Below are 57,671 nucleotides of genomic sequence, written 5' to 3'. Positions count from 1 at the left end.
GCCGAGGACCGGGTCGAGCAGGTCGAAGACGTCGGGGGGCTCTCCTCCCGCGCCCGGGTGTTCGCCTGCGCCGGTGTCGCTCATCACGGGTCCAGATCCAGGGCGACGTCCGCGGCGTTCGCGGCCGCGTTCCGTTCGGTCTCCGTCAGCTCCTCGGTGTGCACGGTGAGCGCGTAGTGGGCGCGCGGGTCGAAGTCGGCGAACTCGTCCACTCGGTCCAGGATGTCGGCGACGAGCTTGCGCAGATAGAGCCGCGGCGCGACGCCGACCTTGCCGCCGAGGGATCCGGTGACCGCGCGCGCCAGCTCGTCGAGGTAGACGTCGTCGGCCCGCTCGGTGAGCCGTTCGGGATGGCGGGCGGCCCCCGCGTACAGGTCTCGCACCTTGCGCCCCAGCTCGCCGAGGGAGGCCAGGTCGAAGCCGGGCAGGCGCAGCTGTACGGCCCGTGGGGAGTCGAACCGGGGGTCGGTGGTGAAGTCGGTCGCCAGTCGCTGGGCGAGCGGCGCCAGGCGCTGCGCGCCCTGCTGACCGTCGTAGAAGGCCGGAGTGCCGGTGATGACGAGGAACAGTCCGGGGAAACGGCCCGCGTCGATCTCGTCGAGGAGCTGGCGCAGCGCGTTCAGGGACTTCTCGCGCACGTCGCTGCGCACCCGCTGGAGGGTCTCGACCTCGTCGAGGACGAGGAGCAGCCCGGGGTGGCCGCAGTCCCGCAACACGGTGAGCAGGCCTTGGAGGAAGCCGAGGGCGGCGAAGTGGTCGAGGTCGCCCCGGACGCCGGCGGCGCGCTTCGCGGACGCCGCCACGGAACGCTGCCCGCCGAGCCAGGCGATCAGCGCCTCCGCGCTCGCGCCGTCACCGGCCGCCACGGCCCGCCGGTAGCCGCGCAGGGCCGCGGAGAAGGCCGGGGTGGTGCGGGCCACGTCGGCGAGCCGGCGCTCCAGCAGCGCGTCGACCGCCTCGGCCAGCGCGTCCTCGTCGTCCTCGTCGACCTCACCGCCGTCGAGGACCTCCTCCTCCAGCGCGTAGAACCAGGAATCGACCACCGCCCGGAGTGCGGAAGCCGGGTGGGTCGCCGTGGTGAGGCGCTCGCCGAGCCGGCGGTAGACGGTCTCCAGGCGGTGCAGCGGCGTTTCGGTCTCGGAGATCTGCACCTCGCTCACGGCGAGCCCGTGCCGCTTGGCCCGTTCGGCGAGCCAGCGCGCGAAGAACGTCTTGCCGGAGCCGTACTCGCCACGCAGCGCGTGGAAGGCGGAGCCACCGCGGGCGACGGTGGCGAGGTCGTCGTCGAGGGCGGCCTCGAAGCGCTCCAGGCCGACGGCGAAGAGGCCGAGACCGGTCTGGGGCACGGTGCCCCGGCGCAGGGCGTCGATCACGTCGCGCCTGCGGGCGAGGCTGATGTCCGTTCCGGGTGCGGGCGTGCCACTCATGCCGGTTCTCCCAGGAACTGCTGGACGAGCAGCGCCTTGTCGAGCTGGACGGTGCGTCCGGACTCGACGAGCTGGAGCACGGGGTAGCCGTCGATGTTGAGGAGGCGCTCCAGCACGGTGGCGAATCGCTCGGGGTTGCGCTGCGACTTGCCCGTGGCCGCCTGTGCCGCAGCCGCCACCGCTCCGGGGGACAGTTTCCCGCCCGCCGTGAGCAGTGCGTCGAGTACGGCGGCGACGGCCTTGTCCGCCGGGGCGAGCCGTACGAACTCGCGCTGGGCCTTGTAGGGATCCGACCGCACGGTCCGTTCCCCGAGCGAGCCCTGACCCGGCACCTCGAAGATGCCCTCGCGCTGCGGCTCCGGCTTCTGCCGACGTGTCCCGCCCGCGGGGGTCCGGGTGTCGGACGCGGATGCGGACGCGGCGGGCGTGTGTTCGTCGCTGCCTCGCCACCAGCCGGGAGCGATGTCCTCGATGGGCAGCAGCGTCCATCCGGCCGGGATCTGGTCGGCGGACGGTACGAGGGTGATCACGGGCACGGTGACCTCTGCCAGGGAGGCTCCACCGTGGTATCCGGCCTGCCGGGCGGTGTAGCGGAGGTCCTCGCGCCAGGGCAGGACGGCCCGGCCTCCGGACGTACGCACCCGTGGCCCGGACACCGCGATCTCGCCGTCACCCGGCGTTCCGGTGCGCCAGCGGGCGCCTTCGACTCCCTCGGCGGAGGGCTGCTGCCGCCCCCGCGGGGTGCGGTCGAGGACGTGGCCGTGGTCGGAGACGAGCAGGACGGGCCTGCCGTAGTCGCGGGCGGCGTTCAGCAGGTCGGGCAGTTTGGCGATGTCGCCGAGCGACCAGCGTCCCCGGGCGCCCTCCCGGCCGTCGTCGAGCGCGTCGTCGATGGTGTTGACGACTACGGCGACGATGTCGTCCGTGGAGAGCGCCTGAAGCAGTTCCGGGGCCAGCCGGTGGCCGGGCGGGCCTTCGAAGCCGCCCTTGTGGAAGAGGTGGGCGCCCCGGTGACGCTTCTTCCAGAAGGTGCCGAATCCGCTGCGCTCCCTGTCCTGCCCACCCTCGGCCGACTGCCCGCACAGCAGGGAGGTCCGGCTGGTCCGGGTGACGGACGGCAGCATGGACACGGCGGCCTGCCGGGCGGGCCGGGCTCCCTCGCGGGGCTTGGGCACCACCTCGGTCCACACACGCCGGTCCAGCTCCCCGGCGAGCTGCACGGCGACATCGGCGCTCATGCCGTCCAGGACGAGGATCAGTGGCCGGCCGCCGTCGCGGGCGAGGGGCGCCGCCGCCTGAGCGAGTACGTCCTCGATCAGAAGAGCGCCGCCGGGAGCCTGCTGGCAGGCTGTCTCGGTCCACCGGGTGAGTCTGCGGGCGAACGCCTCGTCGAGTCCGGAGCGGCGGGCGCGTACGGCTCCTATCAGCCGCTGGTAGGCGTCGGCGACGGCCGGGTCCCGGGAGCTCTCCCCTTCGGCGAGGACGCCCACGGCCAGGTCGGCCCAGCCGGACGAAGCGAGGTGGGCGCGCACGCCCTGGGCCACCGACTCCACCTCCGGCAGGGGCGCCCGCATCCAGCGCACGAGCCGTACCGCGGTGCGCGCGGTTTCCGTGGACTCCGCGTACAGCCCGCTCAGCTGGTGTTCGGTCAGTTCCCGCAGGGCGGTTTCCGCGGGCGCCGCGGGGCCGTCGAGGACGGCGGCCAGAGCGCGCAGCCGCGCCCGGTACCCGGAGGGCAGCAGCCGGTCGGCGCCGATCAGGGGGCTGAGCCTGGCATCGGCGGCGAGCCGGTCGGCGTGGTCGAGGACGTCGAGGACCCGGTCGCGGGCCGCGCCGCGCTGTGGTCCGCTGCCCTCGGCCTGGGCGATCCAGCGGCTGACGACGCCGGTCGCGGCGTTGGCGAAGGGCCGCAGGGCGTCGAAGGAGGCCAGAGCGGAGCCGAAGAGCGTACCGAGGGCGAACCCGGCGGCTTCGGCCGCCGTGGAGGACAGCGCGGCGGAGGCCAGGGTGCCCAGCGGCAGGGCGTCGGTGCCCCGCCCGTCGGCGGCGAGGGCAAGCAGGGTCGGGGCGGCGAACCCCACGGTCATGGCGAGCCACGCACCGATTCCGTCCCGTTCGGCCGCGGACAGCGCGGCGTAGCGTGCCGGTCCCGTGGCGTTCCGGGACCACACGAACAGCGTGTCGGCGTCGAGGTCGAGGGTGTCGGAGGTGGTGTCCCCGATCCCGAGGCGGGCGGCGATCAGGGCCCGCACCGCGCGGTCCCGGGTGAGGACAGCGCCGACGCGCGGCCAGCCGTCGACCGGTTCGGCCTCCAGCAGGGCGTCGAGGAGCCAGCGTTCCCCGGCCATGCGGGTGTCCAGGTCGGCCGCGCCGAAGAGCTGCTTGACGATGTCGGCGCGGTCGACGGCCAGGGGGTGGTGACGTACGGCGTGCGCCCGCAGGTCCCAGCCGAGCTGGTCGGCGGGGACCTGTCCGGTGATGACGAGCACGTCGGCGCGGTCCGGCTCGGCCTCGGCGCGGTGGCGCTGCCAGGCGTCGGTGATGCCGAGCACGGAGTCCTGGTCACTGACCCGCACCCAGTGGGTCCTGCCGTCGATGCGCAGGCCGAACTCGGTCTCCTGGCCGCGGGCCTCGTAGGCGGCGTCGACCAGCACGAGACGCCGGTCCGGGGCCTTGGGCAGTTCGGCCTGCAGCAGGACCTCGATCGCACGTCGGCCGACGACGGGACGCGTGGTCGTCAACGAGTACCTCCGGTATCGGCGCCGCCGGAGTCCCGGCCGGTGCTGTCCGTGCCGTCGGCCCGGCGCCAGATGATCTCCACCTCGGCGTCCGGATGCCCGGCCCGGAACTCCTCGATCTCCTGCCGTACGGCGGTCAGTTCGGTCATGAGGGTCTCCAGGCCACTGGTCCCCGCACCGATGACCCGTCGGACGCCCCCGGCGGACGTACCGGGCGGCAGGGAGCCTCCGGCCGGCGCCGCTCCGGACTGCGACGCCCCGGACGGCTCCCCGTCGGCGGGCCTCGGCAGGACGGGCTGCGAGGGCACGGCCGGATTCCCGTGCTGGGTCAGGGACACCTGCTCGGGTCCCGGCGCGGGCGGCTCCGGGGCGACCGGAACGGTCCGCTCGACCCGCAGCGCGGCATCGACGACGGCCATGGCCGTCTCCCGTACGCCGCCCAGTACCGGCACCAGCGACCGCTCGTACTCCGAGGCACGGCCCGCCTCGGTGAGCTGGGCGAGAAGCCGGCTCGCGCGGTCGCCGACGCTGTCGTCGCGGCCGGTCAGCTCGCGGACGCTCTTCAGCAGCCGCCAGTCGGTGCCGTCCAGGGCGGCCAGGACGTCCGCCGCGCTCTCCATGGCCTGGGCCAGCTCACGGGCGGGTGTCCGGTAGGAGAGCCCGGCGAGTTCCGCGACCAGCGCGGTGGCGTCGGTGGCGTGCCGGGTGAGCCGTGCGAGCAGCCCGGCGGCCTCCCGCAGGACGACCGTGCGCGGGGCCGGGTCCGGGCCGTCGAGGCCGAGCAGTCCCGCGTGCCGCTCCAGGGTGGCGCGTACGGCGGCCACGTCGTCCTCGAACTTCCCGGCGCGGGCACGCACGTCCTCGGCGAGCTTGTTGACGTGGCGGGCGTACGGGTTCGGCTTGGCGGGCACGCCGAACAGGCGGGCGGCCTGGTCCCGGGCCGCCTCGTACACGTCCTTGTCGGGCAGCGGCTGGGCGCGCAGGGCCCAGCCGGGGGCGATCGACGTCAGGTCGGGCGCGGCGGTCTCCGGGCCCGAGTGGAACACCCAGGCGCGGTCGTCGAGCAGCGCGTACACGGCGATGACCAGGTTCTCGGTCTGCCGGTCGAGGCCGGTGTACCCGAGGTCCTCGGCGAGCCAGCGCCGGATGTCCTCGACCTTGAGCAGCTCGCGCTCGCCGTGCTTGGCCGCGGCCTGGTTGATCCGGGTGCGCCACTCCCCGCGCAGCACCAGCGGCCCGTCGTGGACGGTGCCGATCTCCAGGGGCTCCACGATGCGCTTGACGGTGGCGAGGTGGCCGTTGTCGACCTCGACGCGGCCCTCCTCGTCCATGGCCCGCGTGATCCACTCCAGGGTGGTCCGCAGTTCGCCCACGGTGACGGCCCGGCGCTGTCCGCTGCGCGGGTCGGGCCCGAAGTCGGGGTGCTTGTCGTACAGGGCGCCGAAGACGCCGTCGGCGAGGTGGAGGACGTTGTCGGCGAAGGTCTTGCCGCCCTCGGGCTCGGGTCGCCCGAAGGCGGGCAGCAGAGACAGCACGTGCCTGCCGGCCACCACCTCGGCGCCCTTGGTGTCCTCCCGGGGATGGGAGATGCCGTACAGCTCTCCGAGGGAGTCCACCAGGGTGTTGGTGAGGTTGTCGCGTCCCATCTCCAGCTGCCGCCGGATCTTGGCGCGGTCATCGGGTGCGTAGTTGCGGGTGAACTCGTCGAGCCGGTTGCGCTCCAGGAGGAAGCTGATCCGCATCAGGCGGCCGAGCTGGGCCTTTCGCTGCTCGGAGAAGAAGTCGGGCAGCCAGACGAGGGTGGGTTCCTCGACGCCGTTCTGCTGGAGCTCCATGACCCGCTGGTAGTCGTACGACGGGGTACGGTCGTTGTCCTCGTCGAAGGGGTAGTCGACGACGAACCGGATGTTCCCGCCGGTGCCCGGGGCGAACTGCTCGTCGGCGAGCTTCCCGGAGTCGCAGACGTTTCCGAAGACGAACTCCACGGTGCGTTTGGTGCCTCGCCAGACGATGTCCTTCTGGTCGAGCAGCTCACCCTGCTTGACGCCGAACAGCTCCCACAGCCGGTCGCGCACCCACACCCGGCGCACACCGTCCTTGTCCTCACCGGCCACCGTGTTGAGCAGCGGCTCGATGTCCAGGTCGGACAGATGCAGCGAGAAGACGGGGTCCGTGTCGCCCTCGGTGCGCACCTCGGTGATGAACTCGCCCTGGAGCGCGGCCATCCGCTCGACGACCTTGTCACCGACGGGCACGGTCCGCGAGTGCACGGACCCGTGGTTGAGGGCGGCGAGCCGGGTACCGGTGAGCCTGCGCAGCGCGGGCACCTCGGGGGCGAGGGCGGCGAGCAGCAGCGTCTTGACGAAGCGGTCGTCGGCGAGGAAGTCCTTGTGGTCCGGACGCCCGTACTTCCCCAGCAGGAACTGACGGGCCTTGGCGTGGAACTTCTTCGCCGCCTCGGCCTCGTGCGCGAGCTGGTCGGTGAAGGCGGCACCGGTCTCGTCGACCAGTACGTCCCACAGATCACCGAGCGGGATGAGCCCGCCGAGCGGCGCGTCGGCGTTCCGTTCCAGCAGCTGCTGGACGAGCTTCAGACCGCTGCGCTCGCGCTGGAGCGCGCCGGACAGGGCGACAAGCACGTTCAGCAGGGCGGGCGAGAGCGGATAGACGGCGCGGAAGTCGTCCCAGTCGGCGTGCGTGACGCCCTTGTCGTCCAGCAGGACGTCCTTCACCTGCTGGTTCGACTTGTCGACGCCCCGGAAGGCCGCTTCCAGTACCTCTTCCTGCCCCGCCTTGGGCTTGAGCACCCGCTCCTTGATGATCTCCGGGAGATTGCGGTCCTCCAGGTTGATGACCGTGAAGCGCTCCTTCAGGTACTCCAGCGCCTGCTCCATGTTCTGCACGTCGGAGCCGAGGATGTCCTTGCCGACGAGCTGGGACAGGTCACGCTGGCGGGAGATGAAGGAGACGATCGGCACGGGCCGGTCGGGGTTGTCCGACTCGATCAGCTTGACGAGCTTCTGGATCTCCTCGTTGACCCACGTCCGCTCCCGCATCCGGGCCTGGAGCCAGAGGATCAGCTCGTCGAGGAACAGTACGACGCCGTCGTACCCGATGCTGCGGGCGTGCTTGCTGATCACGCTGAGCCCGTCATCGAGGGACAGGAAGCCGTCCGCACCTCCGGCGTAGGACTTCATGGGCCCGTTGACCAGGGCGGACACCAGCCGCTCCCGCCCCTTGTCCCCGGCGGGCGCGGCGAAGGCGGCGCCGAGTTCGTCGCCGGTCCAGGGGGTGGATGCACCGGACCCGATGGGCGCGAGGTCGCCCGCGACGGCGGACGGGGCACCGATGGGGACCAGGCCGTCGCCCCCGGCTCCCTGGGGCGAGGCGGTGGCCGCGTCCCCCAGAAGCCGGATGAAGGCCTCGTCACCGATGGACTCCCGGAGCGCACGGGCGTCGGCCAGCAGCGCGTCCGACTTGTACACGGTCGGCACGGACACGTTGCCGGGCAGCGCCCGTACGGTCTTGACGTAGCCGCCGAGCAGGGCGGACTCCAGATTTTCGGCACCGATCAGGTGGTACGGCACCATGAGGAACTTCCGGCCGCCGAGCCACTCGCGGTGCTCCGCGACGACCTCGCGCAGCCGGGGCTTGCCCTGGACGGACGGCTCGCCGTTCAGCACGGCGTGCAGCACGGTCAGGAAGTGGCTCTTACCGGAGCCGAAGGATCCGTGCAGGTAGGCGGCGTACGAGCTGTTCTTCCGGACGGCGCCGCGGACCAGCCTGAGCGCCTTGTCGAACTCCTTGGCCAGCTGCTCGGTGACGACGTAGTCCGCGACGGAACCGGCCGAGTCGTCACCGAACCCCCGGGACAGCTCGATCTTGAAGTCGCCGGCGTGGGCGTCCTCCTTGATCTCGAGAACGTCCTTCAGTACGACATTTCCGCCGCCCCTGGCCATCTGCCGCCCCTGCTTCCCACAACGTCCCACCCGACCGCCACCCGGCCGGCTGCCCGGCGCGGCCCGGCGGTCACCCGGGCCCCGCACACAACCCTTCCATCCTGCCAGCTCGGCGGGGCGGGGGCGGGGGGTGTGCGGGACCGGGGGCGACTGCTCGGGGGTGCAGGGTGCCGTCCGTCGGGATCGGTCGAGGGGCTTCCGATGGGGCATCGGATTCCCGGTCACTGCCAGAAGACCTCTTCCACAGTGATCTGGGGATCCTGGATACGCGGGACGAAGGTGTAGACGAGCCATCCCCGATGGTGGTCGAAGAACAGGATGTGGGGGCCTTTGGGATCGGTGGACCGTACCGGTTCGACGTACATGGACGTCGGGAGGTCGGCATCGGCGTCGATACCCCGGAAGTACGGGTCCTTGGCGGTGACCAGCTCGGCGCGGGCCGCGTCGACCATCTTCCGGGCCGACTCCGGCAGTCCGTCACGGTCCGCCAGCGCGTCGCCCCGCCAGTCCATCTGCCAAGGCGGCCCCATGAGCGCGTCGGTCACTCGCCGGGCTCCGTCGTTCGCACCTTGTGGCGGATCTCCGACGCCTCTTCGAGGAGGGCCTTGGCCTCGGCGAGGTCGGTGGACTCCGCCGCACGCCGGTGGAGATCCATCACGTACGCGTCCAGCTCCGGATCACGGGCGATCGCGTATTCGCTCCACCAGCGGGCCATGAACGCGGGAAGCGGCCCGATGTCGAAGGTGTCGGCGATCGCCCGCTTCCAGTGTTCGTCGAAGTCGGGCAGGAGCTGGGGAGTGTGCTGGGCGATGGCGGCGCGCAGCGCCTTCGGGGTCCGCTCGGGCATGGGCGGGACGACCGGCGTGGGCTCTGGGGCGTGTGCGGACATGACCGGATGTACTCCTTCGTGCTCCTTCGACGCACCGTGCCTCCGACGATAGCCCGCCTCGGTGGCCCGGGTGAGGGGGTCGTCGACTGGGGCCTGCGGCTGCGCGAGGGACATGACGCGATAGGTCATGGGCGTGCTCCCGGATCACGGTCAGCGGTGCCATTGCCGACCTCGGGGATGGGCTCGTCATCCAGGTCGTCAGCGTCGTCGTCGGCCGGAGGCAGGCGTCGGCCTCGGGACTCCGCGACCCGCAGGGCGTCGGCGAGGCATTCGGTGAGCCGGATCGCGGTGTAGCGGACCTCGGCGTTCGGGGTGAGCGGGTCGTCCAGCACCCGGCGGGCGGAACGGCACACGTCCAGCCCCTCGGCGAGCTGCCGGGCCTCCGTCTCGTCGGCGAGACGGGTCACGATCCCGCCGTTGCTGCCGGGGGCGAGGTAGCAGGGCTTGCCCTCCGGTGACAGCCAGGGGAGGAGGCGGAGAGGGCTGTGCTGATACGTCACGCTGCCACCGTCCGCTGCTCGGCGCCGACGATGTGCTGGTCGAGGTCGATCCCGAAGTCGGCGGCGAGGGCGAGGGCGAGGCGGCGGTACTGCTGACGCGCCCGTTCTTCTTCGTGGGCGGCGAGGTAGGGGCGGACGAGGCGGGTGGCCGCGCCGTCGAGGGGGAGGTGTCGGCAGTACGGGGAGTGGTGGAGGGGGAGGCGTGTGGGGGCGGTGGCTCGCGGGGTGCGGTGGGTGGGGCGGGGGGTTCGGTGGCGGGGGGCGCCTGCTCGGTGGGTGCCGGTCCCGGGGCCGAAGAGAAGGGTGAGCCGGTGGGTGAGGCGGCGGATAAGGTCTTGCATGTCGACGCTCCTACGTAAGCGTTGGCCGTGCCCCGGGAGGTCTAGCCACCTCGCCGGGGTCTTTACGTTGCTGAAGCTACACCTGGCTGCATCCCTCTACATACAAGTGCAGAGAGATCCATCCGAACGTGGAGATGATGACACGCCTACGTTGGACATATGAGCGATAAGGACCAGCCGACTCCCTTGGACCCGATGAGCGCCAGACCGCTCTACGTCCAACTGGCCGACGTGATCGCCAAGAAGATCCAGTCGGGGGAACTGGCGCCGGACAGGCCCATCCCATCGGAGAACCATCTCGCTGACGAGTACGGCGTGGCACGCCTCACCGCGCGCCGAACTGCTCAGGAACTGCGGGAACGAGGTCTCATCGTCACCGTGCGCGGCAAGGGCTCCTTTGTCGTGGAGCAGCCACCGACCATCTCGCCCGAAAACGAGGGCGGGACCACCGACTGACCGTCCCGCCCTGTTCTCGTCGTATCGCTACTGGGCAGCCTTCTTGCGCCCGCCCCGTCCCTTTTCAGGACGCCAGTCGCGAAGGTCGGACTCCGAAAGGTGTCGGTCGGCGCAGCCCTTGTTCAGCGCGGTCTGGAACTCGCGAGCGGGGCTGTCGCCCCACTCCTCGTCGTACTCGTCGTACCACTGATGAACCCAGGGCATGATCTCCAACAGTCCCGCCAGCAGCGGCACGAACCTCGGATCCTCCCGCTTCCAGCCGTCCTCCTCGGCACGGTCGCTGATGAGGTTGACGAGCCCTTCGGCTTGATCCCGGTGGTTCCAGCCGGCCCAGCCCAGCAGCAGGGAGGGGTCACTGTCGGTGGAGGCACCGGGGTAGGAGATGAACCGCTCCTTCGGCACGTCGAGCTTGCCGCGATGGGACCAGTAGGAGTGCCGGAGGAAATCGGCACCGCTGTACTTCGGCGGCACCTTGATGTCGAGCCGCTCGCCGGTGCGGTCCTCCTCGCGCTGCTGCTCCCAGACCCGCTCCCACTGGGCTCTCTTGCGTAGGCCGGACTCCTTGTAGCGGAGGGCGGCGAGGTAGGGAACGTGCTCGTTCTCGATGACGGCTTGTAGCACGGTGGCGAGGGACGCCTCGGGCTTCTTGAGGTGGTCGGCCGCGTAGAGCGCGGCGACGGACTGCACGTCCTCGTCGTGACGCAGGGCGTCGGCGAGCTGGTAGACGGTGAGCGTGCGGGGCGCGGTGTACTCACCGCGCTCCCCGAACCACAATTCTTTCCGCTCGGCGGCATCCAACAACCAGGCCCGGAGCGCTGCGGCTTCCCGCTTGTCCCACGGTTCGGTGGACCAGCGGCGCTTGTACTCGGGACGTTCCAGGAGCCGGATGTGGCTATTGGAGGCGATGAGTTCGAGCCGAGACTGCACGACCTTCTGATACGCGCCTGGCCATTCCGCAGGGGTATCGGTGATGGCCGCACTCTGTGACCTGTGTCGCTCGAACCAAGCGCTGTCGAGCTCGTCAGCATCAACCTTTCGCTTCAGCACGATCTCGAAGGCTCTCTGCCCGAGTTTAAGTTGCGGCACGTCCTCATCGCTCAACTCGGCTGGATTACCGGGGAGCGTGGCCATCGCAACCTCTTTGCGGGCGAGCAGCCCGTAAGCCCCGTAGACAGCCCAGTCCAGCTCCTCCTGCAGCAGGATCATCCGCGAACGGATACGATCCTGTGCCTCAGCGGAGTCATCGAGGGCAGCACGGGTGGGAGTGTCGGAGGCAGAGACAGCTACGGCGGAAGGCTCATACTGAGCCAGCCTCTGAGCGAGGGCGTCAAGTTCACGGGACAAGGCAAGAGGGGCCGTTACGGGAACGGGAAAGCTATCAAGCTTGGAGGAACCGAACTGGTAAAATCGCTCCCATTCACTACTCGTAAACCCTCCGCCTTCCCCGCGAATACCTTTGTCATGACTGACCTGCTTCATCCAGAAGCACGCCGTTGATGAGTTCAACAGTGCCATTATCCGTAGATGCTGCTCTTCATCCACCCCTTCAGGGAATTTGATCACGGGGGCAGTCTGCTTGAATACCTTCCCCCCTCGATCCAGCACGAAGTGGTTATGCGTAGCAACCTCACCGTATGTAATCGACAGCTTGGTTCGTAGCTTGCTTGAGGTCAGCCGCCCATACTCCGACCATTTGAGACCGCCCTCCAGCTTGGTTTTCCGGCCGAAGAGGACATTATTAGCGATCGTCGTCCGACTCGGCCACATAAATCGGTGGAGAGGTTCAACGAACTCAACATCGATCGGCTTATAGTCTTCAGTATACGGAAACAGAGCGCTTTCAAAGTCTCTCCCCGACCAATCACGCAACAAGTCACCAGTCACCATCGGGCGAGTCCACTGAGCACCGATTCCCGCCCTCCGTGCTGCATGGTCGGGGAGCAGGTAAAGGTCGTCTTCCAAAGTGAAACAGGTGATACCGAGCGATTCTGCTTGTGATCCGAGGCTGACTTGAGCAGCCGCCTCGATCTGCTCAAGGAGAGCACCCGCACCACCCCCACTCAGCGACCACGGATGCTCTGCAAACCGATCCCTCAGCGCGTTCTCAACACTCACCCATTCCGACTCACTCCCTGGCTGCCCTACCTGCCGAGTGATCGCTACCCAAACCGGCCCAAGGGCTCCCTCTTGCGGAACACTTGCCTCCCCCCGCACGCCCAACACAGCCCGAATCGGCTTCGCCTGCCGAGCCACCTGGTTCCGCCCCACCAGAATCACCGTCGGCGTACCATGCCCCGGAATGTACGCCCCAGACGTATCAATGATGTGCGTCAGGTCCACACCCCCGAAGTCCCGCTTCCGCTTACTCTTCGGGTCCTTATAAGGCCCTCCGTGAAAGAACGACTCGATCAGAACCTTGCCGAACTCCCTCTTCATGAACGAGTTCGCCGTGATCTGCCCCGTGAAGCCACCGTCCTGATGGCTGCCCCCCGCCCGCAGCGCAAGCTCGAAAATTCGCTGAGCGAACGGAACCGACAACGCGTACTTGCCCGAGCACGCCCAATACACGTCCCGGTAATTCTGGTTCTCCCGCTTGTCCTTGACGGTGATGTACGGCGGATTGGCCACCACCACGTGATACGACCCGCGCCCCAGGAGGTCCACCTCCCGCACGTACTCCTTGACGTCCTCCGTCCGATACGTGAAGACCTCAGCGCGCGCGGCGTCATCGAACGTCGGGTCGGCCTCCTGACCCGCCTCCCGCCCATGCAGCAGCGAATCCCCCACCGCCACCCGGATAGGCATTGCCGGCGCCCGTCGAAGCTCCCGTACGCCACCCTCTTTCAACGCGGCGACAAGCAACCGGAACCGCGCGATCGACGCGGCGAACGGGTTCTTGTCGGCGCCGTGAACCGACTCCAGCGCCCGCCGGACGAGGACCCACCGGTCCGTACCGGGCTCCAGCTCACGCCACTTGTTGAAGATCCGCTCGAACAAGCCGAGCAGGAAGTGCCCGGAGCCGCATGCGGGGTCGATGCAGCGCAGCCCCCGTACCTGCCCGTCATCGTCGATCTCTCCCCGCCAGCCGTCAGGCCGGTGCTTCCACAGCGGGTCGAGCCCGAACTCCTCAACGGCGGGTTCCAGCGTCAGGTCGAGGATGAACTCCTCGACGAAGACCGGCGTCTGGAGCAGCGCGTACGTTTTGCGGGCGTGCTCCGACAGGTCCTGGTACAGGTCACCGAGGAAACGGGTGTTCAGATCGGGGTCGGTGAAGTCGTGCCGAACCTGCCCCTCCGCGTCACGCTCACGCCAGAAGGAAAGCAGGCGGGTCGCGGCCCCGTACGACGGAGTGACCTCCCACAACGGATTGAACCGCTCGTCGAACAGTCCCGCCGCAGTCGGGTGGGAATCACGCAGCGCCTTGAACGCCTCGAACAGCCAGTCCCGGTCGTTGTGCTCCGGATGCGCCCGGAAGTAGTCGTCGTGACGGTCCTGCGCCTCGGACAACCGCTCCCCCGGGCCCGACAGCCACGCGTCCGGGATCAGCCCGTTGTCCTCGCTGAAGCGGACGAACACACAAGCCAGCACCCACGCGGCAGCGATCTGGACGAGTCGGTCCTCAAGCCAGGTCTCGTAGCCGACGCCGATACGGCCCTCATCGTCAGCGCGCTCGTACTCGGCGACCAGCGACGACGCGAACTCCTCACCCGCCGCCCGCTCCCTGAGATCCGCCTCCAGCAACGCGACCTGCTTCTGCAGGTCCTTCAGCAGCGTCTCGTGGCGCGGCGACGCGCTCTCCTCGGACGATGCGGGCGACTCCGCACCCTGGACTTCCGCAGACGACACCGGTGAACACTCTCCATCCCGACCGACCCGCCGTGTGGACACGGCGTGCCCGACCATCCTGCCAGTTCGGGCCCGGGGAACGGCAGGACGGAGGCGAGTGGCAGCCCGAGGGGTGCCCCGTATCGCGTGCTACACCGGCACGCTGATCCGCCCGGCGAAGGCGTCGACGTCGTCCATGGCGCCGAGGACCCGGCGCGGGTCCGGAGCGGCGACGACGACCAGCACGTCGCAGCCGGCCTCCTCCACCCGCCAGGCGTAGCGCACGCCCGCGACGATCGTGCGGTCCTCCTCCGTCTGCGTGTAGCGCAGGGAACGCAGGCCGGTGCCGAGCGGCTCGGTGGTGAAGTCCTCGACCACCGGCTTCTCCACCAGGTACGGGTCCTCGGTGGTGACCAGTGCCCGCAGGGTCTCCTCCCGGTCGCCGTCCGCCTCGAAGGCGCCGACGTACACGGGCAGGGGCATCAGGCGCGGGTCCGGCAGGTGGAGGTAGACGTCGAAGCCGGGGTGGCTGCCCGGGAACTGCTCGGCGCAGGCTTGCAGGGTGGCGGCCAGGCCCTTGATGTCCTTGCGGGTCGGATCGAGGTCGCTGTCGCCCCACCACGCCTCGGACATGTGCCGGGCCCACTGCTTGGGGCCCTTCCAGGGTGTCGTCTCCCACGCGTCCGGGAGTTTCATCCACAGGTCGGTGTCGTAGTCCACATGCGGCCAGCTCACGCGCGGCTCCATCGGAAGGTGGTCATCATCGCGTCGAAGAGTTCCACGAAGAGGTCGGCGATCGCGTCCTCGGGATCGCCCGCGCCGAGGGTGGAGAAGACGACGCCGAGCCAGCGGCCGTGGTCCTCGGGGACGGGTACGACGTAGTCGACGCGGCGCGAGGCGAGTTCGCCGCCGGCCGGGGCGTCGGCGGCGACCGTCCGCTCCGTACGGACCGCGCGCACGCCGTCGAGTTCGACGACGCTCGTCTCGCCCCCCCGGCCCGGTGCTTCGAGGAGCCGGTGCGCGACGGCCGAGGGGTCGACGGCAACCTGATCCGGGAACTTCATCTCCGAGACCACGATCGAGGCGGGGACGGCGATGCCGTGCATCCGTTCGAGGGGCAGGTAGAGGTCCAGGGCTTCGGCGCGGCGGGCCTCCTTCACGGCCTCGGTCAGCCGCCGCTCCATCTCGCGCCGGTACGGGCCGATCCTGTCGTGGGGGGCGTCCGCCGGGAGCTCCGCGAAGGCGTCGTCGACGACGGAACGTATCGCCTCGTCGGTTCCGGACCGCATCGGTATGCGGACCCACTCCGGCGGCAGGATCAGCTGGTAGCCGTGCGGGGCGGTGGTCGTGCGGTCAGTCACGGTTGCCTTTCCGCAGCGTGTGCAGTCTCGGGAGCGCCCACTGAGCGAGGGGCGCGGCCAGAGGAAACAGTACGTAGGCGAGGGAGCCCGTCGCGAAGCCGGTCAGGCAGTTCAGCAGGGCGCCGCCGAAGAGCACGACGGGCAGCGAGGAGTCCCGCTCGGGCGAGCGCGCGTACTTCACCACGAGCCGCACCAGGAAGGCCGTGGCGACGACGACGGCGGGCCCCAGCACGTACCGGAGCACGGCCGTCGCCACGTCCTCCGAGGCCGCACCCGCGACCATGGCGGCGCAGAAGAGGAGCGGCGGGACCATCGAGACCACGCGTGCGACGGCGACGTCCCGGGAGTAGGCGCGCTCGGCCGCCTCCCGCTCGCGCTGCACCTCCCGTCTGCCTTCCCGCAAGCGCTCGAAGTAGCGCTCGCCCGGCTCGCGCCGGCTCACCAGGTGGACCCGACCTCGGCGGTGTACATGTTCTTGTACTCCTGGAACGGTTCGAAGTACGGCTTGTCGGTCACCGTGTCGCTGGCACCGAGGGCCTTGCCGCCCAGGTCGATGCCCTGTCCGGCGATGAAGACCTGCTGACTGTGGCGCAGGTACTCCTCGGCGCCCTGGCTGGCCACGTGAACACCGCTGTGCTCCGCGTAGGCGGCCCGTGTCTTCATGATGTCCTTGTACGCCACGGCCGCGTCCTTGTCGCCGCCGGCCTTGATGATGTCCGTCTTGCCGACCTTGGGCAGCGGTGCCTTCGCAGCCACCGTCTCGGCACCGGTGCCCGCCTTGGCGGCGAGGGCGTCCGCCTGCTCGATGGCCTCGCGTGCCGCGCGCTTCTGCGCCTTGGACGCGCTCTTGCTCGCGAGGGTGCGTCCGGCCTGGCCGTACGCCTTGCTCATGCCGTTCTTCGCGGTGCTCGTGGCGGCCTTCTTCGCGCCCGCCGCCGCAGCCGCCCGGGTCGCGGCCTGCCCGGCCTTCAGCCCGGTGACGGCACCCCGCCCCAGCCCCATCGTGGCCAGTGCGAACACGTCCAGCGCGACATCGGCCCAGGACCCCTGCCCGGCCGCGGCCATCACCACTCTCGCCACGAGTACGGCGATGCCCGCGGCGAGGACGATGCCGATCCCGATGCCGGAGACGAAGATCGCCGCGATGGCGAGGGCCGTGGCGACGTAGCTCGCGACCTCGATGACGACCTTCAGCCAGTCGGCGTTCTTGTCGATCCAGTCCTTGACGTTGTCCCACCAACTGTCGGTCAGCGGGTCGTCGTCGATGGCCTTCTCGATCAACGACGCGTAGTGGTCGGCCTGGTTGTGGTACCTGTCGGTCGCCTTCTTCAGGTCCTTCTCGGCCTGCTCCTTGTCCGTCTTCGCCAGGTCCAGCGCGTCGTCGGCGGCGGCCTGAACACTGCGCAGGTCCTCGGCCCAGCCGGACAGGTGCTTCTTCACACCCTCGTAGCGCTCCGCCGTCTGGTCCAGCTTCTTGCCCAGCGCCGCGGCACCCTCGGTCAGTTTGTCCGAGTACTTGCCCTTCAGGCCTTCTTTCTTGGCTATTTTGTGGAGCTTGTCGGCCTGGTCGCGCAGCTTCTTGGCGACCTTCTCCATGTGGCCGACTTCGTCCTCGATGTCCTTGACGGACCCGGGGACCGGATCACCGTCCGCCAGCGGCTGCCAGTCGACAGGGCGGGCCATCGCTACTTCTCCTTCGCCTTCTTCTGCGTGACCTGGTTGGCCAGGTCAAGGTCGAGGTCCTCGAAGGCCTTGCGGGTCGAACCGACCCATCCGCCGACCTTGCCGATCTCCTCGACCAGCTCCTTGCGGTGCCTGTCCCAGTTGTCGACGAAGGTCGACATCGCCTTGACCATGCGTTCCGCCCCGACGACGGCCCGCAGCTCCTTCTTCCAGTCGTCGATCCCCTCGAACTCACCCTGGATGGAGCGGAGCTGCTTTTCCGTCGCCTTGAGCAGCGTGATGTCGACCGTCAGATCCGACTTGCCCACGCGTGTCCCCGTTCTCCGGCCTGGCCAGCCTCCGGGCTGCGCCGCTGCTACCGCGCCGCACAACCCGCGCACGAGCGACGCGCATCAGGACATGACACTGCATGGTCCGCTCCCCGCAACGCAACCCTGGCCCGCGGCGGAAGCCACCCCCAGGCAACTCACGGCCCGGCACCGGCCGACCCACGCCCCCGGTCAGTGCTTCGGCCTCGGAACCCCGCCCCGGCGCCCCAGCCCGAACGCGATCCGGTACACGTCGGGCAGGTCCAGCCGGCCGTCGCTGCGCGGTTCCGTCATCACACCCAGGTCGATCAGCTCCCGGACGAGCCGGGGCAGGTCGTCCGGGTGGCGTGGGCCGGTGCGGACATACTCGGGCTTGTCGGCCTGCACGTAACGCGCCGCGTCCTCGGCCAGCACGTCGGACAGGCCCGCGTCCTTCCACAGCTTGAGGACCATCGACTCCTCAATGGGCACCTGGCATCCGACCAGCGGCTCTATCGCCAGCTTCACCCACGGCGTGTCCTCGCCGACCTCCTTCACCCGCCGCTTCGACGCGTCCTGCACGCCCGCGCGGATCGCCTCGTGGTGCAGGGCACGGCCGTGCCCGGGGTTCGTCGAGCGCGTCGCGTCCGCGGCCGTGGCCAGGGCCTGGAGGAAGCTGCGGGGACTGGTCTTCCCCTTGCCGTCCATCAGGTGGTTCGGCAGCCAGGTGTACGGCTTGCCCTTGCGGTAGTTGCCGCCCATGAACGGGTCGGCGATCTTGCCGAAGAGCGCCTCCTGGACGAAGGCGTCGTTGCGCAGCAACATCGGCGGATCGTGCCGCGTCCCGGCCACCGCGGTCTCCCAGCCTCCGGTGACCTCACGGAACCGGCGCGCCAGCTCGGGCGCGTCCTCGTCCTCGTTGCCCAGGCAGTGGAACATCAACCCGTACAGGTCCGTCTGCGTCCACTCCAGGGCCGCCGCGTAACCGGACAGCTTCGACGCGTCGGCGAAGGCGGCCTGCGCGGACTCGAACATGTCGGGGCGGATGAAGACCTTGAGCCGGATGTTGTGCGTACCGAACCGCATCTCCAACGCGAGCCGCAGGATGCCCACGACCAGCCGGTCCGCGTGCGCGCGCTCCGGATGCAGGTGTTCGAGGGCGTCGAAGAGCAGCAGGTGGACGATCTTCGCCGCGTGGGCCTCCTCGTCCGCCCGCTCCAGGGTGCGCTGTGCCGCGCCGGGATTGGCACGCACCCAGGCGGCCTTGTCCCGCCACTCCAGCAGGTCCCGCAGCTCTTCCTGCCCGAGCGCCGTCAGCAGCACCGCGTACCAGATGTAGTACGGGTCCTCCTTCGCTTCGACCAGTCCACGGAGGGCGGGCGGCCCCGGGTACAGCTCGGACCGCAGGTCCAGTCCGTGCCCCGGGTGGACCTTCAGACGGCGGAGCCGGTTGATGCGGTACTCACTGGCGGCCAGCTCGCGCAGTCGCTCGTCCAGAAGCGTGTGATACCAGAAGGTCTTGCCCACGCCCCGTCCGCCCGGCACCACCACGTTGTCGACGTAGAGCGCGGTGCGGTGGGAGTCCGGCATGAACAAGGTGTGCGCGGTGGGGCGGCTGGTGTCGGCGTGTCCGGACTCCCGCAGCGCCGCCGTCAGGAGATCGCGGTACTCGCCGGCGCTGAGGGCCTCCTCGTTCGTCACCTGTCTCGCGTCCCTTCCTGATCCCGTCCGGCGCGCAACTCCTGCTCGATCAGCGGAGTGGCCGCGGCCAGGAAGTCACGGTACGCGGCCTGCACGAACGCGCGGTCCTGCCAGCCCGGCGCGTTGATCGCGTCCATGCCGACCAGGCCGGGTTCGAACAGGATGGGGATGGCCCAGTGCGGTGCCTGGTCGTCGGTCAGCGGTGGGGCGAAAACGTCGTCCCGCGCGGCTGCCACGGCGTCGGCAAGCGCGTCGTCGGCATGCACGTCGACCGCCTCGACGGTGTCGTAGAGGACCTCGTCGAAGCACTCGAAGGCGCGCTTGCGGAAGGCCGTCAGATAGGTCTCCATCGAATGGTGCACGGAGTCGGGCACCATCGAGGCGACCATGCGCAGCCTGCTCCGGATGCGCGCCGCCTGCCCCGTGGTCTGCCAGGCGGTGAACAGGTCCTGGTAGCCCATCCACGTCTGGTCGTTGTTCCCGGCGAACAGCAGGGCCAGATCGCTCAGCCGGGAGATGGCGACGGCCGCGACGTCGTGGATGCCGGCGCGGCTGTCGAGAAGGACGACGTCCGGGCGGCGGCCGGTGTCGCTGTCCCGTTCCATCGTGTCCTCGCAGGCGCACACCGCCCGCTCCAGCCGCTCCGCGAAGGACGCGTCAGCGGTGTCCGCGTAGACGCGGTTCAGTTTGTCGACGTACGAGTAACGCGCGTCCCCCGTGCCGCTGCCCCGAGCCGGAGCCACCCACAGCTCCCCGTACCGGCCGTCCGCCGCTCGGGGCGGGGCGTAGGGGGTGCGGGCCACGAGCTCCAGGCCGTCGGCGTTGCCGACCGCGTCCTCGACCAGGTGGTCCACCAGCCCGTGCGGGGGCAGTTCGCGGCCCATGAGGAGCGGGCCCGCTCCCGGGGATTCCAGGTCGAGGTCGACGACCAGCACGGCGTGGCCCCGGTCGGCCAGGTGCCGGGCCAGTACGGCCATCGCGGTCGTACGGCCCACGCCGCCCTTGAACCCGTACAACGCGGTGCGGTGCGGGCGGCCCCGGGCGTCCCCGTTGTCCGGCGTGCTGACCATCGCCCAGTCCTCGCCGACGACGGTGTTGTCGATGAAGCGGACGGAGCCCGGACCGTGCGGGCCGTCCTGGTCGGCCACCGCACGCGGCGAGCCCAGCAGGGTGTCCGCCGAGAACATGTCCGAGGCCAGCAGCACGGGCTGGCCGGACCGGTACCGTCCCAGCCCGTCGGAGAAAACCGTCTCCCAGCCCGCCACCAGCCCGCGTACCGCGCCCTTGTCCTTCCCGGAGTCGTCGACGACGAGCGAGAAGCGCCCGAGCACGTCGCGGACCAGGACCACGGGGAAGCCCTGCCCGGCGACCTCACGGGCGGCTTCGAAGGCACGCTCCCGGGCCCGGTCGAAGCGGACGGAGTGCGCGGCGGACATCAGGGGAGCCTTCCGTTGAGCAGGGCCTGTTCGTGCAGGACGAGTATGCGGCGGGCGGCGTCGCATCGGCGTTGCACCATCTCCGCCTGGGCGTAGGTCCCGTCCGAGTAACGGGCGCTCACGCGCCATCTCCTGAACGCGCGCAGGTCCGTGTCGACCGCCGCGTGCAGTGGCGCCCCACTGCGACCGTGGGCCAGCAGCTTGATTTCCTTGACCAGTTCGTTGATGTGGCCGAACTGGAGTGTTCGGTCGTGATCGTCCTCCGGCGGATCCGGGTGCGCGATCTCCGGCTTGTTGGACGGACCCATCTCCACATCCGTGAAGCGCAGCAGCAGACTCTTGATGGCGCACTCCGCCGCGAAACCGTAGAGGTGGTCGGCGGTCGGCAGGCGGCTGTCGCGGTGGACATAGTCCGCGTCGTCGAAGTGACGCTTCGCCGCCTTGGCGAAATGATCCTCTTGTAAGGTCTCCGGCACATTCGGATCCTATCGGCGGCCATCACCTGCCCTCCGAGATCTGCTGCCACCGAACCAGGCCCGCGCTGACAGACGTTGGTGGTTCCAGCGAGCAGAATGGGCTCCTTTCGGCGCTTTGCGGCCAAAGGGCCGAAAGCGGCTTGAAACCTCTCTTGTTCCCCCCGAACGGATCATGTTGGGCTGTACGCGGCCCTGGACCAAGGGCCGACCAACAGTGCCTCCGCTGACCACGGGGGCCGTCGTCACAAGGGGGGAAGCTTGCCTCGCCTCGCTTTCAACACTGCCGGTGCAGCACTGGTGACCGCTGTCGCCGCCTCGGCTCTGCTGGTACCGGCCACCTCCGCGTCCGCCGCGCCCGACCCGGACGGCCGGGCCGTCGGTGTCGCCGTCGACAGCATCGACGCCACGTGCAGGAGTCACAGCCGAAACTACGTGGTCCGCAAGTACTACCGTGGCCCGCAGTTCTACACGCTGCGCTGCGGAACCAAGACGTGGGGGTGGAAGCACATCAAGGCCCGCCACGGCTGGAACGCGACCATGGACAAGAAGATAAGCACGGCCATCTGGTCCGGAAGCGCCAACGGCCGGGGCGGGTACTCCACCTACACCAACTCCTGCCCGCGAATCGAGAAGTTCCGGACGATCATCGGCACCCCGGCCGGAACCAACGACCTGCTGACGGCGTACAAGGTGAACCAGTCGGCGGCAGCCGCCTCGGCCGCCAAGTGCTGAGCGCCGGTTGGGCGCGAGACGGACGCCGGCCCACGTTCACGGGCTGAATGTGAAGGGACACGCATGCCTGCGCAGACGCCGGCCGAGCGGGCACTGGCCCGCTCCTACACCACCGGTGACGACAGTGTGCGGTTCGGCATCACCGGACTGTCGGTCGAACGGCGTCCGGGAGGCCACGCCCTGCTGACGTACGACCTCACGGTGGAGCAGCCGGGCCGACCGGACGAACGCTGGACCGTCGGTCTGCCCTGGGAGGACAGCTCCTTCACCGACGTCCTCGACTCGGCAGCCCCGGACCCCGCCCGACTCCAGCAGCTCGTGCACCTGGTGCGTGCGCTGCTGGAGGAGTGGTGGGACACCAAGGGGCACAACCGGCAGTCGGCAAAGCTGGGGCACCGCCTGTCCTGAGCTTTCCACTGCGGGAGGCCGGCCCGTCGTGAGACGACGGGCCGGCCGTTCGGCATCGTGTCAGCCCCGCCCCGCCGACTGGTCGGCGGCAGCCTCCCGTGCCTTCAGCTCCTTGAGGAACAGCCCCTTCAGCGGCTCCCACTCGCTCCTGCGGTCCGGGATATCCACCGTCCGCCCGTCCAGCGCGGGCGACGCGTCCGGGTCCTCCATGGGGACCAGCAGCCACAGCCCGTGAGGGATGTCGGCCGGACGGCGGGCGAAGTCCTGGAGCCCGACGAGCAGGTCCCGGCCTCCAGCGGCCCAGTAGCGGGCGGTGAGCGCGGCCTCGTGGGCGAAGAGCACCGTACGCGGGCCCGACTGCTCCGCCAGGGAAACGGCTCGCTCGGCGACCCGCTCGGTCGCTGCCCGGGCGTAGGAGGCGAGGCCCGCGCCGATCGTGCCCGAGGTGGCGAACGCGGCGTCCGCGCGCAGCAGTGCCTGCCACTCGACGCCGTTCTCGGCGGCCAGCTCCCGCAGCGCCGTGAGGAACAGGTCGTCCAGCGACACCGGCACGACCTCGAAGCGCTCCGCCAGCCGCGCCGCGACCCCTGGAAGCTCGGCGGCCTTGACGGTGAGGGCGAGGAACCCGCCACGCCGGCGTGCCGCCTGCAACCGCGCCGCCATGATCCGGCGCGGGTCGTTGCCCAGGGCCAGCTCGCTCTGCGCGGCGGCGACGAGCGTGCCGGTGCTGGTGAGCATGGACACCGACGGTTCGTAACGGCTGCTGTCGGCCTCGCGGACCCGCGGCATGAACCGCTTGCGCTGGTGGTCGTAGGTGAGCGGGAAGTCGGTCTGGGTGAGGGCCTCCTCCAGGTCCACGTACGTGGTGTCGGCCAGGACCTCCAGGCCGGGGAAACGGGCGCGGATGCGGGCGACCAGGTCCGCGACGCCTATGCCGGCGTCGGCGCGCACGCCCGCGGGGGCCTGGGAGATGCGCAGGGCACGGACCAGGTCCAGGTCCAGCGGGAAGAGTTCCAGGCGCGGGGAGACGGAGATGCCGGGCGTCATGGCCGCCGCCAGGTCGACGAGCCGGGTGTCCGCGATGGCCGTCATGCCCTCCGGTGCGGGCACCGCACGCAGTTCGCGCAGTACTGTCGCCCGGCCCGGCAGGGGGTCGCGGCGGGCTACCGCGACGGCCGCCTCACCCAGCATCGCGGCGTAGTCCGCGAGTTCGGCCGGGGTGGGGTCGTCGGTGCCCGGCTGGTCCTCAAGGGCCAGCAGGACCCGCCCACCGCGCCGCAGGACCGCCAGCCGGGCCGGCGGCTCGGCGTCGGGGCCGGTGGTTTCCTCGCGCTTGCGGTACTCCACCTCCGCCGCGGCCCGGACCACGGCCAGCGCCTGTGCCAGCGTGTCGGCGGGATCGCCGTCGCCCGCGCCGTGCCGGGCGCGCAGGTCCGCGGCAAGTTCCTCGGCGGTCATGACCCTGCCTTGTTCGGACAGGATCGCCACCATCTCGTCCCGTACCCGGCGCAGCCACCCGAGGGCCGACCACAGCTCGACGGCCGCCTGCTGGTGATGGGAAACGGTGGTCTGGGTGATGCCCAGTGCACGGGCGATGGCCGACTGCGCGGGCCACAGTTCCAGCCGTTCGGCGCCCGGCAGCTGGAGCATGGCCCGTACGACGTCGGGGCGGGGCTTCGTACGGCGCTTGCCCTCCGGCGGGGTGAGCCGCGCCGCCAGCGTCTCCACGGACTCCAGCGCGTCCTCGGACGCGTCCGCCGGGACGGCCGCAGCGGGCCGGACGACTCGCTTGCGCAGGACCTGCGTCCACTGGCGGTGGCGGCGATTGAGCTCCTTGCGGATCACGTTGCCCGCGCCGCGGGCGCGGGAGATGGTGTGCGGGGCGATGTCGAGCAGTGCCCCGACGGTGGACGCGCCGAGGGCGGCGGCGACGGACACGGCACGCGGGGACAGTCCTGCGGCATCCAGCGGAGTACCCGGCTCGGCCGCCTCGGCGGCCCGGTCTCGGGCTTCCTCGATGTCCTCGACGGTCATCCCGACCGTGGCGGGGGTGGTGGCGGGAGGCGCCTTGTCCGCCGTACGGAACAGGCGCCGCCATGCCTCCTGCATCTCGCGCAGGCTGTCGTAGCGCTGCTCGACGTCACGGTGCAGGGCACGCTGGAAGAAGTCGCTCAGGCCGTCGCGGAGCGCCTGGTCGAACAGCTCGCCGGCGACATGCAGTTCGGCGTCGGTGGCCGTGAGCGGGTTGCCCTGGCCGTCGCCCCACACCGGGCGCTCGCCCGAGGCCATCTCGTGCAGCGTGACCGCCGCGGCGTACCACTCCGCGTGGTCGTCGTAGCGTTCACGCCTGCTGCCGCCCAGGAACGGGTCGAGGTAACCGCGCGTACCCGCGTGCAGGTCCTTGTCGGGCGCGTCGGCCAGCGAGAAGTCGAACAGCATCAGCTGCCAGGAGCCGTCGCTGCGCTTGAACAGACCCAGGTTGTCCGGCTTGATGTCCCGGTGCCGCACGCCGCGCGCGGAGAGGCTGTCCAAGGCCTCGAACAGGTCGTTGCCGAAGCGCTCCAGCTGGTCGTAGCCGAGGGCTCCCTCGCCGCGCAGCCTGGATCCGAGACTCACCGGCTCACGGTCGCCGGCCGGCCGGAAGCCACCCGCGTACTCGATCTCCAGGATCATGCGCCCGCCGAGCTCACGCGGCTCGGCCAGCAGTTTCACGATGCGTCCGCCGCCGACCTCCTTGAGGGCCGCGGCCTCCGCGGTGAGCCGGGCGTCCTTCTCGTGGTCGAGCGCGACCTTGAACACCCTCGGAGAGTCCGCTTCGCCGCCCGGTTCGCCCTCCGTGCGGCGCACCAGAAGGGCGCGCGCCGTCGCACCGGTGCCGAGCACCCGGGCCACCGTCCAGGTGGCGTCGAGCGGCTGGCCCGGCTGCACCGTCAGGGGGTCGGGGGCCGCCGCCCCGGCCGGCTCGGGTGCCGCGGCGTCGGCCTCGGCCGCGTCCAGCAGCCGCAGGAACTCCTCGGCCGACGTCAACCGGTCCTGTACGTCGGCCGCTGTGGCGCGGAAGACCAGGGAGTCCAGGGCGGTGGACACCCCGTCGGCGACGGCGTACGGGTGAAGGCCGCCCTCCTCCCGCAGCCGGTCGACCAGGGCGCTGCGCCGATCGGCCGGCGGGCGCCCGGTGAGCAGCAGATACGCGAGGCTGCCCAGCCCGAACACGTCGAGGTCCACCGGGTCGGCGAACTCCTGATCGGTCTCGGGGGCGAGGTACACCTGCGCCACGTCCGCGATCAGGTCGCCGTCCAGCGGGGTGTCACCGAGCGTGTGGTGCATCGTGGTCTTGAAGTCGCGGGCGGCGGTCTGCCAGTCCGCGATGCGCAGCACCGGCTCGCTGCCGTCCTCCCGCGCCGACACGTACACCGACCGGGCGGACAGAGCACGGTGGTAGAGCGAGCGGTTGTGGGCGTAGCGCACCGCCTCGGCGAGCTGCCGGACCAGGTCCGTCCGGGCCTCCGGGCTGAGCCGACCGCCGTATGCGTCCAGGTAGGCGTCGAGGCGCAGGTCCGACCTGCGGTGCCGGAACAGGATCGCCGGGCCGCTGGCATGCTCCTGGATCTGCACCGCCTGCACGATGCCGCGGTGGTTGATGCCCTGCAGCACGTGGTACTCGCGGCGAGCCGCCCGGTCCACCTGGTCCCGCTGATGCTGCGAGGCAGCCTCTCCGGCCAGGTAGATCCGCACCCGGCCGCTCTCGCGGACCAGGCCGTCGTCGCGTTCCGCGAGCCGGTCCTCCCAGCCGGGGCCCGCGTCCAGCGCGCGGGGCTCCAGCCGCCAGTCGTCACCGAAGCGCAGGTGCGCCGTCGAGTGGCTGACCCCGATGCGCTTCATCAGCTCTTCGAGCAGCCGACTGGTCTGCGGGGTGACGCGCCAGCTCTCGCGCTCGGGCGGCAGGCTCAGCAGCTCGTCCCAGATCCCGGGCAGACCGCTCCCGCCGCCGTCGCGTCCGTAGACACCGGTCCGCTGGAACTCGTCGAGGCCACTCACCAGGTCGGGATCGTGGAGAAAGACGGCCGGTTTGATGAAGGGGACCCGCCGGGGATCCTCGTTCATGGCGCGTGCGGCGCGCGCCAGCTGGTCCTTCAGCTCCTTGGCCTTGAGATCGGTCAGGTGCAGGGGGTTCTTGATCGTGCGTACCCGGTCGTCGTGGAACTGCCAGGTGTCCCCATGGTTCACCACCCGGCCCGGGTGGCCCTTCAGCTCCAACAGGTACACGCCGCCGGGCACGGCGATCAGCAGGTCGCACTCGCTGACCCGGCCGGAGGGACCGGTGAACTGAAACGTCGCCCACGCCCGGTAGGGCTCGGCCTTCGGCATCCGCTGCCGGACGTGGTCCAGCCCCTCCTGTTCCCACGCATGACCACTGCGCCTCGGCTGGAACCAGCGTTCGCGCACCGGGGGCGGCCCGGGCTCGGGAGCGGACGGCCGCGCGGCTGGCGTCACTGAGGGCCTCCTCGGGGAATGGGACGTGGGTGCAGACGGAGACCTCGGGCCGCAGCACACCAGGTGCACACCGGCCCCCATCCGGTGGGCCGGCCGGGCCTGCCCGCGCACGCGCCGCGCCTGACCTCCAGCGGCATCCTAGTGGCAGGCGTGCGCCCGATTGGCCGCATATCGGGACCTTGCGTCCGCCCGGGACCACGGCGCGGGCTCGGACGGTGTGTGCACCTCCCCTCCTACTGTGGAGACCGTGACCGGAGGGATAGTTGGGGGTCATGGCATCCAGGAAGCGCATCTACGACGCCGAGTTCCGTGAGGGGGCGGTGCGGATCGTGACGGAGACCGGGAAGCCGATTCCGGAGGTGGCCGAGGATCTGGGCATCCATCCCGGGACGCTGCACAGCTGGGTCTCACGGGCCCGGCGCAACGGGTCACCGTCGTCGGACCGGCCGGCTGCCGAGCCCTCTGGTGGCCGGATGCGGGAGAGTGAGCGGGCCGAGCTGGAGCGGCCGCGGGCCGAGGCCGGGGAGAAGGACAAGCGCATCCGCGAGCTGGAGATGGAGCGTGATGTGTGCAAGCGATTCGTGGCCTTGTGGGTGAAGTAGCTGAGGCGGACCCGGCCGTGGCGGTCGGGGTGATCAGCAGCTGCAAGACCGAGGAGGGCATACCGCACCGCGTCGCCTGCCGGGCTCTGGGGGTATCGGAGTCGTGGTACTACAAATGGCGCGACCGCCCGCCCACCGAGCGGGAGAAGCGCCGACAGCACCTGGCGGAGGACATCGAGGAGATCTTCCGCTGCTCCGGAGGTACTTACGGCTCGCCGAAGGTGTTCATCGAGCTGGTGCGCCGGGGCTGGCGGGTGTCGGTAAACACCGTCGCGAAGCTGATGGCCGAGCTCGGGCTGGCGGGCCGGACGGTCAAGCGCCGCCGGTCGCTGACCAGGCCGGGCAGGCGGCCGGCCGCCCCTTCTTCCCGCCGAGCAAGCCTGGTCGACCCTCATGGATCCAAAGGCCGCGGCTGAACTCCTGAACGAAGACTGAGCCGGAGTCCTCACCCAAATGGATCGTGACAACTCGTCCCGGACAGTGACTGTCCCCACGTGCGACCATGGGCCCGTCACCGTCTGGGAGCCCGACTGGTGTACCGGATGCGAAACAGAGCATCAGCCCGGCGGCTACCACGTCGACATCACGCACGCGAGCCGTGACTACGGACTCACAGTCTCAACGAGCCGTGGCACGCCGGTGGTTCTGCGTGCGTGCTTCGAACAGCGCCCCTTCGCCGAGCACCCACCCGGTCACGTCCCCTTCATGAACGTCGAGACGGATGGCGACTGGCATCCGCACAGTTCCGACGATTTGCGCCGCCTCTCGGAGTTCCTCACGGCACACGCGGATCGGCTCCGGGAGCTTGCCGACCGCCTCGGCGGTCTCACCAACGCCTTCGATGCCGCAAAGGGGACCACGCCTGGGGCGGCGAACCCTGAGAAAGGACGCGTCAGCTGAACAAGCCACGCTGCCTGTTGGCACACCCGCTCACGCAGACGGACTCCACACGTGGCGTGGCCCCGGCCAGGACGACTGGTCGGGGCCACGAAACCGCTGGTCAGAGCCACAGAACGGTCCTGGCCTCGGTAGGCCCTGTGGGACTCGAACCCACAACCAATGGATTAAAAGTCCACTGCTCTGCCAATTGAGCTAAGGGCCCAGGCGGTGTGTTGCGTGATGTTGCCACACCGAGCATAGCCCGCCTCGGCCGGGACGCCGATCGGGTATCGGGGGCACGGCCGCGTCGGAGGGTAGTGGGGGGCGGGGCTACGGGTCCACCGGCTCGGGGGTGTTCGCGCGGGCGGCCGCGCGGGCGCGGGTGCGTTCGTGGTCGGGGTTGAGGAACCAGTGCCGGGCCGAGGCCAGCCACCAGGTCGCGGCGAAGCCCAGGACGACCAGGACGGCGACGGGGGCGTAGTTGAAGGTCTCCCAGGTGACCGGGGAGACCTGGGGCAGCATGAACAGGACCGTGATGACGCCGACCCACGTCACCGCGACCACGCCCACCGGCCGCGACCAGCGGCCCAGGTGCCAGGGCCCGCGTTCGAAGGCGGCGCCCTTGCGGACGCGCAGGAGGGTCGGGATGACGTAGGCGAGGTAGAGGCCGATGACCGCGATCGAGGTCACCGCGGCGTATGCCGTGACGTTGATCAGGTACGGGAGGCCCAGGACCAGCGCGGCCAGTGCGGCCAGCCAGACCGCCGCGACCGGCGTGCGGGTGCGCGGGTTCACCGAGTGCCAGAGATGGGACCAGGGCAGCGCACCGTCGCGGGAGAAGGCGTAGATCATGCGGCTGTTGGCCGTCACCGACGCCATCCCGCAGAAGAGCTGGGCCCCGATGACGACGAGGAGCAGGAGCTTGCCCGCCGTCGCGCCGAGGGCGTCGAGAAGGATCTGGGCGGGCGGGGCGCCGGTCGGGGACGTCAGAGCGCCCTCGTAGGACTGGATGGCGAAGGTGAAGCCCAGGAGGAGGACGAAACCGGCGATCCAGGAGGTCCAGATGGAGCGGACGATGCCCTTCGGACCGGCCGTGGACGCGTCGTGCGTCTCCTCGGTCATGTGGGCGGAGGCGTCGTAGCCGGTGAAGGTGTACTGGGCCATCAGGAGGCCGATGAGGACCACGTAGACGCCGCTCCCCCAGCCCGTGTTGTTCACGAACTCGCCGAAGACGAAGGACGCCGGCCGGTGGTGGTCGGGGGCGAAGGTCAGCGCGCCGACGATGACCGCGACGCCGAGGACGTGCCACCAGACGCTGATGCCGTTCAGCAGGCCGACGATGCGGACGCCGAAGGTGTTCAGCAGGCCGTGGAGGATCAGGATCGCGGCGAAGAGCAGGATCGTGCGGCCCGGCGTCACCTCGAAGTCGAACTGGAGGTTCAGGTAGGCGCCCAGGAAGGACGCGGCACCGAAGTCGATGCCGGCGGTGACCGCGACCTGGCCCAGTACGTTGAACCAGCCCGTGAACCAGGCCCAGGCCGCCGCCGTGCGCGGGGGTGCCAGGCGGTGCGCCCAGAAGTACAGGCCCGCCGAGGTCGGGTACGCCGAGCAGATCTCGGCCATCGCCAGGCCGACGAAGAGGGTCATCAGGCCGACGGCGACCCAGCCCCACGTGATGACGGCGGGGCCGCCCGTGTTCATGCCGAAGAGATAGAGGGTCAGGCAGCCCGACAGGACCGAGATGATCGTGAAGGAGACCGCGTAGTTGGAGAACGCCGACATGCGGCGGGCCAGAACCTGGGTGTAGCCGAGCTGGGCCAGCCGTTCCTCGTCCGACAGCCCACTCGCCATGGCGTCATCTGTCATGCCCCCAGCAATTCCCTCGCGGCGGGCGTGACATGCGTCACCCTGTGGCCGACATCGTCCGGAGCGGCTGAACGGCAGAGCGCCGTGGCCCCCACCCCTGAGGGCGGAGGCCACGGCGCTCGTCAGCTGTTCAGGCGTCAGCCGTTGCGCTTCCAGCGCGGCTTGTCGTCACGACGGCCGACGGTCGAACCGCGGTGGTCGTCGCGGCGGCCGTACGGACGGTCGTGGCCGCCGGAACGGAAGCCGGGGCGGTCGCCCTGGCGGTCGCGGTTGAACGGACGGTCGCTGCCACGGTGCCCGCCGCGCTCACCGCGGTCGTCGCGGCGCTCGAAGGGACGTCCACCACGGTCACCGCGGTCGTCACGACGCTCGAAGGAACGGCCACCACGGTCACCGCGGTCGTTCCGGTCGTCACGGCGGAAGCCGCCCCGGTCGTCACGACGCTCGAACGAACGCCCACCACGGTCACCACGGTCGTCACGGCGCTCGAACGGACGCCCACCACGGTCACCGCGGTCGTCACGACGCTCGAAGGAACGGCCACCACGGTCACCACGGTCGTTCCGGTCGTCACGGCGGAAGCCGCCCCGGTCGTCACGACGCTCGAACGAACGCCCACCACGGTCACCACGGTCGTCACGACGCTCGAACGGACGCCCACCACGGTCGGCGAAGCGGTCACGGCCGTTGCCGGCGGTGCGCTCCGTCTTCTCCACGTCCCGCGCGCCGGACTGCTCGGGCAACGAGACCTCGGTCTCGGTCGCGGCGGCGGCCACCTCGGCCAGCACCGCCTCCGGGTCCTCGCCCCGTTCCCGCGCGGCCCTGGCGACCAGGCGGTCCGCCTCCCCGCGCAGTTCGGTGGCGCGGCGCTGGGCCCGCTCCAGCTCCTTGGTGAGCTGGGTGACCTCGCGCTCGGCCTGCTGCGCCGCGTTGCCCGCGGACTCGGCCTGGACCTCGGTCATCGACCGGGCGCCGGTGATCTCGGCGACCTCGGGGTCGAAGGCCGCGCCGCCCTGGACGATATGGCGCGTGGCGTCGACGCCCGCGTCCTCCATCAGCCGGAAGATCTGGCGGCGCTGGTGCGGCAGGGACAGGGAGACGACGGTGCCGGTGCGGCCGGCGCGGGCCGTACGGCCGGCGCGGTGCAGGTAGTCCTTGTGGTCACCGGCCGGGTCCACGTTCAGGACCAGGTCGATGCCGTCGACGTGGATGCCGCGGGCGGCGACGTCGGTGGCGACCAGGACGTTGACGTAGCCGTCCTTGAAGTCGGCCAGCGTGCGGGTGCGCGCGCCCTGGGTCATGCCGCCGTGCAGCGCGTCCGACTTCACACCGGCGTCGCGCAGCTGCTCCGCGATGCGGTCGGCGCCCAGCTGGGTGCGGACGAAGATGATGGTGCGGCCCTTGCGGGAGGCGATGGCCGCGGTGACCGGCGCCTTGTCCTTGGGCTTCACGACCAGGATGTGGTGCGACATGGTCGTCACCGCGCCCTGGGCGGCGTCGACCTCGTGGAGCGCCGGGTCCTTCAGGTACCGGTCGACGAGGGTCTTGATCTCGTTCTCCATGGTGGCGGAGAAGAGCATGCGCTGACCACCCGCGGGGACCTGGTCGAGCAGCTCGGTGACCTCGGGCAGGAAGCCCAGGTCGGACATCTGGTCGGCCTCGTCGATGACCGCGATCTGCACGTTCTCCAGGGAGCAGGCGCCGCGGTTGATGATGTCGCGCAGGCGGCCCGGGGTGGCGACCAGGACGTCGACGCCGCGCTCGAGGGCGTAGATCTGGTTGCCCATCGAGGTGCCGCCGCAGACGACCTTCATCTTCAGGCCGAGGACGTCGCCGTAGGGCTGGAGCGCGTCGGCGACCTGCATGGCCAGCTCGCGGGTCGGGGTGAGGATGACGGCGCGCGGCTTGTGCTTCTCGGTGCGGCCGCCGGACAGCGTGGCCAGGGCCGGCAGACCGAAGGAGAGGGTCTTGCCGGAACCGGTGCGGCCCCGGCCGAGGATGTCCTTGCCCGCCAGCGCGTCCGGGATGGTCGCGGCCTGGATCGGGAAGGGGGTGGTCACGCCGTTCTGCGCGAGCTTGCGCACGACACCCTCGGGCAGACCGAGGTCGGAGAACGTCGGCTCGGAAGCCTCGGGGGACTCGGGGGCCGCGGGGGCCGCGGAGGCCTCGACGGCCTCCGGCGCGCCCTCGGCACCCGCGACGCCCTCGGCGTTCTCGGGCACGACGACGTGGTCAGTAGTGATCATGGACATGCGAATGCGAAACCTTCCGGAGTCTCTCGTCGGCACGCGCCCGTCAACTCCGTGAATCGCGATTCGCAATATCGACCGCCTCGATGCGGTCCACCACGGCAAGGGGAGAGTACGCGCCACACGGCGCGCTCTGCGGTGGCGCCGGGCAAATGGGATCAAACGATCTACCACCATACGCACCCTCCACCCCCCAAGGCAAACCGGGTGGCACATGCCCAGCTCAGCGGCGCTCCGCCCAGGCCTACGCCGGTGCCCCGGCCGCCGGTGCCGGCTCCCGCTGCGCGAGCTGGGTCCCCGGCGGTTCGTGCGCCGACGAGGACGGCTCGGCCACCGTCGGCTCCGGCGTCGGGGAGGCGGGCGGCTCCTGGGTCGGCGTCGGCTCCGGCTCTGCCGTGCGGGTGGGCTGCGCCGGGGGCGTCCGGGTGGGCTCGGGCTCGTGGTTCCCGCCCTTCGGCGGCCGGGCCCCGGTCGGGTGCGCGCCGGGGGGAGCCGGGGAGGACGCGTCCTCGCCCTTCCCGCCCTCGCCGCCCTGCCCCGCGCCCTCTGCCTTGCCGTCTTCCTTGCCCTTGCCCTTGCCCCTGCCCTTCTTGCCCTTGCCGTGTTCCTCGTCGACGGCCGCGGCGCCGTACCCGGCGTTCCCGCCGGAGACCGCGGCGCCCTCCCCGGGCGCCTCGTCGCCCCGCTCCCCGGCGGAGTGCGACGGCCTGCCGCCCCCGCCTGACTCGTCGTCGCCGACGCTCATGCAGCCGGCGGCGGCGACGACGGCCATGGCCGTGACGGCCAGACGGACGGGTACGTACAAGGGGCGCACGGGCGGCCACCTCCGGGGTTCAAGGAGTCGCCGTGCCCAACTCCCGTCACCCACAAGAGGACACGCGCCCGGCGAGGCGGACTTGACCCGCGCGCGTCACCCGCATCCGGGCGCGTGCCCGCCCGCGCGGGCGTCACCTTCCGCCGGGATGTCGCCGAACACCTCAAGCAGGCGCGTGCCCGCACACGTGGGCGTCACCCGCATCCGGGCGCGTCGTCCGCCCGCGTGGACGTCATCCGTACCCGGGCGCGTCGCCCGCCCGCGTGGGCGTCACCCGTACCCGAGGGCGTGCAGCCGCGCGTCGTCGATCCCGAAGTGGTGGGCGATCTCGTGCACCACCGTCACCTCGGTCTCGGCCACGACGTCCGCCCGGGTGTCGCAGAACCGCAGTGTCGGCCCCCGGTAGACGGTGATCCGGTCCGGCAGCACACCCGCGTACCACTCCCCGCGCTCCGTCAGCGGCGTCCCCTCGTACAGTCCGAGCAGCTCGGGATCGTCCGTCGGCGGTTCGTCCTCGACGAACACCGCGACGTTGTCCATCAGCCGCGTCAGCTCCGGCGGGATCCGGTCCAGGGCCTCGGCGACCAGTTCCTCGAACTCCTCGCGCGTCATCTCCAGCACAGGCCCATTGTCGGGTACGACCGTGGAGTACGACCCGCATATCCGCCCCCGGCCTTGGGCATACGGGACCAATGGTCCGCGTCCCCGCCGCCGCACTGCACGCCCTGGCCGAGGTGATGAACCCCATCCGCAACGCCCCGCGCGCCCGCGCCCTCCGGTACCGCGCCTTCCGGTACCGCGCCCGCCCGACGTCCCCGCCCCCCGAACTCGCCGCCCGCTCGCACCCCTGGGCCCGTGCCGCCGGCCTCGTCGCCGTCGTCCTGCTCGGCGCCTGGCTGGGCCTGCTGGTAGTCGGCAACGTCCGGGCCCCGGTCGGCCCCATGAACACGACGATGACCCTGCGGCCCTCGCTCACCGGGGGTACGAAGATCAACGTGTCGCCGCTGGGCGCCCTCCAGCTCGACAGCCACGTCGCCCCGGTGCGCCTCGACGTCAACGTGGACCAGCTCGACCCCAACCGCGCCCAGGCCCTCGTCGACCACCCCGAACGCCTCTCCGGCCTCCAGGACGAGGTCGCCCACGACGTCGAACACGGCACGCTCGACCTCGCCCTCCGCTCCTGCGTCGCCGTCGTCACCGGCGCCACCGCGCTCGGCCTGGCCGTCTACCGCCGCCCCCGGCGCGCCCTCGCCGCGGGCGGACTCGCGCTCACCCTCCTGGTCGCCTCCGGCGGCACCGCGTACGCGACCTGGAACCCCGACTCCGTGCTGGAGCCGAAGTTCTCCGGCCTGCTCTCCTCCGCGCCCTCCCTCGTCGGCAACGCGCGCAGCATCGTGACCGAGTTCGACGTCTATCAGAAGGAACTGGCACGACTGGTGACAAACGTGACCAAGCTCTACGACGTCACGTCCACCCTCCCCGCCTACCAGCCCGACCCGACCACGATCCGCGTCCTGCACGTGTCGGACATCCACCTCAACCCGGCGGGCTGGAAGATCATCGCCTCGCTTGTGGCGCAGTACAAGGTGAACGTGATCGTCGACTCCGGCGACACGATGGACCACGGCACGGCGGCGGAGAACGGCTTCCTGGACCCGATCGAGGACCTCGGCGCCCCCTACGTCTGGGTCCGCGGCAACCACGACTCGCGCGGCACCCAGGAGTACCTGAAGCATCTGAAGAACGTGCACGTCCTGGACGACGGCCGGGCCCGGACCGTCGCGGGCCTGCGCTTCGCCGGCATGGGCGATCCGCAGTACACCCCGGACCGCTCCCGGGCGGACGGCGCCGAGGCCTCCCAGGAGCTGGCCGGCGCCCGCCTCGCCTCCGCCCTGCGCGACCAGAGCGCGGCCGGCACCCCCGTGGACGTGGCCGTCGCCCACGAGCCGTCGGCCGCCCGCGAGGTCGACGGGGACGTGCCGCTGGTGCTCGCCGGACACCTCCACCACGAGGACATGGAGGTGATGAAGTACGGCACCCGGCTGCGCGTCGAGGGCTCCACCGGCGGCAGCGGTCTGCGCGCGGTCGAGGGCAAGTACCCCGACCCCATCCAGGCGTCCATCCTCTACTTCGACCGGGACACCCGGCACCTGCAGGCCTGGGACGAGATCAAGCTGGGCGGCCTCGGCCTGACGACGGCAGAGGTCAGCCGCCACCTGCCCAAGGAGAACCAGCCGGGCGCGACGCCGTCCCCGTCGTCCACGCCGTCCCCGTCGTCCACGGCGACCCCGTCGCGCACGGCGCCCACGGCGCCCACAGCGACGCTGGTCGGCCCGTCCGGCTCCGCTTCCGGCACTCCGTGAACCGTTTTGGCGATCCGCCGCGCCGTCACCTATGCTTCTCTCGTCCCCGACGCGCCGTGAGGCGCCCCGGCGGGCCGATAGCCCTCATCGTCTAGCGGCCTAGGACGCCGCCCTTTCAAGGCGGTAGCACGGGTTCGAATCCCGTTGGGGGCACGTGTAATAATGTGTACGGATTTTTCGGACACAGCTTGGTCCTGTGGAGCAGTTTGGAGTGCTCGCCACCCTGTCAAGGTGGAGGCCGCGGGTTCAAATCCCGTCAGGACCGCTTGCAGTTCATTTCGGTGAACTGCGTGGCTGGGTAGCTCAGTTGGTACGAGCGATCGCCTGAAAAGCGATAGGTCGCCGGTTCGATCCCGGCCCCAGCCACAGTTCAGAAAACGTCCCGGACGGCATGCCGTCCGGGACGTTTTCTGTTACGTGCCCCGGCAAAGGCACGCCCCTGGCGGCAGCCGACTTCCAGGGCTTCGTGTGCTGACACGGTGCTGACACGTCAGCACCGCACCGCCGCGCACCTTGGTTGCCGAGCCCCTCCGGCTGCCGAACGGAACCCGTGCTGCTTCGGGAGCGCGGCCATGCCCGGCGATCTGATGGCGTTGCCGGCCGTCAGGCGCGCAGCAGGGTGATGGTGCGGCCGGAGGGCGTGGTCTGCTGGGAGAAGGTGGTGCGTTCGTGGACCGGGGCCGCCTGGGGACGGGTGTCGAAGACGACGAGAGTGCCCGTGGGCAGCTCCGTGCGGTCGAGGTAGTCGTCCAGCTGGGCGAGGCCCTCGGCCAGGGGGTCGGGGCGGCCCTGGCGCCACACCTTCAGCTCCAGCGCTTCGCGCTGCACGGTCCGCGAACCGTCGGCCCCGGCGTACGGCTGGCGGATCAGCAGATCGATCCGGCGGCGGCCCACCCCGTACTCCCGGTCGATGAAACCCGCACCGTTCACAATGCGATGCAGATACGCCATCATCACCAACTGCGCCGCCGCCTCCGGATAGGTCGAGCCGGTGGCCAGGATCTCGCTGTTCTCTCGCCAGAACTCGGCGAACGAGCTCAGCAGCTTGTCCACGTCGATCCGGCCGTCCGGCAGCCTAAAGCTGCTCGGGGCGTCGACCACCTGGGACACGCCCCGCACCGCACACCGGACTGTTCGGCCGCTTCGGCGAGCACCGGCGCCGCTTGGACGGACGGCGGGAAAAGGCAGCCAGGCAGGACACGGTGCCGGCCGTCACAGAACTACTCGGACTGTCGGGCTCGCTGGACGAGATCGAGGACCACCTGTGTCTGCGCCTGGGCACACTCCTCAGCGCGCAGCATCCCGGGCCGGAGGCCCGGCGGGAAGAAGATGTCGACCCGCTCCAGGCCTACAGCCCCGACCAGCTGCTGGACGCCCTCACCACGGAACTCGTCAGCAGGGCGCAGGCCGCCTCGGAAGCGGCAGACGGCCCGTCGTGCAACTCCGCCGACGGCGAAGAGACATCGGCCGCGGAGAACTTGTGGCAGCTGTTGGCGGCCCTGGCCAGGGTCTCTCCCCACCCCGTGTCCCAGGACCTCGTCCGCGCCGCCGACCGGCTGGCCTCCCGCCTCGGCCTCGACTCCTCCGGTGCCCTGGCCCGCGAGCCACGGGGTACCGCCCTGTGGTGCCGGGACGCGTACGGCAGCCGCTTCGCGATCACCGCGCCCTTCCCCGCGAGCGGTGACGTTCCGGACCGCTGGTACCTCTGGGACATCGACGTCTGCGCCACCGACGCGTTCACCGTCGACTCCGGATACCACGACAGCCCCGAGGCGGCACTGACCGCCTGGCGCGAGACCGCCGGGCGGGAAGCGACGCAGGACGCCGTACTCATCCCGGTGAACAACCCGCGTTTCGCCGCCCGGCTGCTGCCCGACCTGCCGGACTTCCTGCACCCCGGCGGTGAGAGTGAGGAGCAGTTCGCTGAGTTCCACCGCTGCCGCCGCCTGGCCCAGGAACTGACCAGCTCCCCCACACTCGACGGCCGGGCCGCGGAGGGCCCGAAACCTGGGAAGCACCACGTCGCCAAGGAGAAATGGATCTCGGAATTCCGCGCCTGGCGCGCCACGCACAGCCCAGGACAGCCGACCGTCCCGGACGACTACGCGCCGGCCGAGGGCGAACAACCGCCCACCGAACAGGACGTACTCGCGGAACTGGCCGACAGCTGGTCCGTGACCGATTTCCCCGAAGTCTCCTACGCCTGCTCCCCGCACCGGATCTCTTCGGTGACCACGCAGATCCTCGACTTCTACGACGACAACTTCGCCTCGGTCCTGGTACGTCTCCTTCCCGACCTCACCGGCTGGCTCACCGAGCGCACCGGGGTGCCCGCCGCCCTGGCCGACCGCAGCCGCGCCCGCGCCGAAGCCTGCACCCAGCGCAAGCACCCGAACCGCACCGAGGACGAGACAGGCATGTTGACACCCGTCCCCGAGTAACGCGCTGCTCGAATCACGCGTGCAATCTCGCTGACAGCCGTGCTGACACGTCAGCACAGGGCCCGGATCGAAGAGGATCGAGCCGGATACAGGAGGATGGAAACAGGGGTGTATATCCAGGTTTCCCGGCAGAGCCCCAGGTCAGTGAGGTAACGATTTCGGATTCGAATCCCGTTGGGGGCACGCAGTACATGTGCGACACTGTCGTACGAAGCTTGGTCCTGTGGAGCAGTTTGGAGTGCTCGCCACCCTGTCAAGGTGGAGGCCGCGGGTTCAAATCCCGTCAGGACCGCTGAGGTTTCACGTGAAACCTCGCGGCTGGGTAGCTCAGTTGGTACGAGCGATCGCCTGAAAAGCGATAGGTCGCCGGTTCGACCCCGGCCCCAGCCACCGCGATGAGAAGGCTCCGGACAGCATGCCGTCCGGAGCTTTCTCGCGTCTCCTGCGGGCAGCGCGCCAGTCGCCGGGGCCGCGTCCAGGTGCGAAACCCCGGGCCCAGAATCCGAACCCGGGGCTTCCTGGTTCTGCGCTGTTCGGTCCTGTGTGCCGGTTCGCCGCCGAGACCACCGCGTTGACGAGGGCCCTGGTGAGGTCGGTCTCGATACCGACGCCCCAGCACACCTCGCCCTCGACGAGGCATTCGGCGTAGACGCAGACAGTCTGCGCGGCGGCCGTGTCGAGGGGCTGGTTCACCGTTTCCAGGACGGACACGTGCCGTAGGGGTGCCAGGGCGGCGTTCAGGGCCTCGGGCAGGTCGGTGCCCGCACCGGTGAGGGTTCTGGGCCGGCCGGTGGCGTCCACGTCGAGGGTGAGGTGGCAGGTGCCGCCGGCCGTGGTGTCGATGTGGTGGTCACGGACCGAGATCCCGCCCCAGGGGGTGTCCTGTCGGCTGAGGTAGGTGTCGGAGAAGAGGAACCAGATGCGTTCCGGGGTCACCTCGCCGCCGTGCGCGTCCGTGTAGTTCTGGACGATCCGCGAGAACTCGATCTGTAGACGGCGGGGCAGGTCGATGTGGTGGTTGGTCTTCAGTACGTAGGCCACACCGCCCTTCCCGGACTGGGAGTTGACGCGGATCACCGCTTCGTACGAACGCCCGACGTCCTTCGGGTCGATCGGCAGGTACGGCACCTCCCAGGCGATGTCCGCCACCGGCCGGCCCAGGGCGGCGGCCTTCTCGTCGAGCGCCGCGAAGCCCTTGTTGACCGCGTCCTGGTGCGATCCGGAGAACGAGGTGTACACCAGGTCTCCGGCATAACCGGGTCGAAGCGGTCCTCATCTACCAGCAGGTGATCGCTCAGCACACGTCGGTCATCGCCATGGACACACAGGCGCCGGCGGTGCACCGGGGGCGGACAGCGGAGGACGGGCCGAGGGACCGGGTCGCATCCTGACACGTCGGGGGTGAGCCCCGGATCCGCGATCACCACGGCTGACCACCCCGTGCTGACGTGTCGGCACGGGGGCCGGATCCAGGCGGATCGGGCAGGACCCGGGGGACACAGACGGGGGCGGTTCGGCCCCGGACCCGGCCCCGGCAAAGACCCTGGTCTTCGGACCGGGGTCTGGTCGTAGACGGCCGCGGCAAAAGCGTTCGCCAGGATTTTCCCGGGGATGAGATCCTGGAAGCCGTATGTCTACGCACCCCGCTCCCTCCCTCGGCACCCTCGCCCCCCGGCTGACCGAGCTGTCACTGCGCGACGCGCACCGGCTCGGCCGCAGGCTCGAGGGTGCGCGGAAGATCCGTAAGCCGGAGGCCCGCGCCGCCGTTCTCGCCGAGATCGAGACGGAGGTGGCCAAGGCCGAACAGCGCGTCGGTGAACGCCGGGCGCGTGTGCCCGCCGTCACCTACCCCGAGCAGCTCCCGGTCAGCCAGAAGAAGGACGTGATCGCGGAGGCCATCCGTGATCACCAGGTCGTGATCGTCGCCGGTGAGACCGGCTCCGGCAAAACCACCCAGATCCCGAAGATCTGCGTCGAGCTGGGCCGTGGTGTCCGCGGCATGATCGGGCACACGCAGCCCCGCCGGATCGCCGCGCGCACCGTCGCCGAGCGGGTGGCGGACGAGCTGGGCACCCCGCTCGGGGAGACCGTCGGCTGGAAGGTCCGCTTCACCGACCAGGTGAACCCGGAGTCCACCTTCATCAAGCTGATGACGGACGGCATCCTGCTCGCCGAGATCCAGACCGACCGCGAGCTGCGCGCCTACGACACGATCATCATCGACGAGGCCCACGAGCGGTCCCTCAACATCGACTTCCTGCTGGGCTACCTCGCCCAGCTGCTGCCGAAGCGGCCCGACCTCAAGGTCGTCATCACCTCGGCGACCATCGACCCCGAGCGCTTCTCCCGGCACTTCGGCGACGCCCCGGTCATCGAGGTCAGCGGGCGGACGTACCCGGTGGAGGTGCGGTACCGGCCGCTGCTCGAGGAGGACGGCGACGACGCCGACCGGGACCAGATCACGGCGATCACCGACGCCGTCGAGGAGCTGATGGGCGAGGGCAAGGGCGACATCCTCGTCTTCCTCTCCGGCGAGCGGGAGATCCGGGACACGGCGGACGCGCTGGAGAAGAAGAAGTACCGGTTCACCGAAGTGCTGCCGCTGTACGCGCGGCTTTCGCACGCCGAGCAGCACCGCGTGTTCCAGCGGCACACCGGACGCAGGATCGTTCTGGCGACCAACGTCGCCGAGACCTCCCTCACCGTCCCCGGCATCAGGTACGTCATCGACCCCGGCTTCGCCCGCGTCTCCCGCTACAGCCACCGCACCAAGGTCCAGCGGCTGCCGATCGAGCCGATCTCGCAGGCCAGCGCCAACCAGCGCAAGGGCCGCTGCGGCCGTACGTCCGACGGCATCTGCATCCGGCTCTACAGCGAGGACGACTTCACCGCGCGCCCGGAGTTCACGGACGCGGAGGTCCTCCGCACGAACCTCGCCTCCGTCATCCTGCAGATGACCGCGGCCGGCCTCGGCGACATCGAGAAGTTCCCCTTCATCGACCCGCCGGACCACCGCAACATCCGCGACGGTGTGCAACTGCTCCAGGAGCTCGGCGCGCTCGACCCGGCGCAGAAGGACGTACGCAAGCGGCTGACCGACACCGGCCGCAAGCTGGCCCAGCTGCCGGTCGACCCGCGGCTGGCCCGGATGGTGCTGGAGGCCGACAGGAACGGCTGCGTCCGCGAGGTCATGGTCATAGCGGCGGCACTGTCCATCCAGGACCCCCGGGAACGCCCGGCGGAGAAGCAGGCCCAGGCCGACCAGCAGCACGCCCGCTTCAGGGACGAGAGCAGCGACTTCCTCGCGTTCCTCAACCTCTGGCGGTACGTGCGCGAGCAGCAGAAGGAGCGGGGCTCCTCGTCCTTCCGCCGGATGTGCAAGCAGGAGTACCTCAACTTCCTGCGCATCCGCGAGTGGCAGGACATCTACACGCAGCTGCGTACGGTCGCCAAGCAGATGGGCATCCATCTCAACGACGACGACCACGCCGCGCCCGACGACCGCGTGCACGTGTCGCTGCTGGCCGGGCTCCTCTCCCACGTCGGCATGAAGGACGTGAAGGACGCCGGCGGGGAGGGCGGGAGGAACACGGCGAAGAACGAGTACCTGGGTGCGCGCAGTGCCAGATTCGCGATCTTCCCCGGCTCGGCACTGTTCAAGAAGCCCCCGCGCTTCGTGATGTCGGCGGAACTGGTGGAGACCTCCCGGCTCTGGGCCCGCGTCAACGCGAAGATCGAGCCGGAGTGGGTGGAGCCGCTCGCCGGGCACCTCCTCAAGCGCACCTACAGCGAACCGCACTGGGAGAAGGACCAGGCGGCCGTGATGGCGTACGAGAAGGTCACGCTGTACGGCGTGCCGATCGTGGCGCAGCGCAAGGTGAACTACGGGCGGATCGACCCCGAGGTCAGCCGTGAGCTGTTCATCCGCAACGCCCTGGTGGAGGGCGACTGGCGTACGCACCACAAGTTCTTCGCGGACAACCGCCGGCTGCTGACCGAGGTCGAGGAACTGGAACACCGGGCCCGGCGCCGGGACATCCTGGTCGACGACGAGACGCTGTACGACTTCTACGACCAGCGGGTGCCCGAACACGTCGTCTCCGGCGCGCACTTCGACTCGTGGTGGAAGCACAAGCGGCACGAGCAGCCCGACTTCCTCGACTTCGAGCGCGAGATGCTCATCAACGAGAAGGCGGGGGCGGTCACCAAGGACGACTATCCGGACTCCTGGCGGCAGGGGCCGCTGAAGCTCCGGGTCACCTACCAGTTCGGGCCGGGCGCGGACGCCGACGGCGTCACCGTCCACGTGCCGCTCCAGGTCCTCAACCAGGTCACGGACGAGGGCTTCGACTGGCAGATCCCGGGCCTGCGCGAGCAGGTCGTCACCGAGCTGATCCGCTCCCTCCCCAAGCCGGTCCGCCGCAACTACGTACCGGCGCCGAACTACGCGCAGGCGTTCCTGGACCGTGCCGTGCCCCTTCGGGAGCCGCTGACGGTGACCATGGCGCGGGAACTGAAGCGCATGGTGGGAGTACCGTTCGACGCCGAGGACTTCGACTGGTCGAAGGTTCCCGACCATCTGCGGATCACGTTCCGGATCGTCGACGAGCGGCGCCGCAAGCTGGCCGAGGACAAGGACCTGGAGGCGCTCAAGCTCCGGCTGCGCCCCAAGGCGCGCGAGGCCCTCTCACAGGCCGCGGCGGCCACCGCGGAGCGCAGCGGCGGCGAGTCAGTGGAGCGCTCCGGGCTGACGGACTGGACGATCGGCACGCTGACCCGGGTCTTCGAGACGCGCCGGGCCGGTCAGCCGGTGAAGGCGTATCCGGCGCTGGTCGACGACGGAGCGGCGGCGAACACCGTCTCCGTACGTCTCTTCGACACCGAGGCCGAGCAGGCGCGGGCGATGTGGAAGGGCTCGCGCCGGCTGATCCTGCGCAACATCCCGGTCAATCCGGCGAAGTTCGCGTCCGAGAAACTGACCAACCAGCAGAAGCTGAACCTGTCCGCGAACCCGCACGGTTCGATCCAGGCGCTGTTCGACGACTGCGCCATGGCGGCGGCGGACAAGCTGATCGCCGACTTCGGCGGGCCGCCGTGGGACGAGGGGTCGTACCGGAGGCTCTACGACAAGGTCCGCGCGGAGATCGTCGACACGACCGTCCGCGCGGTGGGCCAGGTGCAACAGGTGCTGGCCGCCTGGCAGGCCTGTGAGCGCCGTCTGAAGTCCGTGCGCAGCCCCGCGCTGCTGGCCAACCTCCAGGACGTGCGGGGGCAGCTGGACGCGCTGGTGAAGCCGGGCTTCGTCACGGAGGCGGGGATCGGGCGGCTGCCGGACCTGATGCGCTACCTGGTCGCCGCGGACCGCCGGCTGCAGCAGATGCCGACCGGTGTCCAGCGCGACACGTCCCGCATGGAGAAGGTCCACGAGATGCGGGACGAGTACGCGTGGCTGCTGGAGCAGATGCCGCAGGGGCGCCCGGTGCCGCAGCAGGTGCTGGACGTCCGCTGGATGATCGAGGAGCTCCGGGTCAGCTATTTCGCGCACGCGCTGGGCACGGCGTACCCCGTCTCCGACAAGAGGATCGTGAAGGCCATCGACGCGCTCGTGCCGTGACGGGGCCCCTGCGGAGGGTGAGTTCGACCGGCGGCCCACCCTCCTGTAGAGTCTCTTCTCGCAGCGCAACGCACAAGAGGCGCCGCGAAACCTGGTCCTGTGGAGCAGTTTGGAGTGCTCGCCACCCTGTCAAGGTGGAGGCCGCGGGTTCAAATCCCGTCAGGACCGCGACAAAAGCCCCCGCACCGTTCGGTGCGGGGGCTTTTTCGTCGCGGCCCCACCGCAGTCCGTTCGGTCGCCGGCCGCCATCCCCCCAAGGCGCCCTCGATCGCGCTCTCTCCGGCCCAGTCGGCCCCACCCGCCCCAGAAGCCCTCAGCGCCCCTCTCACGGCCTTGACGGCGTCACATTCGCTCGGTACTCCAAAGACAGGGCACATCCCCCGTGTGGCCCCTGGAGGTGGCGTATGGCGGCATCGGTCAGGCACGAGACGCGGGCCCTGCTCCGCGCACATCTGTCGGCCGCGTCGTCGTTCGGTCATGTGACGCGCCACTGCCCGATCTGCCACCGGCTGTTGCGGCAGGCGCTGGACTCGCCGGCGCCACAGTCTCCGACAGGCCGTCAAGGGGGCGTCGAGGATGGGAGCGCGTCCACGGCGTGAACCACGCGGGCCCCAACACCCTTGCCACGCAGACCTTCTGAAGGCCAGGCCCCCATTAGCGCACCGGCGCCGGACCCAACAACCACCGTGCCGTGTGACGGGTGTCACCGTATGAGTTTTTGAAACCGTGGCATTTACGGCTCACCTACAACTGGTCAATTTAATATGTGCAATTGCACCGCCTGGCGCGGGTGTCCGCACAGCCGATCCGACACCCCTCCCCAGACTCCGACAAGCCCGCTCACAGAACCGTCCGACGGACCGCCGCCGGACACAGGACCGGACACAGAAAATCGCGCTGGACCCGGCGGAGTCCAGCGCGATCGACGACGCATCCCTGTTGGGGCAGGGACGGCGTCGCTTGGAGCTGTGGTCCAGGCGCCTCGGCAGGTTGGGGGACCTGCCGTTCTGCCCGGTTATTCGGTTGTTCAGGCCTCGCTGCGCTGCTGCGGAATGCCCGCGAGCAGAGCGCGGACCTCGGCTTCGCGGTAGCGGCGATGCCCGCCGAGCGTGCGGATCGACGTGAGCTTGCCGGCCTTCGCCCAGCGCGTGACCGTCTTCGGGTCGACGCGGAACATGGTGGCGACCTCAGCCGGGGTCAGCAGCGGCTCGGCATCAGGGGTGCGAGCGGTCATGAGCGGCCTCCTCGGGAGAACCGAACCTTCTCGGTTCATTCCTCTAAATTCTGCACCTTGGCCCGCGTTGCCCGAAATGGCGGACGCGAGTCGAGTCGGTTATAGGACGAACGGCTTGTCCTCGGCACTACAACTACACCATCTGTCCAGCCGCGTCGGCCAAACCGATGGAATTGCCCTCCCAGGTGTTCATCAGCGACGGAAGCCGATGGACCATGCCATAGCGGACAGTCACGCCCTTGTGACGATCAGTCACAGAGCGATCAGGGGTCACCCGACCTGGCATCAGACCCCCCAAAGCGTGCAATGCCGAGATTCCGCCCACAGTGCACCACAGCAGGACGGAAGGAGCCCTCCCCGGGCTCCTTGTCCTATTTTGGCATGAGGAGGGGGAAGCGGCGCAAGAGTGATGTACGTGCGGTCCGTCACGCTTGACGCATACGCCCGGATCGGGACCTACGTCCCTTGTCGACAAGAGATCAGGCCACACCGAACATGTGTCGGAGCGGAAGACGAAACCTCACATCGGGCGGTACGTCAAACGTCAGTTCGCGGACCGCCGGTCCCTGACCGCCCGCCAGCGCTCCACCAGCCGCCCGTACGCGGCCCCCGCGGCGGCCCCGTCGCCGTGGCGCAGCGCCTCGATCCCCTCGGCCACGTCCGCCGCGGAGTGGTCGGCCGCCAACTCCCCGGCAGGCAGGGCGTGCACCAGTCCGCCGTAGTCCAGCTCGACCAGGGAACGCGGGTGGAACTCCTCCAGCCAGCGGCCCACGTCGACCAGGCCGTCGATGAGCGGCCCCTCGTCCACGGCCTCCCGCAGGGTCCGCAGCCCCCGGGCCACCCGTCGGCGGGCCTGCACCATCGGGGTCCGGTAGCGCAGCACCGGCGCGGCCGTCCCCTCGCCGCCACCGCCCTCGTCGTACTCCCGCTCCTCGTCGGAGACCAGGACGAACCAGTTGATCGGCACCTGCCAGGTGGCCGTGCGGATCCAGGGACGGGCGTCCGGGTTGCGCTCCAGCCAGCGCTCGTAGTCCTGCCTGCTCTGACGCCGTACGACCGGTGGGATCAGGGCGTCCAGAACCGGTTCCGGGAAGTCCTCGGCCAGGTCCCCCAGCGCCTGCCAGCCGCGCAGCCGGGTCCGCCAGGGGCAGACGCAGACCACTCCGTCCACCTCCGTCACGAAGGCGTCGGCGCTCTCGTGCACCGGCACCGCGACGGGCGGGACGGGCAGCAGGTCGGCCAGGGAGCGGCGGAGCTCGTCCTGGCAGGAGGGCCGGTCCTGGCGGCGGGCGTACCGGGTCCAGTGGGCGCGTTCCTCGTCGGGGAAGGCCGCCAGCGGTTCGTACACGCGCAGGTACGCCGCGTACGGGACGATCACCGAGGACACCTTGGGCACGCCTGCTCCCTCCCCCGCGCACCGAGGCGAAAACCTGCGGAAACGGATCACGAACGCGCGGGAATCTCCGCGCATCGTCGCACGCCCGTACTCCGTGCGGAGGTGATCCTGGGCACTGTGCGGCGGGCGGGCACCGCCAGGCTCTAATCTCGTGCCACAGTCCCCGCCACCCGCACGGGGCCTGCCACCAACCGCCGCACCCGCACAGGAGTCACCACCGTGACCGACGCAACCGGCGCACCTGCTGATGTACTGCACACCCTGTTCCACTCGGACCAGGGGGGTCATGAGCAAGTCGTGCTCTGCCAGGACCGTGCCAGCGGTCTCAAGGCCGTCATCGCCATCCACTCCACCGCCCTGGGCCCCGCCCTCGGCGGCACCCGCTTCTACCCGTACGCGAGCGAGGCGGAGGCCGTCGCCGACGCGCTGAACCTCGCCCGCGGGATGTCGTACAAGAACGCCATGGCCGGTCTCGACCACGGCGGCGGCAAGGCCGTGATCATCGGCGACCCGGAGCAGGTCAAGAGCGAGGAACTCCTCCTCGCCTACGGCCGGTTCGTCGCCTCGCTCGGCGGCCGCTACGTCACCGCGTGCGACGTCGGCACCTACGTGGCCGACATGGACGTCGTGGCCCGCGAGTGCCGCTGGACGACCGGGCGCTCCCCCGAGAACGGCGGCGCGGGCGACTCGTCGGTGCTCACCTCCTTCGGCGTCTACCAGGGCATGCGGGCCGCCGCCCAGCACCTGTGGGGCGACCCGACGCTGCGCGACCGCACCGTCGGCATCACGGGCGTCGGCAAGGTCGGCCGCCACCTGGTCGAGCACCTGCTCGCGGAGGGCGCCCACGTGGTCGTCACCGACGTGCGCGAGGACGTGGTGCGGGGCATCACCGAGCGGCACCCTTCGGTGGTCGCCGTCGCCGACACCGACGCGCTGATCCGGGTGGAGAACCTGGACATCTACGCGCCCTGCGCGCTCGGCGGCGCGCTGAACGAGGACACCGTGCCGGCGCTGACCGCCAAGGTGGTGTGCGGCGCGGCCAACAACCAGCTCGCCCACCCGGGCGTGGAGAAGGACCTCGCCGACCGCGGGATCCTCTACGCGCCGGACTACGTGGTGAACGCGGGCGGTGTCGTCCAGGTCGCCGACGAGCTGCACGGCTTCGACTTCGACCGGTGCAGGGCGAAGGCCGCGAAGATCTACGACACCACGCTGGCCATATTCGCACGTGCGAAGGAGGACGGTATTCCGCCGGCCGCGGCGGCCGACCGGATCGCCGAGCAGCGGATGGCGGAGGCACGCACCCGGCGGTGACCGGCGTGATCCGGCGGTGACCGGGCAGGGGTCTTCGCAGGTTTGACCGGTACCCGTCGGGGGGGCAGTTGGAGAGAACTCTCACTTGTCCCGGCGGGTCGACCGTCGAAAGGTGGTTAAAATCGCCGTTGACCAGCGAGGACGGGGCACCTCGAGGGTCCTGGGCATGGCCACGTGCTGCGGGCGACGTACCGTATGGGCGTGGGCTCAGGTACCGTGGAAGCCCTACGGACCGGTCTCTTCGCGGAGAGCCCGTTCCGGACCATGAACGCGTGTCAAGACTCTGGGGCCGTCGAGCCCCGTCGTTGAGGGGGTCGAGCCATGGGGCGCGGCCGGGCCAAGGCCAAGCAGACGAAGGTCGCCCGCCAGCTGAAGTACAACAGCGGTGGGACTGATCTCTCCCGCCTGGCCGAGGAGCTGGGCGCATCGCCGTCGAATGCACAACCGCCTAACGGCGGGCCATTCGAGGACGATGAGCAGGACGATGACGTGTACGCAAAGTACGCCGACCTCTATGAGGACGACGCCGAGGACGAGGACGGCCAGTCCCCGTCTCAGCAGCGACGCGGCGCTTGACCTTGCACTGAACACCTTCCCGGTCGGTGACTCTGTCACCGACCGGGTTCTGTGCTACCCGCGGCGTCTCAGGCGGCGTAGTCGCCCACCAGGGCGGCGCCCGCCCGGTGCTCGCCCCGGCCGGTGATCTCGCCGGCCACCCAGGCGTCCACGCCGCGGTCGGCGAGGGCCGTCAGGGCCACGTCCGTCGATTCCTCGGGCACGATCGCGATCATGCCCACGCCCATGTTCAGGGTCTTCTCCAGCTCCAGGCGCTCGACCCGGCCGGTGTGGCCGACGAGGTCGAAGATCGCGCCCGGGGTCCAGGTGGAGCGGTCGACGACGGCGTGCAGCCCGTCGGGGATCACGCGGGCCAGGTTGGCCGCGAGTCCGCCGCCGGTGACATGGCTGAAGGCGTGGACCTCGGCGGTGCGCATGAGGGCCAGGCAGTCCAGGGAGTAGATCTTGGTGGGCTCCAGCAGCTCCTCGCCGAGCGTGCGGCCGAGGCCGTCGAGGTGCGCGTCCAGGGACAGGCCGCCCTCGTTCAGCAGGACGTGGCGGACGAGCGAGTACCCGTTCGAGTGAAGCCCGGAGGACGCCATGGCGATCACCGCGTCACCCGTACGGATGCGGTCCGGGCCGAGCAGCCGGTCGGCCTCCACGACGCCCGTGCCGGCGCCGGCGACGTCGAAGTCGTCCGCGCCCAGCAGGCCGGGGTGCTCGGCCGTCTCGCCGCCCACCAGGGCGCACCCGGCCAGCACACAGCCCTCGGCGATGCCCTTGACGATCGCGGCGACCCGCTCCGGGTGGACCTTGCCGACGCAGATGTAGTCGGTCATGAAGAGCGGCTCGGCGCCGCACACCACGATGTCGTCCATGACCATGGCGACCAGGTCGTGGCCGATGGTGTCGTAGACACCGAGCTGCCGGGCGACGTCGACCTTGGTGCCGACGCCGTCGGTAGCGGAGGCCAGCAGGGGACGCTCGTAGTGCTTGAGGGCGGAGGCGTCGAACAGACCGGCGAAGCCGCCGAGGCCGCCGAGGACCTCGGGGCGCCGCGTCTTCTTGACCCATTCCTTCATGAGCTCGACGGCGCGGTCGCCCGCCTCGATGTCGACGCCGGCGGCTGCGTAGCTGGCACCAGTTGTGTCAGGCATGACGATGAGAACCTTCGTGTCGTACTGCGGGGAGGCCAGGGAGGCGGACGGCTACGGGCGACGGATGGCGTCGGCGGCGGCCGTGCCGGCGGGCCCGGCGGCCAGCTCGGTCTCCAGGAGCTGCTTGCCGAGCAGCTCGGGGTCGGGAAGCTCCATCGGGTACTCGCCGTCGAAGCAGGCGCGGCACAGGTCCGGCTTGGCGATGGTGGTCGCCTCGATCATGCCGTCGATGGAGATGTACGCCAGGGAGTCGGCGCCCATCGAGGTGCCGATCTCCTCGACGCTCATGCCGTTGGCGATGAGCTCGGCGCGGGTGGCGAAGTCGATGCCGAAGAAGCAGGGCCACTTCACGGGCGGGGACGAGATCCGGATGTGGATCTCGGCGGCACCGGCCTCACGGAGCATGCGGACCAGGGCACGCTGGGTGTTGCCGCGGACGATGGAGTCGTCCACGACGACCAGCCGCTTGCCCTTGATGACTTCCTTCAGAGGGTTCAGCTTGAGGCGGATGCCCAGCTGGCGGATGGTCTGTGAAGGCTGGATGAAGGTCCGGCCGACGTAGGCGTTCTTCACCAGGCCGTTGCCGAAGGGGATGCCGGAGGCCTCGGCGTAGCCGATCGCGGCAGGGGTGCCGGACTCCGGGGTCGCTATGACGAGGTCGGCCTCGGCGGGGGCCTCCTTCGCCAGCCTGCGGCCCATCTCGACACGCGAGAGATAGACGTTGCGGCCGGCGATGTCGGTGTCCGGTCGGGCCAGGTACACGTACTCGAAGACACAGCCCTTGGGCTTCGCTTCTGCGAATCGGGAAGTACGCAGGCCGTTCTCGTCGATGGCGACGAACTCGCCCGGCTCGATCTCGCGGACGTAGGAGGCGCCGCAGATGTCGAGGGCGGCGGACTCGGAGGCGACCACCCAGCCGCGTTCGAGGCGGCCGAGGACCAGCGGGCGGATGCCCTGCGGGTCCCGGGCGGCGTAGAGGGTGTGCTCGTCCATGAAGACGAGGGAGAAGGCGCCGCGGGCCTGGGACAGCACCTTGCCGGCCGCCTCCTCGATGTTCAGCGGCTTGCCGTCGTCGTCGACCTGGCCCGCGAGCAGGGCCGTGATCAGGTCGGTGTCGTTGGTCGCCGCGACCCGGGTGGAGCGGCCCTCCTGCTTGGGCAGGTCGGCGACCATCTCGGCGAGCTGGGCGGTGTTGACGAGGTTGCCGTTGTGCCCGAGCGCGAGGGAACCCTGCGCGGTGGCACGGAACGTCGGCTGGGCGTTCTCCCACACGGAGGCACCGGTGGTCGAGTAGCGGGCGTGACCGACCGCGATGTGACCCTGGAGCGAACCGAGCGAGGTCTCGTCGAAGACCTGGGAAACCAGGCCCATGTCCTTGAAGACGAGGATCTGGGAGCCGTTGCTGACCGCGATTCCCGCGGATTCCTGGCCCCGATGCTGGAGGGCGTAGAGCCCGAAGTACGTGAGCTTTGCGACCTCTTCGCCCGGAGCCCAGACACCGAAGACGCCGCAAGCGTCCTGGGGGCCCTTCTCGCCGGGAAGCAGATCGTGATTGAGTCGACCGTCACCACGTGGCACGCCTTTGAGTGTAGGCGAGACCGACCACTGGTCCGAATTGGGGATATCGGCTCCCCGGTGGATCACTGGTCGGCGTCAGCCCGGACCGTGGCGCCGTCTTCGCTGGTCAGCGTGATGGTTTCATGATCGATCCGGTAGGCGACCGGACCGGCGAGGAAGTCCGGTATCCGCTTCTCGGCGTCCATGAGTGAGCCTTCGCACATCATTCGGGTGGTGGACGGGGCGCCGAGGGTGATATGTCCGTCGCTGACGGTGGCCTCGGCGTCGACGTGGTTGCAGCGGAGGCGGTCGGAGACGGTCCTCGCGTCCCGGTCGAAGACGGGGTGGGCGCGGCCCTTGCGGCCCGGGGCGTCCACGGCCCACCCCTGCCGTACAGGGACGGGTCCTCGGATCCGCCGAGCCGCACGGTGTCGCCGTCGGCGGTGGTGAGGGTGAGCCGATCGCCCTCGTTCTCCGTGGTGGGCGAGCCGGTGGCGAGGGCGCGGGCGAGGGACTTCTCGAAGCCGGCGGGCGTCTTCTCGCGCGCCTTCTCGGTGAACATGGCGTCGCTCGGCCGGACGCGTTCGCCCTCGCCCTCGCCGTCGTCGGCGGCGGCGCGGGCGCCAAAGCTGTTGCAGTCGGTGCTGCCCACCGCCCCGCCGCCCTCGTCGATCCGTACTCGCGCCGCGTCCCGGGTCCCCGGTGGGTGGTGGGTGGTGGGTGGTGGACGGCGTCGACGGTGATGCCGTCGATGCTCCACCGGACGCCGGTGATCCGCTGTCCGTCCGCGCCCACGGAGCCGCTGCCGGCGTCGTCGTCCCGCTCGCCGCCGCAGACGGCGGCCGGCGGGACGAGCGCGGCGACGGCCGCCACGGTCAGGGGCGTGCCGCGCTGCCGCTTCTGCCCGCACACGCCGATTCGACGGAGCCGGGGAAGGTCCGGTTCCGCTCAGCTCAGCAGCGGCAGCAGGGCTCCGAGGTCGGCCCGCTCCCCGCTCGCGCTCACCTTGGCCTCGGTCACGGCGTCCGTCCAGGACAGCCGCCCGGCGGCCAGCCGGACCCAGGTCAGCGGGTCGGTCTCGACGACGCTGGGCGGGGTGCCGCGGGTGTGCCGGGGCCCTTCCCCGCACTGCACGACGGCGTACGGCGGGATCCGCACCTCCGTCGAGCCGCCGGGCGCCTTCACGGCGAGCGCGTCGGCCAGCAGCCGGGTCGCGGCGGCCAGCGCCTGACGGTCGTACGGGATGTCGAGGCCGGGCACCGCGGCGGTGAGGTCGTCGGTGTGCACGACCAGCTCGACGGTGCGGGTGACGACGTAGTCCGCCAACGGGAGCGCACCGGCGCCGGTGGGCAGCAGCCGGGACCCGGGGTGGGTGTCGAGCCGCTCGGTGAAGCGCCGCTCGGCCTCGGCGAGGTGGGCGTCGAGGCCGGGATGCTCGCCGGCCGGCCGGCGGGCGGTCCGGGCGACGGCGTCGGCGTCCGCGTCCGCGTCGGCGCCGATCGCGAACGGCCAGTCGAGCAGCCGGCCGTCCTGCCGCGCGGGCTCGGGCTCGTCGAGCAGCCGGTCCACGGCGGTCAGCACCCTCCCGGCGTGCGCGACCAGCTCCCGCACGGTCCGGTCCCCGAGCCGGGTGGGCAGCGCGAGCTGCTCGGGTGTGAGGGTGCGGGCGGCCGCCCGTACGTTGCCGAACTGGGCGAGGACGGCGGCGCGGGTGCGGGCGGGGTCGTAGGCGCGGGGGCGTTTCCTGGCCGGGGGCATGGGGCGAGCCTATGCGGGCGAGGTGGTCGGCGAGGGCGTCTCGATGGTCTCGCCGTTGCGCGGGACACCGATGCCGCGCCAGGTGAAGGGGACACCGCGCGCGGTGTCCGGGTCGGGTCCGTCCATCAGCTGGAAGTGCACGTGCGGCTCGGTGGAGTTGCCGGAGTTGCCGCACCGGGCGAGGACCTGGCCGGCGCGCACCCGGTCGCCCTCGCGGACCGCGAAGGAACCTCGCTGGACGTGGGCGTACAGGGCGTGGGTGCCGTCACCGAGGTCGAGGACTAGGTGGTTGCCGACGATGCGGCGGGCGCCTGCCATCTCCCGCGCCGAGCCCTCCAGGATCATCAGGTACAGCAGCGCGGGCAGCGAGTTGCGGCTCAGGTGGTCGCGCTGGCCGTCGTCGGCCCGTACGACCGTGCCGTCGGCCACCGCGAGGAGCGGGGCGCCGAACGCCGGGAAGTCGCGGCCACGCCGGGCGAGCGGCCACAGGGCGCGGAAGCCGGGGCGGGCGCCGGGCTCCGGCTCGGCCACGAGGTCGATGGCGAAGGTCTGGCCGTAGGCGTGGACTCCGTGGCTCGGGGTGCGGCTGGCCGGACTGTTCAGCGCGGACCAGCGGCCGGAGACGGGCGGGGCGACCTCGACGGGCTCGCGGGCCCTGCCGGACGCGTCCGGGGCGCCGCCGTTCCACCGGTTGACCACGGTGATCAGGAGGTAGGCGAGGGCCAGCGGCAGGAACACGCACCACCACGGATACCCCGGGTCGAAGAGGACGCCGACGGCCACCAGGGCGAGGAAGGCGAGTTGCAGCACCCGGAAGGTGATCATTGCGAGCTTGCGGACGGACATCGTTCCCCCTCGGTCGTGGTGTGCTCGGTCGTGGTCTGCTCGTGCCGCGGTGCGCTCCTGCCGTGTTTGGCTCGTGCCGTGTTGTGCTCGTGCCGTGTTGTGCTCGGTCGTGCTGTTCCCGGCGGCGGCGGTCCCGGCCGCGGCGGTCCCGGTCAGTTCCGGGCCGTCGACAGCGCGACCAGCAGCGGAACGACCCGTCCCGGCGGCACCTCGTGGCGGCCCCGGCCGGCCGGATGCAGCCAGCCGGCGCCGGTGAGCTGGCGCAGGTGGTGGTAGATCTGACCGGTCGTGCCCATCCCGTCCAGCTCGGCCAGCTCGGCCGCGGTGCGCCGACCGCCTAGGACCTCCCGCAGCAGCCGCAGCCGCACGGGATGCCCGAGCGCGGCGAACGCCTCGGCGGACTCGGCCCAGTCGGCGTCCATCAGGACCTCGGTCAGCGCACCGTGCTGCCAGTCGTACCGCTCCCCGGCCGGCAGCCGCACGGAGCCGGTGAACAGGACCCCGCCGTCCGCGGCCCCCAGCTCCGTGAGCTGGTCCTTCAGTCCCCGCAGGGCCCAGAAGTCACCCTCACCGGGGCGAGAAGCCGGCCGGTCACCGGCTTCTTCCAGTGCCGCCAGCCGCCGTTCGAGAGCGGCGACGCGTTGTTCCAGTTGCTCCACTCCATCGAGATTACGTAAGTACGTAATCTCGCGCAAGGGTGTTCCCCCGGGACATGCGAAAGGGCCGCCCGAACCCTCCGGGTGGCCCTTCCACGTCGAACCGCTGCTACGCGAGCAGCGCCGGGATCGTGCCCTCGTGAGCCTCGCGCAGCTCGGCCAGGGGCAGCGAGAACTCGCCCTGGACCTCCACCGCGTCGCCGTCCACCACGCCGATGCGGGTGACGGGCAGGCCGCGGGCGCCGCACATGTCGGTGAAGCGGAGCTCTTCCGAGCGCGGGACGGCGACGACCGCGCGGCCCGCCGACTCCGAGAACAGGAAGGTGAAGGCGTCGAGCCCGTCCGGTACGACCAGACGCGCGCCCCTGCCGCCCAGCAGCGCCGACTCGACGACCGCCTGGACCAGACCGCCGTCGGACAGGTCGTGCGCGGCGTCGATCATGCCGTCGCGGGAGGCGGAGATCAGGATCTCGCCGAGCAGGCGCTCGCGCTCCAGGTCGACCTCCGGGGGCAGACCGCCGAGGTGGTCGTGGATGACCTGAGACCAGGCCGAGCCGCCGAACTCCTCACGCGTGTCGCCGAGGAGGCAGAGCAGCTGGCCCTCCTCCCGGAAGCCGACCGGCGTGCGGCGGGCCACGTCGTCGATGACGCCCAGCACGGCCACCACGGGCGTGGGATGGATGGCCGCCTCGCCCGTCTGGTTGTAGAGCGAGACGTTGCCGCCGGTCACCGGGGTGCCGAGCTGCCGGCAGCCGTCGGCCAGGCCGCGCACGGCCTCCGCGAACTGCCACATCACCGCCGGGTCCTCGGGCGAGCCGAAGTTCAGGCAGTCGGAGACCGCGAGCGGCTTCGCGCCGGTCGTGGCCACGTTCCGGTAGGCCTCCGCCAGCGCCAGTTGCGCGCCCGTGTACGGGTCGAGCTTGGCGTAGCGGCCGTTGCCGTCCGTGGCGATGGCGACGCCGAGGCCGCTCTCCTCGTCCACGCGGATCATGCCCGAGTCCTCGGGCTGGGCGAGGACGGTGTTGCCCTGCACGAAGTGGTCGTACTGCTGGGTGATCCACTGCTTGGAGGCCTGGTTGGGCGAGCCGACCAGCCTCAGGACCTGGTCCTTCAGCTCGTCGGACGTCTGCGGCCGGGGCAGCTTGTTCGCGTCGTCGGCCTGGAGGGCGTCCTGCCAGTCCGGGCGGGCGTAGGGACGCTCGTAGACCGGGCCGTCGTGGGCGACGGTGCGCGGGTCGACGTCGACGATCTTGCCGCCGTGCCAGAAGATCTCCAGGCGGTCGCCGTCGGTGACCTCACCGATGACGGTGGCGATGACGTCCCACTTGTCGCAGATCTCGAGGAAGCGGTCGACCTTCTCCGGCTCGACCACCGCGCACATGCGCTCCTGCGACTCGCTCATGAGGATTTCCTCGGGCGAGAGCGTGGAGTCGCGCAGGGGCACGTCGTCCAGGGTGACGCGCATGCCGCCGGAGCCGTTCGACGCCAGCTCGCTCGTCGCGCAGGACAGGCCCGCCGCCCCGAGGTCCTGGATGCCGACGACCAGCTTCTCGGCGAACGCCTCCAGGGTGCACTCGATGAGGAGCTTCTCCTGGAAGGGGTCGCCGACCTGGACGGCCGGGCGCTTGGAGGGCTTGGCGTCGTCGAAGGTCTCGGAGGCCAGGATCGACGCGCCGCCGATGCCGTCGCCGCCCGTGCGAGCGCCGTACAGGATGACCTTGTTGCCCGCGCCCGACGCCTTCGCGAGGTGGATGTCCTCGTGCCGCATGACGCCGATGGCACCGGCGTTGACCAGCGGGTTGCCCTGGTAGCAGGCGTCGAAGACGACCTCGCCGCCGATGTTGGGCAGGCCCAGGCAGTTGCCGTACCCGCCGATGCCGGCGACGACGCCCGGCAGGACGCGCTTGGTGTCCGGGTGGTCCGCGGCGCCGAAGCGGAGCGGGTCCACGACGGCGACGGGACGGGCGCCCATCGCGATGATGTCGCGCACGATGCCGCCGACGCCCGTGGCCGCGCCCTGGTAGGGCTCCACGTAGGAGGGGTGGTTGTGCGACTCGACCTTGAAGGTGACCGCGTAGCCCTGGCCGACGTCGACGACACCGGCGTTCTCGCCGATACCGACGAGCATCGCCTCGGACTCGGGGGCCTTCTCGCCGAACTGGCGCAGGTGGACCTTGCTGCTCTTGTACGAGCAGTGCTCGGACCACATGACGGAGTACATGGCGAGCTCGGCGCCGGTGGGGCGGCGGCCGAGGATCTCCACCACCCGCTCGTACTCGTCCTTCTTGAGGCCCAGCTCGGCCCAGGGCAGCTCGACGTCGGGGGTCTCGGTCGCGTGCTCGACCGTGTCCAGGACCCTGGGGGCGGCCCGGAGGGCCTCGGTCGAGGGCGGCGGTGAGAGACGGGAGGGCGTCCGGCTCATGCGTTGACCAGCTTCTTGAGGATCGAGGTGAAGAACGGGAGGCCGTCGGTACGGCCCGTACCGATCAGCGGCTCGACGGCGTGCTCGGGATGCGGCATGAGACCGACGACGTTCCCGGCGGCGTTGGTGATGCCGGCGATGTCGTTGAGCGAGCCGTTGGGGTTCATGTCCAGGTAGCGGAAGGCCACCCGCCCCTCGGCCTCCAGCTCCTCCAGCGTCCGCCGGTCGGCGACGTAGCGGCCGTCCATGTTCTTCAGCGGGATGTGGATCTCCTGGCCGGCGGTGTAGTCGCTGGTCCAGGAGGTGCTCGCGTTCTCCACCCGCAGCTTCTGGTCGCGGCAGATGAAGTGCAGGTGGTCGTTGCCCAGCATGCCGCCCGGCAGCAGGTGGGCCTCCGTGAGGATCTGGAAGCCGTTGCAGATGCCCAGCACCGGCAGGCCCGCCTTCGCCTGGTCGATGACGGTGTCCATCACCGGCGAGAAGCGCGCGATGGCGCCGGCGCGCAGATAATCGCCGTACGAGAAACCGCCGCACAGCACCACGGCGTCGACCTGCTTGAGGTCCTTGTCCTTGTGCCAGAGAGCGACGGGTTCGGCTCCCGCGACGCGGATCGCGCGCTGCGTGTCCCGGTCGTCGAGACTGCCGGGGAAAGTGACGACGCCAATACGAGCGGTCACTTCGCGGCCTCCGCGACTGCCTCTACGGACTCGACCTTGACGGTGAAGTCCTCGATCACGGTGTTGGCGAGGAAGGATTCCGCAAGATCATGGATACGGGCGAGGGCGGCGTCGTCGACCGGCCCGTCCACTTCCAGTTCGAATCGCTTTCCCTGACGGACGTCCGAGATCCCTTCGAAACCCAGCCGCGGCAGTGCGCGCTGCACCGCCTGGCCCTGGGGGTCGAGGATCTCCGGCTTGAGCATGACGTCGACTACGACGCGTGCCACTGGCACTCCCGGTGTGTGGTGCTGAGCAGGTTCCTTCAGACTACCCGTACAAAATTTCTACGCGCGTAGTCTTGGAGGAAACTACGTGAGCCCTGTCACGATTCCGCATCGAGAGGGGTGCGTTCGCGAAAAGCTTGGGGAAAGATCCCGGCTGGGGCGCGGGCACCTATTGCGCGACGGACACGCCAAGAGATTTAGAGGTTGTCTCACGTGGTGTGATGCTCGTGCGGCATGATGTCGGTCGTGAGTGCTGATCTGTCGAAGCGGTTGGTTCCTGACGAACTCTGGT

General features: G+C 70.4%; 46 protein-coding genes, 7 tRNA genes and 2 pseudogenes (1 of these 55 running past the window's edge). 18 read left to right on the top strand and 37 right to left on the bottom strand.

Annotated elements, in window-relative coordinates; all coding sequences use genetic code 11:
• From ACGFYH_RS29320 to ACGFYH_RS29285, 8 genes are all read right to left on the bottom strand, one after another.
• Window positions 1-84, bottom strand: the 5' end (the start) of a protein-coding gene (locus tag ACGFYH_RS29320) for a DEAD/DEAH box helicase (protein ID WP_393806184.1). It extends 2,112 nt beyond the left edge of the window; the window shows 84 of its 2,196 coding nt (coding positions 1-84); it begins with the start codon at window positions 82-84; the stop codon falls past the left edge of the window.
• Window positions 84-1,427 carry a BREX system ATP-binding protein BrxD gene (brxD, locus tag ACGFYH_RS29315; protein ID WP_393806183.1) on the bottom strand — a complete coding sequence of 448 codons (1,344 nt, stop codon included), beginning with the start codon at window positions 1,425-1,427 and terminating at the stop codon, window positions 84-86. Before brxD ends, ACGFYH_RS29320 begins: the two co-directional genes overlap by 1 nt.
• Window positions 1,424-4,168, bottom strand: a complete 2,745-nt coding sequence (pglZ, locus tag ACGFYH_RS29310) for a BREX-2 system phosphatase PglZ (protein WP_393806182.1) — start codon at window positions 4,166-4,168, stop codon at window positions 1,424-1,426. Before pglZ ends, brxD begins: the two co-directional genes overlap by 4 nt.
• Window positions 4,165-8,124 (bottom strand): hypothetical protein, encoded by a 3,960-nt coding sequence (locus tag ACGFYH_RS29305; RefSeq protein WP_393806181.1) that lies wholly within the window; start codon window positions 8,122-8,124, stop codon window positions 4,165-4,167. The genes pglZ and ACGFYH_RS29305 overlap by 4 nt, the downstream gene beginning before the upstream one ends.
• A 221-nt stretch (window positions 8,125-8,345) precedes the next feature.
• On the bottom strand, window positions 8,346-8,669 hold the full coding sequence (locus tag ACGFYH_RS29300) for a hypothetical protein (RefSeq protein WP_393806180.1): 324 nt from the start codon (window positions 8,667-8,669) through the stop codon (window positions 8,346-8,348).
• Window positions 8,666-9,013: a DUF6247 family protein gene (locus ACGFYH_RS29295; RefSeq protein WP_393806179.1), complete on the bottom strand. Its 348-nt coding sequence runs from the start codon at window positions 9,011-9,013 to the stop codon at window positions 8,666-8,668. The genes ACGFYH_RS29300 and ACGFYH_RS29295 overlap by 4 nt, the downstream gene beginning before the upstream one ends.
• Window positions 9,014-9,138: 125 nt before the next feature.
• Window positions 9,139-9,513: a hypothetical protein gene (locus tag ACGFYH_RS29290; protein WP_393806178.1), complete on the bottom strand. Its 375-nt coding sequence runs from the start codon at window positions 9,511-9,513 to the stop codon at window positions 9,139-9,141.
• Window positions 9,510-9,854, bottom strand: coding sequence for a hypothetical protein (locus ACGFYH_RS29285; protein WP_393806177.1), 345 nt, complete (start codon window positions 9,852-9,854; stop codon window positions 9,510-9,512). Before ACGFYH_RS29285 ends, ACGFYH_RS29290 begins: the two co-directional genes overlap by 4 nt.
• 195 nt (window positions 9,855-10,049) lie before the next feature.
• Between ACGFYH_RS29285 and ACGFYH_RS29280 the strand changes: the two genes are divergently transcribed.
• On the top strand, window positions 10,050-10,310 hold the full coding sequence (locus tag ACGFYH_RS29280; protein ID WP_393806176.1) for a GntR family transcriptional regulator: 261 nt from the start codon (window positions 10,050-10,052) through the stop codon (window positions 10,308-10,310).
• A 27-nt stretch (window positions 10,311-10,337) separates the two neighbouring features.
• Here the strand turns inward: ACGFYH_RS29280 and pglX are convergent, their stop codons facing one another.
• The 9 genes from pglX to ACGFYH_RS29235 all read right to left on the bottom strand — a co-directional run bounded on the left by pglX (window position 10,338) and on the right by ACGFYH_RS29235 (window position 21,079).
• Window positions 10,338-14,156 carry a BREX-2 system adenine-specific DNA-methyltransferase PglX gene (pglX, locus tag ACGFYH_RS29275; RefSeq protein ID WP_393806175.1) on the bottom strand — a complete coding sequence of 1,273 codons (3,819 nt, stop codon included), beginning with the start codon at window positions 14,154-14,156 and terminating at the stop codon, window positions 10,338-10,340.
• Between the two features lie 129 nt (window positions 14,157-14,285).
• Complete coding sequence (locus ACGFYH_RS29270; protein WP_393806174.1) at window positions 14,286-14,870, bottom strand: hypothetical protein; 585 nt, start codon at window positions 14,868-14,870, stop codon at window positions 14,286-14,288.
• On the bottom strand, window positions 14,867-15,496 hold the full coding sequence (locus tag ACGFYH_RS29265) for a hypothetical protein (protein ID WP_043382139.1): 630 nt from the start codon (window positions 15,494-15,496) through the stop codon (window positions 14,867-14,869). The genes ACGFYH_RS29270 and ACGFYH_RS29265 overlap by 4 nt, the downstream gene beginning before the upstream one ends.
• A complete protein-coding gene (locus ACGFYH_RS29260; protein WP_393806173.1) occupies window positions 15,489-15,938 on the bottom strand; it encodes a hypothetical protein in 450 nt (149 codons plus the stop codon). Before ACGFYH_RS29260 ends, ACGFYH_RS29265 begins: the two co-directional genes overlap by 8 nt.
• Window positions 15,935-17,179, bottom strand: coding sequence for a hypothetical protein (locus ACGFYH_RS29255; RefSeq protein WP_393806172.1), 1,245 nt, complete (start codon window positions 17,177-17,179; stop codon window positions 15,935-15,937). The genes ACGFYH_RS29260 and ACGFYH_RS29255 overlap by 4 nt, the downstream gene beginning before the upstream one ends.
• A 2-nt stretch (window positions 17,180-17,181) precedes the next feature.
• Complete coding sequence (locus ACGFYH_RS29250) at window positions 17,182-17,487, bottom strand: hypothetical protein (RefSeq protein ID WP_393806171.1); 306 nt, start codon at window positions 17,485-17,487, stop codon at window positions 17,182-17,184.
• A 192-nt stretch (window positions 17,488-17,679) separates the two neighbouring features.
• Window positions 17,680-19,167: a hypothetical protein gene (locus tag ACGFYH_RS29245; RefSeq protein WP_393806170.1), complete on the bottom strand. Its 1,488-nt coding sequence runs from the start codon at window positions 19,165-19,167 to the stop codon at window positions 17,680-17,682.
• Window positions 19,164-20,603: a KGGVGR-motif variant AAA ATPase gene (locus ACGFYH_RS29240; protein WP_393806169.1), complete on the bottom strand. Its 1,440-nt coding sequence runs from the start codon at window positions 20,601-20,603 to the stop codon at window positions 19,164-19,166. The genes ACGFYH_RS29245 and ACGFYH_RS29240 overlap by 4 nt, the downstream gene beginning before the upstream one ends.
• Entirely contained in the window at window positions 20,603-21,079 is a 477-nt protein-coding gene (locus ACGFYH_RS29235; RefSeq protein WP_393806168.1) for a hypothetical protein, read from the bottom strand. Before ACGFYH_RS29235 ends, ACGFYH_RS29240 begins: the two co-directional genes overlap by 1 nt.
• A gap of 297 nt (window positions 21,080-21,376) precedes the next feature.
• Between ACGFYH_RS29235 and ACGFYH_RS29230 the strand changes: the two genes are divergently transcribed.
• Both ACGFYH_RS29230 and ACGFYH_RS29225 read left to right on the top strand, forming a co-directional pair.
• On the top strand, window positions 21,377-21,811 hold the full coding sequence (locus ACGFYH_RS29230; protein WP_393806167.1) for a hypothetical protein: 435 nt from the start codon (window positions 21,377-21,379) through the stop codon (window positions 21,809-21,811).
• Window positions 21,812-21,874: 63 nt separating this feature from the next.
• On the top strand, window positions 21,875-22,219 hold the full coding sequence (locus ACGFYH_RS29225; RefSeq protein WP_393806166.1) for a hypothetical protein: 345 nt from the start codon (window positions 21,875-21,877) through the stop codon (window positions 22,217-22,219).
• 60 nt (window positions 22,220-22,279) lie between these two features.
• On the opposite strand, the gene pglW is transcribed toward ACGFYH_RS29225, so the two are convergent.
• On the bottom strand, window positions 22,280-26,713 hold the full coding sequence (pglW, locus tag ACGFYH_RS29220) for a BREX system serine/threonine kinase PglW (RefSeq protein WP_393806165.1): 4,434 nt from the start codon (window positions 26,711-26,713) through the stop codon (window positions 22,280-22,282).
• A gap of 272 nt (window positions 26,714-26,985) precedes the next feature.
• Between pglW and ACGFYH_RS29215 the strand changes: the two genes are divergently transcribed.
• Genes ACGFYH_RS29215 through ACGFYH_RS29205 form a run of 3 tightly spaced genes read left to right on the top strand, consistent with a single transcriptional unit; the run spans window position 26,986 to window position 28,215 of the window.
• Window positions 26,986-27,315: a transposase gene (locus tag ACGFYH_RS29215; RefSeq protein WP_393806164.1), complete on the top strand. Its 330-nt coding sequence runs from the start codon at window positions 26,986-26,988 to the stop codon at window positions 27,313-27,315.
• A complete protein-coding gene (locus ACGFYH_RS29210) occupies window positions 27,303-27,731 on the top strand; it encodes an IS3 family transposase (RefSeq protein WP_393806163.1) in 429 nt (142 codons plus the stop codon). Before ACGFYH_RS29215 ends, ACGFYH_RS29210 begins: the two co-directional genes overlap by 13 nt.
• 37 nt (window positions 27,732-27,768) lie before the next feature.
• Window positions 27,769-28,215: a DUF6907 domain-containing protein gene (locus ACGFYH_RS29205; protein WP_393806162.1), complete on the top strand. Its 447-nt coding sequence runs from the start codon at window positions 27,769-27,771 to the stop codon at window positions 28,213-28,215.
• A gap of 129 nt (window positions 28,216-28,344) precedes the next feature.
• On the opposite strand, the gene ACGFYH_RS29200 is transcribed toward ACGFYH_RS29205, so the two are convergent.
• From ACGFYH_RS29200 to ACGFYH_RS29180, 5 genes are all read right to left on the bottom strand, one after another.
• Window positions 28,345-28,417: transfer RNA gene (locus ACGFYH_RS29200), tRNA-Lys, on the bottom strand.
• 107 nt (window positions 28,418-28,524) lie between these two features.
• Window positions 28,525-30,060 (bottom strand): amino acid permease, encoded by a 1,536-nt coding sequence (locus ACGFYH_RS29195; RefSeq protein ID WP_393806161.1) that lies wholly within the window; start codon window positions 30,058-30,060, stop codon window positions 28,525-28,527.
• A 137-nt stretch (window positions 30,061-30,197) separates the two neighbouring features.
• A complete protein-coding gene (locus ACGFYH_RS29190) occupies window positions 30,198-32,312 on the bottom strand; it encodes a DEAD/DEAH box helicase (RefSeq protein WP_393806160.1) in 2,115 nt (704 codons plus the stop codon).
• Window positions 32,313-32,553: 241 nt separating this feature from the next.
• Window positions 32,554-33,123, bottom strand: coding sequence for a hypothetical protein (locus tag ACGFYH_RS29185; RefSeq protein WP_393806159.1), 570 nt, complete (start codon window positions 33,121-33,123; stop codon window positions 32,554-32,556).
• Window positions 33,124-33,393: 270 nt separating this feature from the next.
• Window positions 33,394-33,744 carry a metallopeptidase family protein gene (locus ACGFYH_RS29180; protein WP_393806158.1) on the bottom strand — a complete coding sequence of 117 codons (351 nt, stop codon included), beginning with the start codon at window positions 33,742-33,744 and terminating at the stop codon, window positions 33,394-33,396.
• Between the two features lie 71 nt (window positions 33,745-33,815).
• Here ACGFYH_RS29180 and ACGFYH_RS29175 point away from each other — a divergent pair, with 71 nt between their 5' ends.
• From ACGFYH_RS29175 to ACGFYH_RS29160, 4 genes are all read left to right on the top strand, one after another.
• Window positions 33,816-35,486, top strand: coding sequence for a metallophosphoesterase (locus ACGFYH_RS29175; protein ID WP_393806157.1), 1,671 nt, complete (start codon window positions 33,816-33,818; stop codon window positions 35,484-35,486).
• 80 nt (window positions 35,487-35,566) lie between these two features.
• Window positions 35,567-35,639, top strand: a tRNA-Glu gene (locus tag ACGFYH_RS29170).
• Between the two features lie 37 nt (window positions 35,640-35,676).
• Window positions 35,677-35,751: transfer RNA gene (locus tag ACGFYH_RS29165), tRNA-Asp, on the top strand.
• Between the two features lie 27 nt (window positions 35,752-35,778).
• Window positions 35,779-35,852: transfer RNA gene (locus ACGFYH_RS29160), tRNA-Phe, on the top strand.
• 237 nt (window positions 35,853-36,089) lie between these two features.
• Here the strand turns inward: ACGFYH_RS29160 and ACGFYH_RS29155 are convergent.
• Complete coding sequence (locus tag ACGFYH_RS29155) at window positions 36,090-36,596, bottom strand: hypothetical protein (protein WP_393806156.1); 507 nt, start codon at window positions 36,594-36,596, stop codon at window positions 36,090-36,092.
• A gap of 92 nt (window positions 36,597-36,688) precedes the next feature.
• Between ACGFYH_RS29155 and ACGFYH_RS29150 the strand changes: the two genes are divergently transcribed.
• The 3 genes from ACGFYH_RS29150 to ACGFYH_RS29140 all read left to right on the top strand — a co-directional run bounded on the left by ACGFYH_RS29150 (window position 36,689) and on the right by ACGFYH_RS29140 (window position 38,317).
• Window positions 36,689-37,927: a hypothetical protein gene (locus ACGFYH_RS29150; protein WP_393806155.1), complete on the top strand. Its 1,239-nt coding sequence runs from the start codon at window positions 36,689-36,691 to the stop codon at window positions 37,925-37,927.
• Window positions 37,928-38,144: 217 nt separating this feature from the next.
• Window positions 38,145-38,219, top strand: a tRNA-Asp gene (locus tag ACGFYH_RS29145).
• 24 nt (window positions 38,220-38,243) lie between these two features.
• Window positions 38,244-38,317 (top strand) — tRNA-Phe (locus ACGFYH_RS29140).
• Window positions 38,318-38,533: 216 nt separating this feature from the next.
• On the opposite strand, the pseudogene ACGFYH_RS29135 reads toward ACGFYH_RS29140, so the two are convergent.
• Window positions 38,534-39,166, bottom strand: a pseudogene (locus ACGFYH_RS29135) (2-isopropylmalate synthase); the annotation flags it as partial.
• 391 nt (window positions 39,167-39,557) lie between these two features.
• Here ACGFYH_RS29135 and hrpA point away from each other — a divergent pair.
• The 3 genes from hrpA to ACGFYH_RS29120 all read left to right on the top strand — a co-directional run bounded on the left by hrpA (window position 39,558) and on the right by ACGFYH_RS29120 (window position 44,140).
• Window positions 39,558-43,541: an ATP-dependent RNA helicase HrpA gene (gene hrpA, locus ACGFYH_RS29130; RefSeq protein ID WP_393806154.1), complete on the top strand. Its 3,984-nt coding sequence runs from the start codon at window positions 39,558-39,560 to the stop codon at window positions 43,539-43,541.
• 93 nt (window positions 43,542-43,634) lie between these two features.
• A tRNA-Asp gene (locus ACGFYH_RS29125) sits at window positions 43,635-43,709 on the top strand.
• A 236-nt stretch (window positions 43,710-43,945) separates the two neighbouring features.
• A complete protein-coding gene (locus tag ACGFYH_RS29120; protein ID WP_393806153.1) occupies window positions 43,946-44,140 on the top strand; it encodes a DUF6274 family protein in 195 nt (64 codons plus the stop codon).
• Window positions 44,141-44,568: 428 nt separating this feature from the next.
• On the opposite strand, the gene bldC is transcribed toward ACGFYH_RS29120, so the two are convergent.
• Both bldC and ACGFYH_RS29110 read right to left on the bottom strand, forming a co-directional pair.
• Entirely contained in the window at window positions 44,569-44,775 is a 207-nt protein-coding gene (bldC, locus tag ACGFYH_RS29115; RefSeq protein ID WP_003949541.1) for a developmental transcriptional regulator BldC, read from the bottom strand.
• 544 nt (window positions 44,776-45,319) lie between these two features.
• Window positions 45,320-46,171 (bottom strand): hypothetical protein, encoded by an 852-nt coding sequence (locus ACGFYH_RS29110; RefSeq protein ID WP_393806152.1) that lies wholly within the window; start codon window positions 46,169-46,171, stop codon window positions 45,320-45,322.
• A gap of 219 nt (window positions 46,172-46,390) precedes the next feature.
• Between ACGFYH_RS29110 and ACGFYH_RS29105 the strand changes: the two genes are divergently transcribed.
• A complete protein-coding gene (locus tag ACGFYH_RS29105) occupies window positions 46,391-47,485 on the top strand; it encodes a Leu/Phe/Val dehydrogenase (RefSeq protein ID WP_393806151.1) in 1,095 nt (364 codons plus the stop codon).
• Between the two features lie 321 nt (window positions 47,486-47,806).
• Entirely contained in the window at window positions 47,807-48,061 is a 255-nt protein-coding gene (locus ACGFYH_RS29100) for a DUF3073 domain-containing protein (protein ID WP_393806150.1), read from the top strand.
• 68 nt (window positions 48,062-48,129) lie between these two features.
• Here ACGFYH_RS29100 and purM read toward each other — a convergent pair whose 3' ends face one another.
• From purM to purS, 10 genes and pseudogenes are all read right to left on the bottom strand, one after another.
• A complete protein-coding gene (gene purM / locus ACGFYH_RS29095) occupies window positions 48,130-49,197 on the bottom strand; it encodes a phosphoribosylformylglycinamidine cyclo-ligase (RefSeq protein WP_393806149.1) in 1,068 nt (355 codons plus the stop codon).
• 51 nt (window positions 49,198-49,248) lie between these two features.
• Window positions 49,249-50,775, bottom strand: a complete 1,527-nt coding sequence (gene purF, locus ACGFYH_RS29090) for an amidophosphoribosyltransferase (protein ID WP_393806148.1) — start codon at window positions 50,773-50,775, stop codon at window positions 49,249-49,251.
• 62 nt (window positions 50,776-50,837) lie between these two features.
• Window positions 50,838-51,131 carry an META domain-containing protein gene (locus ACGFYH_RS29085; RefSeq protein WP_393806147.1) on the bottom strand — a complete coding sequence of 98 codons (294 nt, stop codon included), beginning with the start codon at window positions 51,129-51,131 and terminating at the stop codon, window positions 50,838-50,840.
• A 107-nt stretch (window positions 51,132-51,238) separates the two neighbouring features.
• Window positions 51,239-51,406: pseudogene (locus tag ACGFYH_RS29080) on the bottom strand (META domain-containing protein); the annotation flags it as partial.
• A 296-nt stretch (window positions 51,407-51,702) separates the two neighbouring features.
• Window positions 51,703-52,512 carry a sterol carrier family protein gene (locus ACGFYH_RS29075; protein ID WP_393806146.1) on the bottom strand — a complete coding sequence of 270 codons (810 nt, stop codon included), beginning with the start codon at window positions 52,510-52,512 and terminating at the stop codon, window positions 51,703-51,705.
• A gap of 9 nt (window positions 52,513-52,521) precedes the next feature.
• Window positions 52,522-53,358, bottom strand: coding sequence for a M23 family metallopeptidase (locus ACGFYH_RS29070; RefSeq protein ID WP_393806145.1), 837 nt, complete (start codon window positions 53,356-53,358; stop codon window positions 52,522-52,524).
• A gap of 152 nt (window positions 53,359-53,510) precedes the next feature.
• Window positions 53,511-54,017: an ArsR/SmtB family transcription factor gene (locus tag ACGFYH_RS29065; RefSeq protein WP_393806144.1), complete on the bottom strand. Its 507-nt coding sequence runs from the start codon at window positions 54,015-54,017 to the stop codon at window positions 53,511-53,513.
• A 106-nt stretch (window positions 54,018-54,123) separates the two neighbouring features.
• Window positions 54,124-56,436 carry a phosphoribosylformylglycinamidine synthase subunit PurL gene (purL, locus tag ACGFYH_RS29060; RefSeq protein ID WP_393806143.1) on the bottom strand — a complete coding sequence of 771 codons (2,313 nt, stop codon included), beginning with the start codon at window positions 56,434-56,436 and terminating at the stop codon, window positions 54,124-54,126.
• Complete coding sequence (gene purQ / locus ACGFYH_RS29055) at window positions 56,433-57,113, bottom strand: phosphoribosylformylglycinamidine synthase subunit PurQ (protein ID WP_393806142.1); 681 nt, start codon at window positions 57,111-57,113, stop codon at window positions 56,433-56,435. Before purQ ends, purL begins: the two co-directional genes overlap by 4 nt.
• Complete coding sequence (purS, locus tag ACGFYH_RS29050) at window positions 57,110-57,382, bottom strand: phosphoribosylformylglycinamidine synthase subunit PurS (protein WP_393806141.1); 273 nt, start codon at window positions 57,380-57,382, stop codon at window positions 57,110-57,112. The genes purQ and purS overlap by 4 nt, the downstream gene beginning before the upstream one ends.
• Window positions 57,383-57,671: the final 289 nt, after the last annotated feature.

This window comes from Streptomyces sp. NPDC048392, from assembly GCF_043200575.1.
Classification (GTDB): Bacteria; Actinomycetota; Actinomycetes; order Streptomycetales; family Streptomycetaceae; genus Streptomyces.
This window is presented reverse-complemented; position numbering and strand designations above follow the sequence as displayed.

Bases quoted from the DNA above. Each gene is read 5' to 3' on its own strand.
- ACGFYH_RS29225 (WP_393806166.1), top strand. From the start codon at position 21,875: ATGCCTGCGCAGACGCCGGCCGAGCGGGCACTGGCCCGCTCCTACACC.
- ACGFYH_RS29120 (WP_393806153.1), top strand. From the start codon at position 43,946: ATGGCGGCATCGGTCAGGCACGAGACGCGGGCCCTGCTCCGCGCACAT.
- ACGFYH_RS29215 (WP_393806164.1), top strand. From the start codon at position 26,986: ATGGCATCCAGGAAGCGCATCTACGACGCCGAGTTCCGTGAGGGGGCG.
- ACGFYH_RS29205 (WP_393806162.1), top strand. From the start codon at position 27,769: ATGGATCGTGACAACTCGTCCCGGACAGTGACTGTCCCCACGTGCGAC.
- ACGFYH_RS29075 (WP_393806146.1), bottom strand. From the start codon at position 52,512: ATGCCCCCGGCCAGGAAACGCCCCCGCGCCTACGACCCCGCCCGCACC.
- ACGFYH_RS29285 (WP_393806177.1), bottom strand. From the start codon at position 9,854: ATGCAAGACCTTATCCGCCGCCTCACCCACCGGCTCACCCTTCTCTTC.
- purL (WP_393806143.1), bottom strand. From the start codon at position 56,436: ATGAGCCGGACGCCCTCCCGTCTCTCACCGCCGCCCTCGACCGAGGCC.
- ACGFYH_RS29190 (WP_393806160.1), bottom strand. From the start codon at position 32,312: ATGTCCATGATCACTACTGACCACGTCGTCGTGCCCGAGAACGCCGAG.
- ACGFYH_RS29070 (WP_393806145.1), bottom strand. From the start codon at position 53,358: ATGTCCGTCCGCAAGCTCGCAATGATCACCTTCCGGGTGCTGCAACTC.
- brxD (WP_393806183.1), bottom strand. From the start codon at position 1,427: ATGAGTGGCACGCCCGCACCCGGAACGGACATCAGCCTCGCCCGCAGG.
- ACGFYH_RS29255 (WP_393806172.1), bottom strand. From the start codon at position 17,179: ATGGCCCGCCCTGTCGACTGGCAGCCGCTGGCGGACGGTGATCCGGTC.
- hrpA (WP_393806154.1), top strand. From the start codon at position 39,558: ATGTCTACGCACCCCGCTCCCTCCCTCGGCACCCTCGCCCCCCGGCTG.
- ACGFYH_RS29100 (WP_393806150.1), top strand. From the start codon at position 47,807: ATGGGGCGCGGCCGGGCCAAGGCCAAGCAGACGAAGGTCGCCCGCCAG.
- ACGFYH_RS29175 (WP_393806157.1), top strand. From the start codon at position 33,816: ATGGTCCGCGTCCCCGCCGCCGCACTGCACGCCCTGGCCGAGGTGATG.
- ACGFYH_RS29195 (WP_393806161.1), bottom strand. From the start codon at position 30,060: ATGACAGATGACGCCATGGCGAGTGGGCTGTCGGACGAGGAACGGCTG.
- purM (WP_393806149.1), bottom strand. From the start codon at position 49,197: ATGCCTGACACAACTGGTGCCAGCTACGCAGCCGCCGGCGTCGACATC.
- ACGFYH_RS29240 (WP_393806169.1), bottom strand. From the start codon at position 20,603: ATGTCCGCCGCGCACTCCGTCCGCTTCGACCGGGCCCGGGAGCGTGCC.
- ACGFYH_RS29295 (WP_393806179.1), bottom strand. From the start codon at position 9,013: ATGTCCGCACACGCCCCAGAGCCCACGCCGGTCGTCCCGCCCATGCCC.
- ACGFYH_RS29280 (WP_393806176.1), top strand. From the start codon at position 10,050: ATGAGCGCCAGACCGCTCTACGTCCAACTGGCCGACGTGATCGCCAAG.
- bldC (WP_003949541.1), bottom strand. From the start codon at position 44,775: ATGACCGCTCGCACCCCTGATGCCGAGCCGCTGCTGACCCCGGCTGAG.
- ACGFYH_RS29305 (WP_393806181.1), bottom strand. From the start codon at position 8,124: ATGGCCAGGGGCGGCGGAAATGTCGTACTGAAGGACGTTCTCGAGATC.